Genomic DNA, 57,671 nt, shown 5'->3' on the forward strand with positions numbered 1-57,671 from the left:
AGCGATCTTACTGGGATTAGGTGATTGGATACGTACACATGAAGAAGCCATCTTTGGAACACAAGAGGGTATTATGACACGCTACTATCTGGGTGGCAGTACATTGTCTCCGGATAAGAAGAACTTGTACCTCTTCGTTTACGATACGCCGAAGGAGAACATTTGCCTCAAAGGGCTGTGTAATCCCATTAGAAAGATTACGGTGCTTCACTCAGGCAAGGAGCTCACCCATGAAATTCACGGTGGTGTGCCATGGTTTCACATACCAGGTACAACTTGGATTCAGATAACACCTGAAGATATGCATGAACAAGTGACGGTACTTAAATTGGAATTCGATGAAGAAATTGAGATGTACGGCGGTTCAGGTGCAGTTGTAACGCACAACTAAAGTACATTAACCGATAAAGGAGCATTCTTATGGTAAATCGAAGTGGAGTACCAGAGCCATACATTGTTTCATACGCCCCGAAACATTATCTGTGCAGACGAGCGACGGAGTCGCTTGTCTTGGATGGGAAGCTAGATAAGCCCTTTTGGCAGCATGCAGCATGGACAGAAAAGTGTGTTGATATTGAAGGGGATTTTCGTCCGATGCCAGGAAAGGATACGAGGGTAAAGATGCTATGGGATGATGAGTATTTTTACTTTGGTGCAGAGCTGATGGAAGATCAGATCTGGGGAACGCTGACAGAACGTGATTCCGTTATTTTTTACGATAATGATTTTGAAATTTTTATAGATCCAACAGGAGATTCCCATCAATATTACGAGTTTGAGATTAACGCCTTGAACACGGTATGGGACTTACTCCTTGTGAAACCTTATCGTGACGGCGGTCCTCCAATTAACGGTTGGGATATCCAAGGCTTGAAGACGGCTGTTCATATCGAAGGTGAGTTAAATAACCCGCACGCTGACAATCGGAAATGGACGGTTGAAGTTGCTATACCATGGAATAGTTTAAAAGAATGTGCTACGGATCGACGATCACCTTACGCTGGGGAGTTTTGGCGTGTTAATTTTTCACGTGTTGAATGGCGGACCGAGGTTGTCGATGGCAAGTATCGTAAGCTTCTTAACCCCGACACAGGGAAACCTTATCCTGAGGATAATTGGGTGTGGTCACCACAAGGAATCATTAATATGCATTATCCAGAACGGTGGGGCTATGTTGTATTCGTGAATGAAGCGGGTCCATATCACTTCGACATCCCTCGGGATGAACATATCAAATGGGAATTACGGAAGCTCTATTATCGTGAGCGGAACTATTACGAAACACACGGCATGTTCACAGCCCATTTTAATGCATTGTGTAAAGAAGATACATGGACCATAGAACCAAACATTGAAACGACGACTAAAACTTTTATTATATCTGCACCAACATCAGATGAGACTTCCCGTCTTTACATTCGCGAGGATGGGTTTCTCTGGAAGGAGTAATCAGATATGGAACAGATTGAACGTAAGTTTCAGGAGAAGATGAGTTTGGCTCAGGCACGTGCAACGCAGTTATTTCAAATCTTTGAACAGCACTTGACAGAAGAAGAAATAATTGCACTTAAGTATCTCTATGCGTACATGCCAGTGAATGATTTGGCGGATTACAATGGTGAGCTTTTCTTGAATCATGTGAGAACGACACTAAAGATTCGCCGAGATATGCCATGGCAAGTCCCGGATCATATATTTTTACATTTCGTACTGCCCTACCGTGTTAATACCGAAAATATTGAAGAACACCGCCAAATTCTTCATGAACAATTAGCAGAACGAACTAGTAAGTTGTCCATGACGGAAGCCATTCTGGAGACAAATTACTGGTGCCATGAGGTAGCAACGTATATTGGGAGTGATTTGCGGACGATTTCACCATTATCGATGATTCGAAATGCACGCGGTCGTTGCGGTGAAGAATCCACACTAGCTGTGGCAGCCCTTCGCAGTATAGGTATACCTGCACGTCAAGTGTATACGCCACGTTGGGCACATTGTGATGATAACCACGCATGGGTGGAGGCATGGGCAGACGGTGAATGGTATTTTATTGGGGCTTGTGAGCCGGAAGCCCGTCCTAATCAAGGATGGTTTGGACCTCCAGCGCGTAGAGCAATGTTAATTAACACGCGTATTCTTGCTAATTATCAAGGTCCAGAAGATATTACGCTTGCAGATGAGTGGTTCACTGAAATTAATGTATTGGAAAATTACGCATCCACGCGGGCAATTACGATTCATGTGAAAGATGAATTCGGACAGTCTGTGCAGGATGCAGAAGTACAGTTCCAAGTGTATAACATGGCGGAATTTTTCCCGATTGCCATCCTTCCTACCAATGCTCAAGGAGAAGCAACTTTCAAAACAGGTCTCGGTGACCTCATGATTCGTGCGGCAAAGGGTGGTACTTGGGGGGAACTGAAAATTTCAGTGGCGGACAGTGAATGCGTTGAGCTTGGACTGAATCAAGAAAATCAGCCCGCTGCAGGAACGATGGCCGATTATGATATGGTTCCACCTCCAGCGTGTGAAGGTGAGGTAATAGAGGAACTGTCTGAAATTCGTATCCAGCGACATAATGAACGTTTGGAGGAAGGGATCTCAATCCGTGCGAAATATGAAGCGACTTTTGTGACAGAAGAAGCAGCGAGGAAGCTCGGGGAAACACTGGGTCTCCCGGAAGATCGTGTATGGGCAGTGCTTCAGAAGGCACGTGGTAACAGTGTAGAGATAGCTGCATTTCTGGAGGCAGCCACATCCGTGTATGGAGAATGGGCTTTACGGTTATTGGAATGTAGTAATGACAAGGATTTAATTGACACATTTATTCCTACTCTTACAGATCATGTGGCTGGTGCGCTTGCTGTACGTGGTGAGCTCACAGAGGAAGTGTTCGTTCCCTACATTCTGCGTCCTCGTGTTCACTACGAGATGATTACACCGTATCGTACATTTTTCCAACAAGCTTTCACTTCGGATGAAGTGGCATTGTTCCGTAAGGACCCAACGAAGCTGGTTCAATTCATAGATGAAACGTGGGATATATGGACAGACCTTCCGAATCTAAAAGGGAAGGGAACGGCAGTGGGTACGTTTCAATTGCGCGTAGGCGATCGCAGTTCCCTGGATATCATGTTCGTATCCATTTGTCGTAGTTTAGGAATCCCAGCGCGAATTCATCCCATTGAATCCAAGCCGCAATTTATGGTGGATCATATTTTCGTGGATGCTCAATTTACCAAAGGCGTTGTTGGAGGGGGGATAGAATTAGCGAACGGCACTCTCATACTTCAGCGTGATCAGGGTGCAGGGACAGTCCAACCAACGGCTTCATACTATGAGAATTTCACATTAGCTCGGCTGGAGAACGGTTTTTATAAAACCTTATGTTACCCGCATGGCGCAAATGATCTATATGATACACCACTTGAGGTTGAGCAGGGAGCATACCGTCTGACGACAGGCGTACGATTAAAAGATGGTACCGTGCTTATCAAGTTCACTTATTTTCATATTGCAGAAGGGGAAGAGACGAAGCTGGTCATGAAATATCGTCAATCTACATTGGAAATTCCAGTGTACGGCAAGGTGGAACGACTCAAGCAGCTGACCTCATGGGCAGGAGTAGAACAGACTTTCGCAGATCTTATTGGTGGAAAGGGCGCCTATGTCGCTTGGCTGGAACCGGAACGAGAGCCTTCAAAGCATTTACTTCGTGAACTCTCTGAGTTGAAGCATGAGTTCAATGCGCTAGGTGCTCCCATCATTCTTATTATTGGTGATAAGCAATGGGCAGCTTCGTTTCATCCCGAGGACTATCCAGATCTTCCTGCAAATGCAGTGTTTGTACGTGATTCAACGTGTAATCTATTGCCCGAATTATTTGCATCGTCCCAAGCGAGTGAAGCGGGCTTCCCGCATCTTATCATTGTGGACCGTGAAGATCAGATTCGTTACATGTCATCAGGATATAAGATTGCAGCGAGCAAGGAAGCGATTCAAATCTTAACAAGGGTGTGAAAGGATGGATCAACAGATGATTGTAGCAGGCTACGTGAGTGATTCCAAACTATCTGAGTTATCGGGTGACCACTTGATGAAGTTAACGCATCTCAACGTTGCATTTGGTTATGTGAAAGATGATCAGATTACAACAGCACATTTGAAATGCACGAACCAGCTACAAGAGATGAAAGCGATGTATCCGAATCTGACACTGATGCTCTCCGTAGGCGGATGGGGGAATGGGGGCTTCTCTGAGGCTGCCTCTACCGAAGAAGGACGTCAGAAATTTGCAGCGTCGGCTGTGCAAGTGGTAACAGATTTCCCGTTCGATGGAATCGATTTGGATTGGGAATATCCTTGTTACAGTGAAGCGGATATTAAATCGTTGCCGGATGATAAATGCAATTTCACACTACTATTAAAGGCGATTCGAGATGCACTGGATGTGAAAGGTACAGCGGATAGCAGGCATTACTTGCTTACAATTGCGGCAGGTGCTGATCAGTATTATATTGATGGCACCGAGATGGATCAAGTACAGCAATATTTGGATTTTATACAGCTGATGACCTACGATATGCGTGGCGGTTTCCAGATTCTAACGGGACATCATACGAATTTATTTCATACGACAGGAGATTTGTATCGTATCAGTACAGAGGCATCGGTGAATATGTTCATTCAGGCAGGCGTTCCCCGAGAGAAAATCGTCATTGGCGTGGCGTTCTATTCCCGAATGTGGAAGCAGGTGCCGGATAAGAATCATGGATTTCTACAAATGGCGGGCACAACGGGTGGCTATGGCCCAGAATATACAGAGCTGTTTGCTAATTACATCAATCAGAATGGCTACACACGACATTGGGACGATGAGGCCAAAGCACCGTTTTTATTTAATGGAGACACGTTTATTTCCTACGATGACGTGGATTCGATTACACATAAATGTGAGTATGTCAAACGTGAAAAACTTGCGGGTGCCATGTTCTGGGAATATAGCTGTGATAAGACACACACGTTGCTTGATGCACTGTATGCAGGCTTATATGAGAGCGTGAAGTGAGCTACCTGTTCAATTAGTTAAGAAACATGATACTTCAGTCAACAAACGTTAGATTCAGGATAAATTCCCTTTTAATGCGCTTTATTATGATTTAAAGTAGGGGTGCAAGTAGGGTTAGATATCCTGAAAACGTTGTTGCAGATCACAATTGTATACATGGAAGGAGTTTATGAAATGAGCAAAATAATTGGTGAAGCACTATCAAATATTCCTTGGCAGGATAAGCCGAGTGGCTATAACGCTCCAGTGTGGCGGTATACCCATAATCCGATTATTCAGCGAGATGCACAGTTAAACTCGAACAGTATTTTTAATTCCGCGGTGATTCCTTTTGAAGAGGGATATGCAGGGGTATTCCGTTGTGACTCCAGATCTGTAAGTATGGACATATTCGCTGGCTTCAGTCAGGACGGGCTTCAATGGGAGATTAATGAGAATCCGATCCACTTCGAAGGCGACGAATATGTAACAAAGCGGGAGTATCGTTACGATCCACGCGTCTGCAAAATCGAGGATAAATATTATGTTTCTTGGTGCAATGGATACCATGGTCCTACAATTGGTCTCGCATATACGTATGATTTCAAAACCTTTCACCAATTAGAAAACGCTTTCCTGCCATACAACCGGAATGGTGTATTATTTCCACGCAAAATAAATGGCAAATATGCCATGTTAAGCCGCCCAAGTGATACGGGGCATACACCATTTGGAGATATTTTTTTTAGTGAGAGCCCTGACCTGACGTATTGGGGAAAGCATCGTTACGTGATGGGTACGATCAATTCGGACGCTTCTGCATGGCAATCGAAGAAAATTGGTCCAGGGCCGATCCCAATTGAAACAGATCGTGGATGGTTGTTGATCTATCATGGTGTAATAAATACGTGTAACGGGTTCGTATATCGGATGGGTGTTGCTTTATTAGATTTGTATGAGCCATGGAAGGTGTTAGCACGTTCACGAAATTATATTCTCGGACCTGAGACATTGTATGAGTGTGTAGGAGATGTGCCGAATGTCACCTTCCCTTGCGCAGCACTTTCGGATGGCGATACAGGCCGAATTGCAATTTACTATGGCTGTGCTGATACCGTAACAGGCGTAGCCTTCACAACTGTGGATGAGTTGTTCGACTATATGGATAAGTATCCGCTCCAGAATTAGTAGAGAAGGCGAAGCGTCGTGGCAAGTATAAATAACCATAGGGAGAGATCGCAATGTCCGCCAAAAGACCTTGGAAGATATACGCAATTCATCATTCTCATACAGATATCGGGTATACAGAGCGTCAAGAGAAAATTCAGCAATATCATGTCAATTTCATTCGCCAGGTCCTGCATATTTTACGGGAAAGCAAATCGGGACGTCATCCGGAATGGCAAGGCTTTAAGTGGGTCTGTGAGACATTTTGGCCGATTGAAACTTTCCTGAAGCAGGCGACAGAGCAAGAGAAGATAGAGTTCGCTGAAGGCGTGAGACAGGGAGCAATCGGGTTGTCGGGGACTTATCTAAATTTGACAGAATTAATTGGTAAAGAGCTGTTCCAATCGATGATTGCGCGGGTGTGTGATTACGGACAGTCCATTCAAATTCCTGTAACATCGGCAATGACAGCAGATATTAACGGTTTTAGCTGGGGATATGGTCAGGTATTGCTGGATGCTGGGATTCAGAACCTGTCCACCTGTATTCATACGCATCATGGAATGTTTCCTTGCTGGAAGAAGCAGCAGCCGTTCTGGTGGGAGATGCCTTCAGGGGATCGCCTGTTGACGTGGAGCGGAGAGCATTATGTGTTCGGAAATGATCTGGGGCTGGTACCTGGCATGGGTGGAAAATATACAATTAAAGATGAATTCGATATGAGCAAGGGCGCGGATTTTGAAATAGCTGAACAACGGATCGGGCGTTATATCGATCGTCTGACAGAGGATGGCTATGCATTTGATTTCTTTCCAGCGATGTTCTCAGGCTTGCCTACGGATAATAACCCGCCAAATGCGGCGGCAATAGAGTTTATCCAACAATGGAACACCAAGCATGGGGACCGGATTTTAATTCAAATGGCAACGCTAGATGACTTCTTTGCAGAAGTCCGTGCCCATGCAGCACAGCGCCCGGAAGATATTCCTGTCTATCGCGGAGATTGGCCAGATTGGTGGACGGATGGGGTTGGCTCGACACCAAAGCATGTACAAGTATTCCGTGAGGCGCAGCGGGTGTACCAGAAGGTAAGAAGACTAGATCCTAATTATGACATCATTTCCCCGGAAGCTATTAAGGAAATGGAATATCAATTAACGATGTTCGCTGAGCACACATGGGGCTATCATTCTTCCATTTCGGAGCCTTGGAACCCGTTTGTTCAGGAGCTGGGCTTGCGTAAGGAGGCATTTGCTGCAAATGCGAGCACCGCTGCACATCGCGCATTGTACGAAATCCTTGAAGCCAAGGGAGATGCACTGCTTGCACCGGGTCGGCCGATGAAGTTCAAAATTTGCAATCCTTACAGCTATGTTCAGGAGGATCATGCTCATCTTATTCTTGAGGGTTGGTATTACGAGCAGATTAAAGAAGGGTTTGAGGTGCGTGATTTCAATACAGGTGAGGTGCTCTCATCTCAACTGCGTCTTGCGCATCGCGGGGTTATTGTAACCATTCCGGTCATGCTGGAGCCTCAGGAAGAAAAAGTGCTTCATATCGTAGCGGTTAAGCCAACAATCAAAACCGCATATATGAACGATTATGTGGCATCGGATCGTGTATTGGATTTGGATGTTACCCATGAAGTAAAGGACTTCCATGTGACATCCACATATGCTGAAACACCATTTGTACGTATTGAATGGAAGAAGGGTGAAGGAATCACCTCTTGGAAGGATAAGGAGACTGGACAGGAGCTGCTACGTGCAGACCGGAACCATCATGCATTCACACCGGTATATGATGTTACGCCAGCCACAAAGGTGGTCGAAATGACGGAGGTTCGTCGTCTTATGGGCCGTAATCGGAAAGGTCCGAATGCGATTGTATCTACAGGTGTGTTGACAAGTGCAGAAATTGTTGGACAGGGAGAGCTTTATAGCATGATTCAATTGACCTATGAAGTCTCCGGTTGTGAGCATTATTCCTTATTCTTAACCGTGTATGCGGATCGTCCTCGTGTCGACGTGTCGGTACGGATGCATAAGGAAAGTGTATGGAAGCCTGAGAATTTGTATATTTCACTTCCGTTTGGCGGCGCATTGACAACCTCTACGCAGGAGCTGTGGGTAGATAAGATGGATGCACTAACTCGTCTGCGCAAGGATCAATTACCAGGCAGCTTGGCCGATTATACGGCTGTTGGCGAAGGTGCTGCATACATTTCAAAGGAGCAAGGTATTGTGATTGCGATGCCAGACACTCCGTTGATTCAAGTGGGTGCTTTAGAGCATAAATATCGTCTACTTAATGGCGATGCAAGACTGGAACAGGACCCTGCGCACTTGTACGCCTGGGTGATGAATAACTATTGGGAAACCAACTTTGCAGCTACGCTTGGCGGCTTCTATGAATTCCGCTATTACATTACATGGGGGGAGAAGTTTAACAACCCTGAAGTATCGTTCGACATGTGTCGGGGGATGAATGCCGGAATCCTGGCGTGGAGACAATTCTAGTTCATGTGAACGGGAGGAATTGTAAGCTATGAGATATAAAGATTCATCCTTGCCAATTCATGAGCGTGCTATAGATTTATTGGCTCAAATGACGCTGGAGGAGAAGATCGGGCAGCTCCTCCAGCCCTTTGGCTGGAAGGCGTATGAGAAATCAGAAGGCAAGATTCAATTGACAGAAGTATTTAAGGAAGCAATTGCTAACGGTGGCGTGGGTTCTTTGTATGGTGTGCTGCGTGCAGATCCTTGGACAGAGGTAACATTGGAAACTGGGTTGTCACCTTTGGAAGGCGCAGAAGTAACGAATCTGATCCAGCAATATGCGATTGAGCATACACGTCTGGGTATTCCGATTCTGCTGGGCGAGGAATGCTCTCATGGTCATATGGCGATTGGCAACACCGTCTTTCCCGTACCGCTTGCCATTGGAAGTACATGGAATAGGGAATTATTCCGGCAGATCTGCCAAGCAGTGGCTGCAGAGACTCGCGCTCAAGGAGGGGCAGCAACCTACTCCCCAGTGTTAGATATCGTACGTGATCCGCGTTGGGGCCGAACAGAAGAATGCTTTGGAGAAGATCCATATTTAAATAGTGAAATGGCATCTGCTGCAGTGAGGGGCTTACAAGGTGATTCATTAAATACAGACCATACGATCCTGGCAACATTAAAGCATTTCGTTGCGTATGGCAGCTCGGATGGTGGTCGTAATGCTGACACCGTACGGATGGGAAAACGCGAGTTAATGGAGAAGGATTTGCTGCTATTCCAGAAGGCAATTGAAGCTGGGGCTAAATCTGTTATGACCGCTTACAATGAGATTGACGGTGTTCCGTGTACTTCGAGTAAAGAGTTATTAACAGAGGTGCTTCGTGAGCAATGGGGCTTTGATGGCTTCGTCATTACGGATTGTGGTGCGATCAGCCAGCTTAAACACGGTCACCAGATTTGTGAGACCGAAGAAGAGGCGGCGAGTCTTGCACTTAAAGCTGGTGTGGATATGGAGATGTCTGGTGAAACCTTTGGGAGATGTCTGATAAGCGCATTGCGGCAACAGCTGATTAACATCACCGATATTGATCTCGCAGTTGAACGGATTCTGCATGTGAAGTTCGAATTAGGATTGTTTGAACGTCCATTTGTTGATCCGGCGACAGCACAGCGGGTCGTTGGACAACAATCGCATTTAGATATGGCGCGACAAGCTGCGCGTGAAGGTATCATTCTTTTGAAGAATCATGATGAGGCTCTACCGCTTTCTCGGTCACTTGGTAAGATTGCCGTTATTGGACCGAACGCCAACAATATATACAATCAATTGGGTGACTATACCTCACCACAGGAGCGTCATCACATCGTTACCGTGTTGGACGGGTTTCGTGCTAAATGTGCAGGACTCAGCGAAGTGCTGTATGCTCCGGGCTGCCGCGTGAAAGATCCATCGAAAGCAGGCTTTGATATGGCAATGGAGTTTGCGTCAGCAGCGGATACCATTATTGCAGTTGTCGGGGGATCAAGTGCACGTGATTTCGGTGAAGGTACGATTGATTTGAAGACAGGGGCTGCCGTCATTACGGATCAATTTAGTCTTAGTGATATGGAATGTGGAGAAGGCTTCGATCGTGCAGAGCTGAACTTGTGCGGTGTGCAGCTTGATCTGCTGCAGAAGCTGCACAGCTTGAACAAAAAACTGATTGTTGTTTATATCAACGGTCGTCCCATTGTCGAGCCTTGGGTAGATGAGCATGCGGATGCCATTCTGGAGGCTTGGTACCCGGGACAGCAGGGCGGGCATGCGATTGCGGATATTTTGTTCGGAGACTATAATCCATCCGGCCGGCTTACACTATCCATTCCAAAGCATCAAGGGCAATTACCGATTTATTACAATAAGAAACGCTCCAGAGGTCATCGCTATCTCGAGGTGGACTTTCATCCACAATATGTGTTTGGTTATGGTCTAAGCTATACAAGCTATCAATACGAGCATATTCGCTTGGATCAGACACAAATAGAGCTGGATGATTCTTGTACTGTATCCGTGGAGGTTACGAATATTGGCGATGTAGCTGGACATGAGGTTGTTCAACTATATATAAAAGATTGCACTAGCACAATTACACGCCCGGAACGAGAATTAAAAGGCTTTCAGAAGATTTATATGGAGCCTGGTGAGATGCGTACCGTTCAATTTCATATTACTCCGCGGGAGCTGCAGTTTGTCGGTTCTGATTTGAAGTGGACGGTTGAGCCCGGCAAATTTGAGATCATGATTGGATCGAACGTAGGCAATACCATTTCAACAAGCTTAGAGGTTGTTCCTCGTAACTTGAGATCGTAATCACGGGAGGGTTACCAAATTATGAAAGAGCATCGTTTACCTACTATTGAAATTAATAAGTTCCCTCTGCCTCAGGCTGTTCAACAAGTAATGAAGGACACTAGTGAACGTCTGGCTGATCGTCCGAAGCTTCGTCAATTGTTCCAAAATTGTTTTCCGAATACGTTAGGAACAACTACTAAGCTGCTGGATGACGGAACAACATTTGTGTTAACTGGAGATATTCCGGCGATGTGGCTGCGTGATTCCGTTGAGCAGGTAATTCACTATGTTCCTTTTGCTAAGGAGGATGCTGAGCTTAGGAGGATTCTAGAAGGCTTAATACGCCGTCATATGTTCTATATCCAGATCGATCCTTATGCGAATGCCTTTAACGAGTCTGCAAATGATTGGCACTGGAATGCAACGGATGTGACAGACAGTTCGCCTTGGGTATGGGAGCGTAAATTTGAGCTGGATTCCATGTGCTTCTCCTTCCGCTTGGCATATCTCTATTGGAAGGAAACCGGGCGTACCGGTATCTTTGATGAAGCATTTCGAACATCACTACTGAAGATGTTGAATGTATGGCAGATTGAACAGGAGCACAAGGAGCAGTCAACCTACCGCTTTCAACGTCACAACGGCATCATGATAGATACTTTACGTAAGAACGGTTTGGGGATGCCAGTAAATAATGTTGGACTGATCTGGTCAGGCTTCCGCCCAAGCGACGATGCGTGTGACTTTCACTTCAATATTCCATCGAATATGTTCGCTGCTGTAACGCTTCGACAATTGCAGGAAATTGCTCAATATGTATATAGAGATTCAAATCTCGTAGCCCGAATGTCGGCCATGGAAGAAGAAATCCGGCATGCCATTGAGCTTTATGGAATTATTGACCATTCCAAATACGGCAAAATGTACGCGTTCGAAACGGATGGTTTCGGTAACCATTTACTGATGGACGATGCAGGTACTCCTAGTTTGATGTCAGCGCCTTATCTAAGTTACTGTGCGCCAGATGATCCGGTATATTTGAATACCCGCAAATTTGCTTTGAGTGAGGATAATCCCTATTTTTTCAAAGGGGAGAAGCTGAGCGGCATTGGCAGTCCGCATACAAGTGCAGGATTCGTATGGCATCTTGCTTACACGATGCAGGGCTTAACGGCAGTTGATCCGCAAGAGATTCTTGAGATGATTGAAATCTGTGAATCGACAGATGCGGGTACTGGGTTTATGCATGAGGGCTTTGATGTTAATGATCCAACTAGCTTTACGCGTGAATGGTTCGCTTGGTCGAACAGCCAGTTCGCACAGCTTGTGTGGAAGGCATTAGAATCAGGCATATTGCCCTAAGGTATAGTTACCATGAGCGGGTTAGAACGCATACAACTGTAGAGGAGTGACAACTATGTTCGAAAATAGACCTATAAACCCCATTCGGTTCATTCAACAAATGAAGCCAGATACAGTTAAGCCTTATGCAAAAGACAGGGAGCAGCTAGGTTTTGAGGCAATATTGTCCCCTCTACTTCAACAAGCAGCGCTGAATTCCACTAGTGTCATTCACGTTGCTATTGACGGTACGCACGATGCCCAATATCAGCATGTTCTAGCCAGGCTGATAGATGTATTGGAACAAAAAGGGCATAAGACGGTTTTTATCGGCACCGATAGCTTTATGAAGACAAGCGAAGAGCTTCGTACGTACTTTAAAGAGAATATTTCAGAGGACCGTGCATTGGGTTGTTTTTCGGATGCCAAGATTGCAGATTATTTTGTTCCAGAAGCACAAGCCAAGATAGACAACTTCAAAGACCGCATTCAATTACCAGTTCACCAAACAACCTTCATCATCACGTTCGGACCAGGGTCCTATTGGCTCGGGAAAGGCAACTACGATATCACCTACTTCCTGGATTCTGCTGAAATACAATGACGTAATAATCGAGGCTCTTCGCCTCATTGTCATCCATTATGGGCATCCGATCATTCTCTGGAATCGTTGTTAAATGAGACTATAAAATAACCAGTTACCGATCAATTTTCGGTGACTGGTTATTTTGTTAGGGGAGAATTGTTATTATTCTTTAATGATTTAGTAAATCTAAAATTCAGCTATGCTATGACCCTATTAATTCTTTACTTTGGGGGTGTCCAAATGATAGAATACTTAGATTATTTCATATAGGGTTTAGAGATTATTATTACAAGGAGTGATTTTTTTGCTAACAAATATAATTCTTGCTGGTGAATGGAAGTTGCAATTGGATGGTAGAAAAGAAGGGTTATCTTTACCGTTTATTGATTCTATGGATTTACCTGGTACGACCTCACATGCTAGAAAAGGTCCTAAAAACGTAAGCGCTCTCGTAGAATCATTGACCGATGAATATTTATTTGAAGGATACGCTTGGTTTTCAAGAGAGATTGATATTCCTATGGAGCTAGTAGAGAAAAACTGTTTTCTTTATTTAGAGCGGACAAGAATGACGAGAGTGTGGATAAATGATGTGCAAATTGGATCAAGTCATAGTCTGAATGCTCCACATCTTTATGATCTGACAGGACATCTATCTTGTGGATCGCAGACCCTTACGATCTGTGTGAATAATACCGATTATCCGACGAAAGGTGGGCATATGACCTCTCCGGATACACAGACCAATTGGAATGGAATTACAGGGAGAATGGAGTTGCAGTTCTTTAGCGAATCTTATCTCAGTGGTATTCAAATTTACCCGAATATCTCGGCACGATCCATAGAAGTTATTGCCGATATGCTGGGTGAGGTCAAAGGGAAATTATTCGTTTCCGCCTCAAGCCTGAACTCTGCCAATAAACATGATGTAGCTGAACAAGTGTATGACATGCTCGATTCAAAGGTTTCTATTACGTATGATATGGGTCCAGCCGCAATGCTGTGGAGTGAGACGGAACCGAATCTTTATCAATTAAAGGTTGTATTACAGGGGGAATCAGGTGAGCTTCTTGACCGACAAGAGATCACTTTCGGACTCCGGGAATTTAAAGCGGAAGGGGATAAATTCACTATTAATGGGGAGAAAACCTTTCTCCGTGGCAAGCACGATGGACTTATCTTTCCGCTTACAGGTTTTGCTCCAACCGATTTGGAGGACTGGATCAGCGTTCTTAGCATTGCTAAATCATATGGTATCAATCATTATCGTTTTCATACTTGCTGTCCTCCAGAAGCAGCTTTTACAGCAGCAGATATGCTTGGCTTATACATGGAGCCAGAGCTGCCGTTCTGGGGGACGATTACAGAGGCGTCAGATGAAGGGCATAATCCTGCAGAACAGGAATATTTAATCCAAGAAGGATATGCTATTCTGAAAGCGTTTGGGAATCATCCATCTTTTGTCATGATGTCGCTAGGCAATGAGCTATGGGGAAGCAGGTCTACGATAGATGCTATATTGAAGGCTTATAAGTCATTCGATAATAGAAGATTGTACACGCAAGGTTCGAATAATCATCAATTTATTCCGGAAATATTGGAGCATGATGATTTCTTCTGCGGAGTTCGGTTCTCAAAGGAGAGGCTGATTCGGGGTTCCTATGCCATGTGCGATGCACCGCTGGGGAATGTTCAGACCTTAGTACCAAATACACTTTGGGATTATGATGAAATGATTAGCCCTGCGAATCTGGAGGTTAGCAACATCGAATCCAATGAGGCGGGTGATACCATTCAAATTCAGTATGGAACAGAAGCAAAAGATGTGAAGGTTGATGATATAAAGGAAGAATGGATTCCTGAAATACCTGTTATCTCTCATGAGATTGGACAATATGCGACCTTCCCTAATTTTGATGAAATTCAGAAATATACAGGATCGTTGAAGGCAAAAAACTTCGAGATTTTTCGTGAGCGGTTAGAAGAGAAAGGTATGGGACATTTGGCAGCTAAATTCTTTGAATGCTCTGGCCAGTTGGCGGTTGCTTGCTATAAAGAGGAGCTCGAAGCAGCATTTCGTTCGAAGAAACTCGCTGGATTCCAACTTTTAGATCTTCAAGATTTCAGTGGACAAGGAACTGCGTTGGTAGGCATGTTAGATGCATTTATGGATTCAAAAGGATTAATCGAACCTGACGAATGGCGTACCTTCTGTAACGATGCTGTCCTTATGGCTAGGTTCTCAAGCTATAATTGTGTAGCTGAAGAACAATTTCATGCGCATGTTGAGCTGTCCTGGTTCCGCAATGATCCTCCTGAGCAGCTCGATTTAAAGTGGGAGCTGGCCTATGAGAGTGAAGTATGGTCAGACGGGTCAGTAACTGTGACTGTTCCAAGCAAGTCGAATTATTTGGATTTATGTGATCTGAACATCAGTTTGCCACGCGTTAATAAGATGTGTAAGGTGAATTTGAATCTCAGCATCGTAGGGACGGATGTTCGTAAAACCTATCCACTTTGGATTTATCCGAAGCAAGTAGATGTGGATTTTTCAGATATTCATCATTTTGATTCGCTTACGAGTCAAGCGCTGTCCTTACTGGAGGCGGGTGAGAATGTATTATTGATGCCAAAGCCGGAGCATTTATCTAATGCAATTGAAGGTTATTATTGTACTGATTTCTGGTGTTACCCCATGTTTCGCTCCATATCTGAAAGCATGAACCGCCCGGTGCCAGTTGGAACAATGGGATTAGTGATTGCTAAGGATCATCCGGTGTTCGCAAATTTCCCATCCGATGAATTCTCCACGTATCCTTGGTGGAACATCGTATCGAATGCTAAGTCGATTATTATGGATGGTGTGAGTAAAGACTGGAGTCCAATCGTACAATCGATCGATAATTTTGAACGAAATCATAAATTAGGTTTACTCTTCGAATGTCGTGTTGGCAAGGGGAAGCTACTTATAAGTGCGATAGATGCTGAGAAGGTTTGTGAGGTGCCAGAAGGAAGACAGTTTCTTTCCAGTATCATCACTTACATGAAATCGAATGACTTTAATCCTCAGTATGTATGTGACCCAGCTGAGCTGTTACAGCTCATTCGATAACCCATTTTGGAGACGATTTGCAGAAGTTATTTTGAGTCTTACACTAGTGCACAGCTGATTGGTTTTCCAATCGGCTTTTTTGCTATCTAGTTTGAATTTCTATCAATCTCTCAATCTTCCGATACCCCCTTAAGGGATACCCAGCCCCCATAATTATTGGTATACTTTAACAAATGAATCTACTTATGGAGTGTTTAAGGAGGTTATGGTCGATGAGATCGAGCGGAATTCTTCTTCTTTTTATAGCACTTGTAATAACCGGTTGCTTTGATCAGCTATCTAATGGAGAAGACAAGTTTACAACAACCATTAATGAACAAGAAGATGTGATAAACAGCCATGGAATGATTGTTAAGAATCTTGAGAAGCTGGATGACTTTATCCAAAATAAAACGGGTACACAGCGTGTGGTTCATTACACAATTGAAGGTGATCCGATCTTTAATGACTTGAAATATACTGACCAAGGGATTGAAATGCGGCATGATAATTCTGAAGATACGTTTGGTAGTCCCCAAGTAACCACATACACTTGTCAGAACCTTGTTAGAAACGAAACGGATAAACTTCTGTCGTATACCTTAACGGGCTGCGAGGGCGAACAAGCAAAGATCGAACTGCTCCAGATTCCTTTTGACGTAACGAAACAAGATAAGTTTGAGTTTGTTTTAAAGTATGGCGTGAACTTAAAGAATGAGATCAACACCATTGATATGAAGCTAGTGAAAGATCTCCAGAATGGGGAAGTTGCCAGTGTTAACGATTTTGAGCTTACTGAACAGGAACGTGGACAAATCTATAAAGAAATGGTTCTGGCGAATTATTTAGATGAAAAAGAATTATCTACAGAGTGTAATCGAAAACCTGCTGTAAGTTACGATTTAACGGTTCAGATTAATAGTGGAGAGCGTCATTATCAGTGGACAGAATGCCAAAATACTGAGGATGATGGTCAAATGACTGAATTGGCTCAAGCGATCATTAAGATCGTACAGGCCGGAAGTATTTATAAACAACTGCCTGAGGTTAAGGGGCATTACGAATAATTACACTATATAAATTGAATTTTGAAACTTTAGAAAAGGAAACGGAGTGACGGAGGGGAAGTTTGGAACTGCAGGAGCGATAGCGTTCGCCTGAAAGCTTTCCGTAGGAAAGCTCGCTTCGGAAGCATGGGCCGTCACCGGATTTCAACCGTGAAACACGGTATATAATCAAGAAATCTGGGGACAACAGCGACCGGAAGTCCAAACATTCACCGCAGTCACGTTTACCTTAAAGAAATACCTTAAGTTTTTAACTAATTTTTATTCTCAGATCATTGGAGGCAGCATTTATGCACCGAATATTGTTAATTGAAGATGACGAAGCAATTAGTGAAATGGTTAAGTCCTATTTAGTAAAAGAGGGCTATGAAGTGGAAACGGCGTTTGATGGTGAAGTAGCGGAAATGACATTCCGTACTAGTAATCCTTTTGATCTTGTATTATTAGATCTCATGCTGCCCAAGCGCAGCGGTACTGATATTCTCCAGACGATCCGTGCGACAAGTCTAGTTCCGGTGTTGATCATGTCAGCCAAGGACAGCGATGTGGATAAAGCACTTGGACTTGGCTTTGGAGCGGATGATTATATAACCAAGCCATTTTCGATGATCGAATTAGCTGCAAGAGTGAAGGCTGCGATACGAAGAGCGGGTTATGCTACACCCACCATCCAAGCGGAAGTTTTGATTCCGTTGAAGCAAAAGATTTCCATTGGTGACCTGACCGTGGACTTGGATAATTTCTCTGCACTAAAGAACGGGGAAGAAGTGAAGTTAACATCTAAGGAATTTCATATTCTTAAGCTGTTTGTCACGCATCCGGGTAGAGTCTTCACCAAAGCGCAGATTTATGCAAGCGTGTGGGCAGATGATTATTTCGGGGATGAGAACGTTATTAATGTACATATGAGAAGATTACGCGAAAAAATAGAAGATGATCCCTCCCATCCAGAGTACATCAAGACGTTATGGGGGATCGGGTATAAGCTGGGAGAGCAGCTATAATGAGCATGGCGCTTAGTGTGGTCATTGTACTCCTGCTCGTCGTCATTGGATGGCAATATCAGAATTCGCGCAAAGCTTCAAGTGATCTGAAATATATTCATGACAAGCTAAGCAGCATCATGGCTGAAGGTTCACATGAAAGACTGCTGTTATTCAGCAGTAATGTGGAGCTGCAAAGTGTGCTGATCGATCTAAACCGGCTGCTCGATGTTAACCATAAAGGAAGCATTGAGCGCGTGAAGCTGGAGAAGTCCATGCGTAATATGCTGTCGAATATTTCCCACGATCTTAAGACTCCGCTAACGGTAGTACTCGGTTATATTGAAACGATTCAGCAGGATGAGCATATGCCAGCCGAGGAACGGGAACGCATGATGGATACGATTCACCAAAAAGCGAATGAAGTGATCCGTCTGATGAATAAGTTCTTTGATTTGGCCAAGCTGGAATCGGGGGATCGAGAAATCAATCTTACACGTGTTGAAGCAGGCGAAGTATGCAGACGAAATATTCTTTCCTTCTATGATATCCTTAGCGCCAAGGGCAGTGAGGTGGAAATAGAGATCCCTGATGAGTTACTTTATTTCATGGGGAACGAAGAGGCGCTTGACCGGATCTTGTCCAATTTGTTATCGAATGCGATTGCTTATGGCGATGCCGGAGGTGTATTAGGCTTGAAACTCTATAGTGATAAGAACAAAGTATACATAGATGTTTGGGACCGGGGAAAAGGCATTAGCGAAGCACACCAGGATAAAGTATTCGAACGGCTATATACACTGGAGGATTCGAGAAATCGATCGTATCAAGGCAGCGGTCTGGGTCTGACCATCACCAAAAGATTAACGGAGCAGATGAATGGAACCATTACACTGGTTAGTCAACCGTTTGTGAGAACGGTATTTACCCTTTCTTTTCGTAGATTAAGCTTCTAAAGAATGAAATTGTGTACAGCTTAAGATTTTTGTAAGAATCGAGTAATAAAAAAGAAAATTCTGCTGTGTACAATAAGAACTAAGGAAGACGAGACGAAAACAAAGGGGAGCGCGGAAATGACTACGATACTTCGAACAAGAAATTTAACAAAAAACTATCAAGGCAAAGAAGCCGTTAGCAATGTAAACATGAATATTAAACAAGGTGAAATCTATGGCTTTCTTGGACCGAACGGTGCCGGCAAAACAACGGTCATGAAAATGATCACGAACCTCGTTAAACCTACGAGTGGCGAGATTGAATTTTTTAATGAAAAAATGACAAATCATTCTTATGAAATGCTCAAACGGATGGGCTGCATCATTGAATATCCAGTGTTCTATGATAAGCTGACAGCCAAAGAAAATCTGATCCTGCATGGAGAATACATGGGCTATTATGATCCGCAAGCGATTGGTGAAGCACTGGAGCTGGTAAAGCTTACGGGTATCGATAAAAAGCCGGTGAAGCAATTTTCGCTTGGGATGAAGCAGCGGCTTGGTATTGCCAGAGCCTTCATGACGAAACCTGAGCTACTCATTCTGGATGAGCCGATTAATGGATTAGACCCTGTGGGAATCAAAGAGATGCGTGAAGTGTTCCGGATGCTTAGTCGTGAATATGGGATGACGTTACTCGTATCTAGCCATATTTTGGGAGAAATCGAACAGATTGCTGATACGATAGGTGTGATCCGGGAGGGTGCACTGGTAGAAGAAGTGGCGATGGATTCCATTCGCGGTCAAAATACAGAATATATCGAAGTGGTTACGAATGAAATTAACAAAGCAGTGTACGTGTTGGAGCACAAGCTTGGCCTCAATAATTTCAAAGTGCTGGATCATATTACAGTAAGAATATATGACGGTGGAATCTCACAACGTGATCTGAATAAGGCGCTAGTGCTGGCAGATGTGGAAATTGAGAGCATCAGCAAGAAACAACATACACTGGAAGATTATTTTTTACAACTGATCGGGGGTGAGGGCGTTGCTTAAATTAATATCCTTGGAGATTCGGAAGAATAAGCTAAAAACGCTTCTTACAGGCGCATCAATCGTCAATCTTGCTATTCTTGCTTTTATGATTATGGTGTTATTCGTTGATCGAAATGAGAGTGAACCCTCGTTCGCTTCTTATGCAGATATGTTTGAGGGTGTGTTCGTTTTTGTGAAGGCTGCTTATATTATTTTCGCTTCGGTTATTATTAGCAAGCTGGTGATTGATGAGTACAAGAACAACACCATCACTCTTCTCTTCATGTACCCTATCTCACGCAAAAAGCTAATGACTGCGAAACTATTGATAGTGTTCGCCTTCACATTTGTTGCCATCATCGTGTCTGACATTGTGGTTGGCGCTATCCTAATAGGATTCAATTCCTTTGTAGGGCTTATTCCGGGTGAGTTAGACCTTTCAATGATCAGTTCAGAGTTGATCAAGTTAGGCGCAAACGCATTTTATGCAGCAGGTATCGCTCTAATTCCATTGTACTTTGGGATGAAGAAAAAATCAGTCCCTGCTACCATCGTGTCTGCTGTGTTGGTTACTTCCTTAATTTCTGGTGGATTTGATCAAGCTCGTTTAGGTAATTTAGCGGCGGTGTCGATCTCGCTTGGCTTGTTAGGAGCAGGTATTGCCTATATGGCGATTCGTAATATTGACCATAAAGATATAGCCTAAGACAGTTACAGAAATCCCTCTTAAGAATCTCAGTACGATGTGTAAGTCATCGTGGCTGGATTCTATAGGGGGATTTGGTGTTTATCTGCGACTGAATAAAGTAAATTTGCTATAATGGTCATAATAGAAGAATTTAAAATTTGAGATAATTTCCGTTCATTTTAGGGTAATGATAATGGATGAGAGAGCCTGAGGTGAAATGAATTGTGGATAAAGACTGGACGTCCATTCTAAAACGATTGCTTTCCGAAGAGAGCGCTTATACATCGTTATACAACCATCATCCTAATGTGATATTTGCTTTGGATCGGCAAGGTCGCTGCGTAGGAACGAATCGTACGTTCTATCTGGAATCCAGTGCAGATGCATCGGTCCAAGATATAGGTCTGACAGCACTTAAGAGAATATACCTTGTTGATATAGCTGATTTTGAGGCTGCACTCCAAGGAAGTTCCTCTAGCTTTGAGTTACAAGATGTGAATGACCCCAAAGCGGATGCCGTGAGGGGGAACTTTATTCCTATAACGATAGATGAGGGAATTGTCGGGGTATTTGCGATCATTCAAGTGGATAACGGCAACTATCATCATTATTCGGAAGGGTTACATGACTGGCTAAATGGATTGGCGGATTCTTTTAAAGCTAAATTATTTGGTAAGGGAGAACTGGAGACAACCTTCAAACCAACTTTTACTGCTGTAGTCGAGGAGAAGCGAGCGAACCTTATTCTGAATTCCGTCTCAGCTGGGATATTCGTACTAGATAATATGGGGCGAACGCTCTTTATTAACCGTGAGGGAGCAGATATGCTGGGCTACCAGCCTATAGAATTGATTGGTATGAAGCTGATGGAATATATTCATCAAATCCAAGGTGATGGCTCACGTTATTCAACTCCTGACTGTCAGATCAGTCTTACAATTGCAGATGGTATTATCCGCAGAAAAGATGATGAGATCTTCTGGCGTAAGGATGGAACCAGCTTTTTTGTGAATTATCGGGTGTCTCCTCTTATGGATGGGGGGATGATTGCAGGTGCGGTTATTGCTTTTAGCGATATCACGAATGCGAAAGAAATCATTCGCGCTAAGGAATCTGCAGAGCAGGCGGCGCAAGCCAAATCTGATTTCTTAGCGATGATGAGTCATGAAATCCGGACACCGATGAATGGAATGATTGGCATGTCAGATCTTTTACTTGAAACGGATCTAGGAGAAGAACAGCGAGGGTATGTCGAGATTTTACGAAGCAGTAGTTACACGCTATTACAGATATTGAATGACATTCTTGATTTCAGCAAGATGGAAGCGGGAAAAATGCCACTACAATCCGAATCATTTGAGCTCCGAGAGATGATGGCGGGTATCATTGATTTATTTACGCCTAAAGCGGAAGAGAAGAAACTGGCATTACGGTGGTGGGCGGATACGAGTGTTCCCACGACATTACTAGCCGATCCGATCCGTTTGCGGCAGATTATTGTCAATCTGGTAGGCAATGCTCTAAAATTAACAGAATATGGAAGCGTCACACTATCGGTTAAGAACATTCCACTTTCGGATTCAAAAGAATATTTATTGGAATTCTCGGTACGCGATACAGGTGTAGGGATTGCCGATAATAAACTCAACTTATTGTTTCAATCCTTCTCTCAGCTGCACCCAACCATCAACCGTAAATATGGCGGTACAGGATTAGGACTCGCTATTTGTAAGCAGCTTGTTGAGTTGATGGGTGGGACAATCTTTGTAGAAAGCGAAGAGAATATAGGTTCAACGTTCCGGTTTATGCTACCCTTCATAAAAGAAGAGGCTGAGTTAAAACTAACTTCAAATCAAGAGGGGTAAACACAAATCTCCGGTCCATTGACTTACGAAGTAATGGCCGGAGATTTGTGTGTGATTATTAATCTTGAAGCATATACATAAGTCCTACAGTATGCGGGCCGCAATGGCTGCCAATTACACAGCCAGCATGGAGGGTAGCAATTTCGTTCACTTGAGTTTTTTCTCGTAGTGCTGTCTCCAGATAGCGAGCATCCTCTTCCGCCAAGGTATGGACAACGATGAGCAGCTCTTTATCCATTCGATCAACGTTAACCATGGCGTTCTGGAGCATTTGTTCCACGGCTTTTTCTTTTTTACCACGTATTTTACTAGTAGGTACGATGCTGCCGTCTACAAGTCTAAGAACAGGACGAATTTTGAGCAGGCTACCGATGAAATTCTGCATACCTGAACAGCGTCCACCCATATATAAGTAATCTAGCGTATCTACCACGAATTCTGTTTCTACAAGATTACGACTCTGCTTCAGCATAGCTGCAATCTCAATGGCACTTAGACCTTTTTCAGCGGCTCTGACAGCTTTCATAACGAGAAGAGCAATGCCTCCACATAAAGTCTGTGAATCAATAACCTGTACACGCCCCTCAGGAAATTCCCCAGCAGCCAAAAGTGCATTCTGATATGTAGAGGATAGTGACGAGGAGAGGCTGATATATACGATATCATTTCCACTGCTAATTACGGGTTGAAATGCAGCAATGAAATCTGCAGGCGAAGGTGCTGCCGTTTTGGGCAATACACCACTAGCGGCTACACGGCGATACACTTCCTCGGGTGTAATATCTTCACCATCTTTGTAGGTTCCTTCTTCAAATACTACATAAAGCGGAACGATGCCGATGTTATAAGTATCCTTCCAGTTCTGAGGTAAATCGGAAGTGCTGTCTGAAAATATTTTTACATTAGACATGAATTTCTCCTTCACCGATAATCGGACGACAATCGTCATTATTGAATCACATAATCTATTTATTATACCAAGATTGAGTCGATTCTCAAAATGAAATCGTAGAAATTCTGAAAGAAAAAAAGACTATCCGAAATTCCGGATAGTCTAAGTAAGCATTAATTTTTTTTCATAACCGGTATCCAGATCTCACAGCGATAATCCTCTGCATCAGGTCTTCCCGGAAGGTATAACTCAAACTCAGGTCCACCTGTATGCTCGTAGCCTGTGGAAGGGAACCACTCTTGGAAAATACGTGCCCATACCTGCTGGATAGCATCCGGCATCGGCCCAACTGAGGTGAACACAGCCCAACTCGCAGCTGGTATCGTCGTAGAAGCAAATCCCTGAGCATCCGTCTCTGGAGAGGCTTCGACAGCAATCCAATAGGAGAAAGTTTCTTTTTCGTGATTAAAATCTTTACAAATACCAAGGATGTCCTTATCAACACCGATCTCAATCAGTTTATCCGACGTACCATTTGCGTTTGCTTCTATCCACAACTGGGGGATGCGGCGCAGATTCTCCCCATTTTTCGTTGTCATTTCCTCAACAAGTCCGATAACATTAAAGGCGTCTCTTGTCTCAATTCTGTAGTCCATTTCTTTATCTCCCTTCAGTGATAGATGGAAGGAGAGTCTTGGGAAAGCTTTGAGCTCTACCCCTGGCTCCCGCGCAGCTGATGGTGTAATTCCATGTGCCTTGCGGAATGCTTTGGCAAACGATTCGGGAGAGTCATATCCGTATTTTAATGCTACATCTAGCACCCTAACTTTAGAAATAGCGAGTTCCTGTGCCGCCAGAGTTAATCTCCGTTTACGGATATAGTCTTTGACTGATACTCCGGTAAGCATGAAGAACATGCGCTGGAAGTGAAAGGGGGAGGAATATGCTACCTTTGCTATATCTTCTGTATTAAAGGGTTCCTCCATCTTGCTCTCCATATAATCTAAAGCTTCTTTCATGCGGATAAGCCATTCCAAGTCTGCCATCTCCCTTTGAGTTCATACTATCATGCCACCATTTGCAAATCCTGTTATTCCTTGCTCTCTAATGACAGGTTGCTGATGGAAGAATGATCTTAACAAAATCATCCTATATAGTATAACTCAGGAAGGTGGAGAGAGTCAGCTTTGTAATCTGTACACTCTTGCTTCGTAAGGACGCAGAATTTCTTGTGTTGGTGATTCATCTGGGTAATTTCCAATGATTAAATCAGTAACGGTGCTCAGCTCAGCGGAGAGATCAACGGTTTGAGGAGCCTCGCTAAAGTTCAGCAGGATTAGCCATTGCTCATCATCTAAAGTTCTAGTGTAGGCATAGATATTTTCATGGTCAGGTAGCACTAGCTTATACTCCCCATATACCATAATCGGATTCTCTTTGCGCAAAGCAATCAGCTTTTGGTAGTAGTAGAAGATTGAATCAGAATCCGCCAATGCTTGTTCTACGTTAATATCTTTGTAGATCGGATTCACTTTGAGCCATGGTTCTCCCTCTGAAAATCCAGCATTAAATGATGCGTCCCATTGCATTGGAGTACGGGCGTTGTCCCGGCCTTTGATATGGATAGCGTTCAGAATTGTATCATGATCTGCGCCACCCTCCGTAACTTTTTCACGGTACATATTCAGAATTTCGATGTCTTTGTAATCTTCCAGCGTTGTGAACTTTACATTCGTCATTCCAATCTCTTCGCCTTGGTAAATATAGGGGGTGCCTTTAAGTGTATGTAGTAAGGTAGCAAGCATTTTGGCAGATATTACGCGGTACTTCCCATCATCGCCAAATCGTGAAACCATGCGCGGCTGGTCATGGTTGTTTAAATATAGACTATTCCAACCCTTGTCAGCCAGACCAACCTGCCATTTATGGAGTATGTCGCGCAGCTTGGTTAATGTCCATGGAGCTACGTCCCATTTGCCTCCAGGGCCGGAATCTACGTCCATATGCTCGAATTGGAATACCATCTGAAGCTCTTCGCGATCTTCGTCGGTGTAAAGAACGGCATCCTCTACCGAAGCTCCTGGCGTTTCCCCGACGGTCATAATGTCATAGCTCGAAAGCACCTTTTGGTTCATTTCATGTAAAAACTCATGGACCCGGGGTCCATTCATAAAGTAATCGCCGCCCCAAGCTAGTTCCTCTGGCGCTTGGCCTTCGATTTGAAAGGAAGGTAGACCTTCCGCTTTAGAAATCAAATTAATGACGTCCATCCGCAATCCATCCACACCCTTGTCGAGCCAGAAGGTGATCATCTTGTATAGTTCTTCACGCAGCTTTGGATTGTCCCAGTTGAGATCCGGTTGCTTGCGTGAGAACAGATGTAGATAGTATTCACCGGTAGTTTCATCTAGCTCCCAAGCGGGTCCGCTGAATATGGAGCTCCAATTGTTTGGGCGTTCGCCATTTGGTCCACCTGGACGCCAAATATAGTAATCACGGTACGGATTATCTTTTGACGAACGGGACTCTACGAACCATTGATGTTCATCTGAAGAGTGGTTGATTACAAGGTCCATCATTAGTTTAATGCCACGATCATGAAGTCCGGTCAGTAGTTCTTCCCAGTCTTTTAGCGTACCGAATTCATCCATAATGTCTTCATAATCGCTGATGTCATAACCATTATCATCATTTGGCGATTTATATACAGGTGATAACCAAACTACATCGACACCGAGCTTCTGCAAATAATCCAGACGTGAAATGATTCCTTGCAGATCTCCAATACCGTCACCATTACTATCTTGAAAGCTGCGTGGATAGATTTGATAAACGACAGCTTCCTTCCAAAAGGTTCTTTTCATTAATAATCACTCCTTATATAAGTTATCCATTTAGAGAAAAAATAAAGAGACCCTAAAAGCTATTAGCTTCAAGGGTCTCTTGTGGTGTCGGTTTATACTGTGACGGAATTGCTGTCAGCAGTGATGCTGCTTAGTCCGTTCACGGTATATTCTTTGTCATAGATAGTAATAGAAGCTGGAATATCAGTTTCATTCGTAACCGTAACCTGTGCGTCCGAAACGCTTACTTTTAGACGGGAGCCGCGGAACATGATTTTGAAAGAGTACGCTGTCCAGTGACCTGGGTTCGATGGGCTCAGAGTCAGTCTACCATCATGAACACGTAATCCGCCGAAGCCATGTACGATGGACATCCAAGTACCGGCCATACTAGTGCTGTGTAAGCCGTCTTCGGTATCATTGTTATAGTTATCAAGATCCAGTCTTGAAGTACGCAAGTACATTTCATAAGCCTTATCCTTATATCCTAGTTCGCTGGCTAGAATAGAGTGGATACAAGGGGATAGGGAGGACTCATGAACAGTGATCGGCTCGTAAAAGTCGAAATTCCGTTTTTTGGTATCCAGATCGTAACGGTCCCCTAGGAAATATAATCCCTGCAGAACGTCCGCTTGTTTAATGAAGCAAGAACGAAGGATACGATCCCAAGACCATTTTTGGTTTAATGGCAGGTTCTCAGCTGCCAGATCCTTGACTTGTATAATCTCTTTATCTAGGAAGCCATCTTGTTGTAAGAAGATACCCAGTTCTTCATCCGCAGGATAATACATTTTGGCAATGATATCATTCCATTTTGCGGTTTCGCTCTCTTGGAGTCCTAGTTTGTCAACTAGTTCTGCATAGCGTGTGGATTCGTTCTTTTTCAGATAATCCAGAGCTTCTAAGGTATATTCCATAGTCCAAGAAGCCATCCGGTTGGTGTACCAGTTATTATTTACGTTATTTTCATATTCATTAGGTCCCGTTACGCCAAGCATCACGTATTTGTCTTTACGATTTGCATAGTGAACACGTTCTTCCCAGAAGCGGGAGATTTCCACCAGAACTTCAAGGCCATATTGACCAAGATAAGCTTTGTCTCCTGTGTAGTTCACATAGTTGTAAATCGCATAAGCAATGGCGCCGTTACGGTGAATTTCTTCAAATGTAATTTCCCACTCATTGTGGCACTCTTCTCCGTTCATGGTAACCATTGGGTACAATGCACCTTTTGCGAAACCTAGCTTACGAGCATTCTCCTTAGCCTTCTCCAAATGCTTGTAACGATAAATCAACAGGTTGCGGGCAATAGAGGAGTCTGCTGTACTGAGATAGAAGGGAACGCAATACGCCTCTGTGTCCCAGTAAGTGCTGCCGCCGTATTTTTCACCTGTAAAGCCTTTAGGTCCGATGTTCAGACGATCATCTTCACCATTGTAAGTTTGATTCAGCTGGAAAATATTGAAGCGAATCGCTTGCTGTGCCGACACGTCGCCTTCAATAATGATGTCGCTTTCTTTCCATTTTTCTCTCCAAGCGTCTATTTGTTCTTTCAGAAGGGTTACAAAACCAGCTTCCTTAGCAGCTTGCAGAGCAGTTTGAGCGGCATCGACCAATTGTCCAAGACCGTGATTACGCGAGGTTACGTTAGCAACATATTTATAGATGACGATTTGGTCGCCAGATTGTACGGATACATTCATTTTGCTGGCTACATATTTCTCTTGTTCAATGGCTTCAGCTTCAGTGTTGACCTTCTCACCGTTGATTAGGACATCAAAAGCCATAGTAGAGGTTACATGGAAATCGAGTTTTTTGGTCTTGAGGGTAAGATACCCGCCTTCAGTGCCTGCTTGCTTCTCAACTTCATTCCAGAACTTCTCGTCATAGTTGGAATCCTTATTCTTCACATCACCGTCGAGATAAGGTGTGATTGTAATCTTACCTGAGAAATTAACAGGAACGATGGAGTAACGAATAGCCCCAATTTCTTGACGAGTCATGCTGACGAAACGGATACTCTCAACTTTAACTTCCTTACCATCTTCGAGTGTGGCAGTGAAGCAACGGGAAAGCGTACCTTCCTTCATGTTAAGGACACGACGGAAATCGGAAACCGTACATTTTGCCAGGTCTAAAGGAGTTCCGTCAATATCGATGTTAATACCGATCCAGTTCGTGCTGTTCAGTACTTTTGCAAAATATTCAGGATAGCCGTTTTTCCACCAGCCGACCCGTGTTTTGTCAGGATAGTACACGCCAGCCATGTAGCTGCCTTGCAGGCTACTTCCACTATATTGTTCTTCAAAATTAGCTCGGCCACCCATAAATCCGTTGCCAAGGCTAAATACACTTTCAGAGATTTCTTGTGTCTGTGGATCAAAAGATTCTTCAATAATGGACCATTCATCAATTGTTAAATATTGTTTCACGATAACCGGCTCCTTTAAATATGTTGTGGGGATATATAATGAACTATATCTCTACTTTGGTGCTTGTGAGACGCTCCGATGGCGAAGGTTGTTCCGATCGCTGTTGTCCTCAGATGCATAGACTTGAGAATTAAAGGTAAGCATCTGGGGACAAAGGCGAACGCAAACGCTTCTACATAATCCTTTCGCCATCTCCACTTCAAGCTAACCTCTAGACATTTCATTTATAAGTGGGATGCAGCAGGGCGAATCACATTAACACGTTCAGTTGATTAATGTTCGTTAGAATTTAAGCAAAAGATTTTTTGAGTTGTGGCACACTCATATGAGCGAGCGAAGGAACGACGATGTTTGCAGCATTGAGTGTTTCTGGTGAACCAATTCCAACGCTGAACATTCCAGCACGCGACGCAGCTTCAATTCCTGCTTCTGCATCTTCGAAGACAACACAGTGTTTAGGATCAGCACCTAGTGCTTTGGCTCCTAAAAGAAAAACTTCCGGATCAGGTTTAGCAGCACTAGTGTGTGTGCCATCGATGATCGCATCAAAGTAAGGGGTCAATCCTGTATTATTCAATATCGTCATTGCGTTCTTACTAGCAGAACCGAGGGCAACTTTGATGCCATTCTCACGGCATTCTTTCAGAAAATCAAGCGCACCTGGCAAAATCTCTGAGCTATCCATCTTCGCAATATATTCGACATAACGATTATTCTTTTGTTCCGCAAGCTTAGCTTTCTCTTCTTCATCGATAGTTAGTCCGCCGATTTCCAGCAAAATATTTAATGAGGCAGTTCTGCTGACTCCTTTAAGGCGTTCGTTATCTTGTTCTGTGAAGAGAAACCCCAGTCCATCTGCAAGCTCTTTCCATGCGATATAATGGTATTTGGCAGTATCAACGATAACACCATCCAAATCGAACAAGCAGGCTTTAATTTCCGTCATTGTAGTACCTCCTAAAAAGTTGTGACAGTATCGTGATCCGTTGCTAATCGTATCTGAGTTTTATTTCGAACGTATAAGCTTAGCTTAAGATAGTTAAGTTTATCCTAACCTCACAATCGAATATTCACCCTGAAAAGAACTGGATCAAGAAGATTTAAATGATTTAGCGCAAACGTTTGTACACATTTTCAAAAAATAAATGAAGCGTTTAATCGCTTCACTTATTCATTCGGTTTTGTTCTTAGCATGAGAGTACATAGAAGACTCTCTCACGATCAGGCGATGTGGAATAACAAATCGGTTCGTATAACCAGCATCGTGATTCGGACTCTTGATATTCTGAATAAGTACCTGAGATGCAGTGTATCCAAGATGATAAATTCCGATATCAATGCTACTGATCGGAGGGCTGGATAATTCAGATAATGGAATATTGTTAAAGCTTACAATAGCGAGATCGTCAGGAACTTTGTAGTTCAGTTCATTCAATCCGCGTAAAATTCCGAACGACACCATATCATCCACTGCAACAAGAGCAGTAGGCCGGTTAGGCAAATTCATGAAAAAAGACATCGCTCTATATCCGCTATCCTGTAGAAATTCACCTTCTACAATCCATTCATCACGCATTTCAAGACCGCTATTCAGCAATGCTTTACGGTATCCTGCGAGACGATCGCGAGAAACAATTAGATTCGGCGGTCCACTTACGAAGCCAATACGTTCATGACCCATTGAAATGAGGTGGTTTGTAGCATCATATGCTGCCATCACATTATCGTTATCGACAGATAAAATATTCTCATATCGATCACTTCGGCCTACCAGTACGAATGGGTAATCGTTACTCTCTAGAAAGTCAATAACAGCATCATCTGTACGAGAGTAAAGCAGAATAACACCATCTACTCGACGACCCTTTAGAAGTCTTGAAACGGCTTCCAATTCTTCCTTCTCGTTTGCTCCGGAGCTAATTAACACATCGTAGCCGGAACGGCTAGCTTGTGTAACGATCCCCCGGATTAATTCCATAAAAAATAGATTTGAGAACAGCTCTTCAGCTGGTTTAGGAAGACTGAAGCATATGCTGTTTGTAGTTTTCGACACTAGACTCTTAGCCATCATGTTAGGTGTATAGCCCATATCTTCCATAATAGCTTTAACCTTGCGGGAAGTTTCCAGGCTGATTCTGGGGTGATTGGACAATACCCGGGATACCGTGGAGGGAGATACTCCCGCTTTCTTGGCCACATCCTTAATGGTAACTGTCATAGAAACCTCCTTATGGAACCGTTTGCTTTACAAAGTAATATTAATCCAAGAGTTCTAAATTGTAAATAGATAAAGTCATTTGGAAGGGCGATATTGCAACTTTTGGAAAGAGTATTAGAAATTTATGTGTAAAATTGTTTGTTTTCACCAAAAAAGAATGAATGATTTAGCAAGATTGATCTTAATATGAATAAAAGATATCCAATTTCTTCGAAAGGAGCAATTAGTAAATGCAAACGTGTGGCTTAAATTTTTTTGTTATATTCGATGAAGCATATATTCAATTCAAATCGAGAAATGAAATGAGTGATATTTATATATCATCAGGTTATTCCCGATAGGATTATCTGGATATATTTTCTTTATTTTTACTTTTATAAGAATTCGAGTTTGTTCAGCACATAAAAATACTGGTTGACAATACCATAAATACAGGATTAGTATGTAAATCAAAATATAGCAAGCGTTTACATTGGGGTAATTTGGGTCGATATCAGTTGTGCTGAGAAATGAGTTTTATGTATTTAGGTTTGTGCACGACTAATTGCAAACGTTTGCACTATTTTTGTGTTAATGGAGATTTTTTTATTATGATAAGGGTGGTGATGCTGTTAATTTGGTCCGACGAGCCGCAACATAGACCTTCTCAAACTATAAGAAGGAACACACATGATTTCATTACATAAGAAAAATTGACTACTTCCGAGAAATCATGTATCCGCTTGCACAAAGGGAATTCATAATCATGGGAGGTTTTACAGAATGAAAATAACTTTATGGGGCAAGAGGGCGTTCGCGATCTTCATGATCTTTGCTCTTGTGTTCTCCAGTCTCGGGTTACACCCAGTTAAGGTTTCAGCAGAAACGACTAAGGTAGTTTTGGTCGGAGATTTACAGTCCAAGTTTACATCCACTGGGTCAGAAACTCCTGGAAAGAATTGGGATGAGAAATCAGTAGTCACCCAAATGACATACTCGGAAAATGGTCTGTATACATTTACAGGCAATTTGCCAGCAGGGGAATATAACTACAAGGTTACCCTAAATGATAGCTGGACTGAGAACTATGGATTTTCAAAGTACACAAATCCTCAAGGGAAAAATGATGGGGAGAATATCCACATAAAGCTAGAAACAGATTCAACTGTAACCTTTTATTATAATGATATTACTCATAAAATAGCTGATTCTACGTACTATACGCCAATTGCTGCGGGTAAGCTGCCAAGATTGACAGGAAGCCTGCCAGCAGATGCATTATCCACATTATCAGATCCTGATTTTGATGGTGTGTACAGTACAGTTGTTACTGTGCCGCAGGGAGATTACACCTATAAGGTGCTTGTACCGGGAGCTATAGAATCAGAAGATATATCTTATCCAGAGACCGATCTGACATTGAGTTTACCGTTAGATCTTAAGGTAACCTTCATGTACAATTCTGCAGATCACAGTGTGAGCGCAGAATATAAAATTCCTACTGGACCAGTAGAGGTTACTCCAGTTCCAGCAGGACACATACGTGTTCACTATAAGGCTAGCGATTACACCGATAAGGGATTGTGGCTGTGGGGTGATGTTGTAACTCCTTCTGTTGATTGGGCTATGGGTGCGACTCCTTTCCCTGATGGGCAAATTGATTCCTTTGGAGTTTACGTTGATGTGCCGATTAAGGATGGGGCTAAGAAAATCTCTTTTATTGCACTTAAACGTGCTAGTGGTGCCAAAGACGGTGGAGACAAGAACTTCTCAATTAACACTCCACAAACTAATGAAGTATGGATCACTGAAGGTTCCGATGTGGTTACACCTTATGAACCTGTTAAGCTTCCGGAAAATACCGTTCGGATCCACTATATGAGATCTGATACTAATCATGATCAGTATGGATTATGGCTGTGGGATGATGTGTCCACACCTTCGGATACACTTGGTTCTTGGCCGACTCCTGCGACGCCTTTCCAAGTGGATCAAAAGGACAATTTCGGTGCTTATGTCGATGTTCCACTCATAGAGGGTGCCAAGAAAATTGGCTTTATTGTAATGAAGCCTTCGAACGGAGATAAAGACGGGGACAATAAAACCTTCAGCTTGTTAGATCGTTATAATCAGCTGTGGGTTAAAGAAGGAGACAACAATGTATATGTTTCACCGTTTGGTGAAACACCTATCGGTTTAGTTTCCGCAGAAGTGTTATCGACAAGCAAAATACTTCTTGGCTTCACGTTAACTGACGGTTTGGATGCAGCAGTATTAAAGAATGAGATTACCGTTAAAGATAAAGACGGTGCTTCTATTCCTGTGTCTGCTGTAACCATTACTAGCAAAACTTCAATAGAAGTGGATACAGAAGCTTTTGATCTGGATAATGTTCCGCTTAGTATTACTTACTCTGGTAAAACAGTTTCAGCCGTTAGTGGCTGGAGAATGCTTGATGAAATGTACAATTATACAGGAGACGATTTAGGGGCTACGTATAACGCTGACAAAACAGCCACATTAAAATTGTGGGCACCTAAAGCAAGTTCGGTCGTTGTTAATGTATACGATAAAAATGACTCCAACGTGCACGTGGGTAGTGTGGATTTAACGAGCGGAGAGAAGGGAGTATGGTCGGTCAATTTGAAGCCGACTGATTTGACTGGCACAAACACGAATGATGTAAGAGGATTCTTTTATCAATATGAAGTAACGAATGATGGTTTAACCAATAACGTGCTTGATCCTTATGCTAAGTCAATGGCGGTATTTACTGTGGATACCACTGGTGCTGCTGGTGCTGGCGGGGATACAGTTGGTAAAGCGGCTATCGTTGATTTAAGTCAGACGAATCCTGATACTTTTGGTTATGCTGACATAGAAGGTTACGAAAAACGCGAGGACGCTATCATTTACGAAGTTCATGTTCGAGACTTTACATCGGATGTGTCGATCGTGGATAGCTTGAGTGGCGAAAGATGGGGCTCTTATAGCGCCTTTGAAAAGAAGCTCGATTATATTAAGTCTCTCGGTGTAACTCATATTCAATTGCTTCCTGTAATGGCTTGGTATTATGGGGACGAAACGAAGATGGGGAATAGAGAAACAGATTATTCCGCTAAAAACAATGAATACAACTGGGGATATGATCCTCACAACTACTTCTCCCCAGATGGTGCTTATTCTCAGCATCCTGCTGATCCTGAAGCGCGAATCAAAGAATTAAAAGGTTTGATTGACGCTGTACATGAAGCTGGAATGGGTGTCATTCTGGATGTAGTGTACACACACATGGCTAAAAAAGAATTTTTAAACGACATCGTACCTAATTATTACGCATTCCAAGATGCAAATGGCAGCTTTATCGGAGGCTTCGGAAACAATCTGGCCACCAACCACAAAATGGCTGAGAAATTGATGGTAGATTCCGTGAAATACTGGTTTGAAGAGTACAAGATTGATGGAATGCGCTGGGATATGATGGGCGATGCGACAGCAGAGGCTGTGCAGCATGCTTATGATGCCGCGGCAGAAATTAATCCGAAGGCTCTTTTTATCGGTGAAGGGTGGAGAACATTTGGTGGCGCTGCAGCCGATCCTTCCCTTGCTGGGAAAGGTGCGGATCAGGACTGGATGGACAAAACGGATAGCGTCGGTGTTTTCTCTGATGAATTCCGTAATGAATTGAAATCTGGTTATGGCTCTGAAGGTCAACCTAGATTTATTACCGGCGGTGCGCGTCCAATTACGACAATCTTTAACAATATTAAAGCACAACCATCAAATACGCCCGCTGATGATCCAGGGGATATCGTTCCGTACATCGAAGCGCATGACAACTTGACGCTACATGATGTGATCGCACAAACGATCAAGAAGGATCCTACAATTGCAGAGAATGAGCTTGAAATCCAGAAGCGGATTAGACTTGGCAACATGCTTGTTCTAACCTCTCAAGGAACGGCCTTTATTCATGCAGGCCAGGAATATGGTCGTACTAAGCAGTGGAAGGATACTGCGGTTCCTCAGGATAAATACACTGAAATGTTTGATAGCGAAGGTAAATCCTTTGGTTATTTCATTCACGATTCGTATGATTCTTCGGATGCGGTCAACATGTTTGACTGGACGAAAGCAACGGATGAATCACAGTTCCCTGTTCAGAATACGACAAGAAAATATACTTCAGGTCTAATGGAACTGAGAAAGTCTACCGACGCATTCCGATTGGGAGACAAGGATCTGGTAGATTCCAATGTTAACCTAATTCCTGCTCCAGAAATGAAGACAGATGATCTTGTTATTGGTTATTCAAACAAAGCTACAGATGGCACAGGTATCTATTATGTTTTCATGAATGGCGATAGCACAGCTAGAACACTGACCCTTTCAGAGGATTTGACGACTGGTCAGGTGCTTGTCGACAATGATGAAGCAGGTGTTGCTGCGATTCCGGTTGGTCAATGGAGTGGCTTCTCCTTAACAGCAAATTCAATTACCCTAGATCCTTTGACTGCTGTGATTATTAAAAAGGAAGCTGCAGCCGCTGGATTTACAGCCTTGGAGCTTGACAGCACGAGCTACAGCCTGCCAATAGGTCAAACGCACAAATCTTCTGCTTTCGCAAAATATGATGATAACAGCAGAAGAAACATTACCCAATTGGCTAAGTACACATCCAACAACCCTGAAGTGGCTACAGTAACTAGTAAAGGTCAAGTGAAAGGGATCTCTGAAGGAACAGCCAGAATCACCATAACTTATGGTGGTATTTCTAAAACGGCTACTGTTAATGTTACCGACAAGCGATATGTCCAATTCACTTATACGCGTAGCGATAAGGATTATAAGGGATGGAATATCTGGGCTTGGGATACAGGAGCTAAAAATGACCAGATTAATTTTACAACCTTCGAAAATGATACTGCGAGTGTTCTAATTGAGGTTGCTGAGGACGCGAAAAAGGTAGGGTTCGTCATTCGTAAAGGCGAAGATTGGTCAAATAAGGATCCTTATGGTGATGATCGGTTTATTCCTTTGACACCTGGTGATGGGTTCATTAAAGTGAACGTCAGCAGCGGGGTAAAGGATTTTGTAATCAAGCCTAGCATTGGAAAACCGATCTTAAAGGATGGAACAGCTACTTTTAGGTATCGAGATCCTGCCTTGTTCCGTATTGGAAATGTTGATGCAATCACTTCTGCAATCGTAAAAGTAAATGGTAAAGAGTATCCAATGGTTTATGATTCCGTTAATGAATTATTCACTTACACATTACGTGATTTAAAAGTAGGCACGTATAAGTATACTTACTTAATCACGAAAAACGGAGTTACAACTGAATACACAGATCCAAAGAATACCGTAAATGATGAATCATCTTTTGAATATCGTACCCCTGAAATTGCGATTACGACATCCGTGAGTCCGGAGGTTATAACCTCTAATCAGAATGCTGTCGTGACCGTTAAAACTTCTGCTTTAGAAGAAATCATCTATACGGATGGGTTTATGGATTTGACCAGTCTTGGCGGACCAAGTAAAGTTCAACTGGATACGGAGCTGCTGAAACAGACGGTTGCTGTAAAGGACACGGTGTCAGCAGGAATCAAGAATATTCCGATTACACTCGTGGACCAATACGGCAATGCGCATAAGCAAAATGCAACAATCGAGGTTAAAGCTAGAACCTATACAGGTGATAAGCTTGATTTTGATTGGGATGAGGCCCGTATATACTTCGCGCTTACAGACCGCTTCAAAGACGGAGATCCAACAAATAATGAGAATGTAGATAAAGATCAACTGGAAGCATACCACGGTGGTGATTTCCGAGGAATGATCGACAATCTCGATTATTTGCAAGAACTTGGTATTAACACGCTTTGGATTACGCCAATTGTAGATAATATTGATTTTAATAAAGGTGATGGCTTCAAACAATACGGATATCATGGATATTGGGCCAAGGACTTTACAAAGCTTGACGAGCATCTTGGTGATATGGAGACCTTCAAGGAATTGATCGAAAAGGCACATGACAAGGGCATCAAGATCATGGTCGACGTTGTACTCAATCATACGGGCTACGGTTTAAAGGCTGAGGATAAAGAGCCGACGATTACAGCTGAGGATAAAGCACGTTTTGAAGGAATGCTTCGTACGGATGGTGTATCCGCGGATACAGATCCAATCAAAGGCGAGCTTGCAGGATTGCCGGATTTCAAAACGGAAGATCCAGCCGTTCGTGAAAAAATTATTGCTTGGCAAACAGGATGGTTAGATAACGCTCGGACGGAACGTGGAGATACGATTGACTATTTCCGTGTGGATACAGTCAAACATGTAGAAGATACAACTTGGAAAGCATTTAAAAATGCACTGACTTCAATTGATCCAAACTTCAAAATGACCGGTGAATACTTTGGCGGAACCATTGATAGCAATGGTGGAATGCTCGAAACAGGCCAGATGGACGGACTGCTTGATTTTGGATTTAATGATGCTGCGAAAGACTTTACTGATGGTAAAGTTAACAGTGTTGATTCCTATTTGCAGGAACGAGAGTTAAAGATTGATAACACGAAGATGATGGCTCAATTCCTGAGTAGTCATGATGAGGATGGCTTCTTGTCTAATTACGTGGATGGAGATAAAGGCAAGCTGAAAATCGCAGCCGCTCTGCAAATCACAGCCAAGGGACAGCCAGTCATTTACTACGGAGAAGAGCTGGGGAAATCGGGCAAAAAAGCAGGAGACATGTCTAAAGGTGAGTTCAACGAGAATCGTAAAGATATGCCTTGGGATCAGTTGACTGCAGAAAAGCCACTTCATGATCATTATCAGAAGCTGTTAAATATTCGTGCAAAATACTCCAAAGTGTATTCCAAAGGTACGCGCACGAAGCTGGCGGGTTCAGATGATTTAGGTTATTTAGCTTTCAACAAATATTATGGCAATGAGAATGTTGTGACGGCTATCAACACCAACAACAGTGTAGTATCCGCAACGATTCCTGTACCGTTTGTTCCTAACTCATCTGTAACAGATGAATATAGCGGCAAAACCTACACAGTATCCGCTGATCAAAAAGTAATCATTGATCTACCGAGTAGAGATGATGGTGGAACGGTTATTCTATCTGGAGTATCTAAAGTGACACCAACACCTGGTGGAGCTGTTGTTAACCCTACAACTCCTGCTGATACTCAAGTTATCAGTGAAGACAGTTTGAAAAACGGTAAAGATGGTAAGGTGCAAATTGAAATCGCCTCTGGTAAGACATCAATCCTCTTACCATTGCATGCTGCACAAACGTTGGGAACTGATGACTTAGTTCTTAAAGTGGGGGATCTATTAGTTACTATCCCTAACAAACTGTTAAGCACAATACCAAGTTTAGCTTCAGGTGTGGATGCGGATGGTGCTCAAATCCTGTTGGAGCTGAAACCATTGATCCAGTCTGCTACAAAAGCATTAATCGATGGTTTAAACAAAGAGATGGGGACCGTAACTTCGCTTTCCGATGTGTTTGAACTGAGACTTAGCATTCTGAAGAAAGATGGTACTCGGATAGTAGTTAAGAAGTTCGATGAGCCAATTACGATATCGTTTAAGATTAAAGGTCAATCGAATAAAGATCTATTGGGGATTTACTATTTAGGCGATAATGGCGAGCTTGAGTACGTAGGTGGACAGCTCAATGGAGACGTGATATCTACACAAGTCACGCACTTTAGTAAATATGCCGTACTTGAGATTGTTAAGTCGTTCAAGGATGTTCCATCTACTTATTGGGCATTCCACGCCATTCAGTCCCTTGCTGCAAAACAAATTGTTTCAGGGGTTACAACAACCGAGTATGATCCTAAGAGCAATGTTAGCCGTGCGGAATTTACCGCATTGCTAGTTCGCGCACTTGGTTTAAAGGCAGAAGGGCAGGTTCAATTTACGGATATCAAGTCAGATGCATGGTATTTATCATATGTAGCAACAGCTTCTAAGCTGGGTATTGTGAGTGGTCGCAGCAATGATACATTTGCGCCGAATGCTTCCATTACCCGTGAGGAAATGGCTGTCATGGTGATCCGTGCGCTTGAAGTGAAGTCTGTTAAGAAGATCGAACCTGTAGCGGGTTCTAAGGCGTTTGCAGATGCTTCTAGCATAAGCAAGTGGGCAGACAGCTATGTGAAGGCTGCAGCAGAGCTAGGATTGCTTCAGGGCAGAGGGAATAATCATTTTGCTCCTAAAGGATGGATGACCCGCGCCGAAAGCGCACAAATTATTTATACGCTACTGAGCAAGTAAAACTGGACTTCGGTGTGCTGATGTTAGTGCACCGAAGTATTAGTAGTTGCTAGTAATATGACAGTCATTCTTATTAAGCTCTAATAGAAAACAGGGTATCTCGCAGCTATCATAGCTAGTGAGATACCCTGTTTTTGTTATGTTTAATATGATCGGAGGTATTTGTAACTAAACGATTGCCTTAAGTATAGTGAAACCATAAGCAGGCATCTTCATGATTAGCTTGCCTCTTTCTGCACGCACTGTATCGCCAGTGAACAAGTTCTCCCAATTTTTCTCGTCTACGTCAATACGGAACGTCTGAGCAGTCTCTTCACTGTTAATCAGTACAACTATAGTCTCAAGATCTATTCGGCGCTCATAGGCTAGCTTACTGCCTTGTCGACCTGCCTCCAAGAAGGTAAATGTCCCCGTACGAAGTGCTGGTTGCTCATGGCGTATTTGAATGAGCTGGCGATAGAATTCGAATAGATTATGATCCTGCTGTTCAGGGTTCCATTCCATGCATTTACGACAACCTGGATCACCATCACCGTCCATTCCGAACTCGTCGCCATAATAGATACAAGGAGTACCCATAAAGGTGAATTGGAATAGTGAAGCTAATCGCATTTTATTTTTATCCCCTGCAGCCAGCGTAAGCAACCGCGGAGTATCATGACTATCTAACAGATTGAAGGCAACTTCACTTGCTTGCAGTGGGTAGCGCGATAACTGCCGGCCAATAGAGTTGGCGAATCCTTCAGCATCAAGGCTTCCATGAACAAAGAAGTCAAGGACGGCATCAGTAAAAGGATAATTCATAACGGCATCAAATTTATCACCTTCCAGCCACGGAGCAGATTCATGCCAGATTTCTCCAAGGATGTAGGCCTCAGGATTAGCGCGCTTTACCACTTTTCGGAATTCACGCCAGAAATCATGATCTACTTCATTGGCCACATCTAGGCGCCAACCATCGATTCCAACTTCTGTGATCCAAAATTCTGCGACCTTCAGCAAGTACTCTTTAACTTCAGGATGTTCTGTATTAAGCTTTGGCATATGTGCTTCAAACGCAAAAGTGTCATAAGTAGGAATGCCGTTTACAACCTGAAGTGGGAATTCACGAATATGGAACCAATCTTTGTAGATGGAGTCTTCTCCCTTTTCCTTAACATCCAAAAACGGAGCGAAAGTTCCACCGGAATGATTAAATACAGCGTCTAATAGCACACGAATACCACGTTTATGGCAGTTATCGACGAGTGTTTTTAACGTTGCAATATCCCCAAAATGCGGATCAACTTGCATATAATCTTCTGTATCGTATTTATGATTAGTAGTTGCTGTGAAGAGTGGTGTGAAATAAATAGCATTGATGCCAAGCTCGTTAAGATGATCCAGATGATCAATAACCCCTTGCAGGTCGCCGCCAAAAAAGTTGGTTGGTGTTGGCTCTGCTCCCCATGGCTGAACATCTTTTGGATCAAGACTAGGGTCGCCATTTGCAAAGCGTTCAGGGAAGATCTGATAGAAAACAGCATCCTTTACCCAGGCAGGTGGAGTGAATACATCAACGGGGTTAATAAATGGGAACTCGAACAGCTTGTTTGGATTTTCTGGACGGTTCGTTTGAAAATCATTTTCGGTCATCCAAATTTTCTCATTATCCTTTTGCAGTAAGAATCCGTATTTCAATCTACGATAGATGGGAACAGAGGCACATTCCCAATAATCGAACATAGCATCAGAGGTGAAGAGGGTCATGGGAATTAGCTCTTTTGTGGTATCCCAAGTGTATTTATCTCCTGCAAAAGCAAATACTTCTGTTAAATCTCCTTTTTTAGCGCGGAGACGCAAATGAATCGTGCTCTCATTATAGGCGTAAGACCAATTTAACCGCGGGCGATGGTACACAGCTTCCAGTAACATGAATAAGTCCTCCTAAAGTTTTGTAAGCGATACTTCCCTGATCAGCTTCGGCAAAACCACTTCGAAAGCATAGGCCTAGTTTTGTAAGCGATACTTCCCTGATCAGCTTCGGCAAAACTACTTCGAAAGCATACGCTTAGTTTTGTAAGCGATACTTCCCTGATCAGCTTCGGCAAAACTACCTCAAAAGCATACGCTTAGAGTGGTAAGCAATACTTCCTCGAACAATTCACCACAGCACGGGTGTTAGAATGTCGCTATTGTTATTGGTTGCACAGTTTTTTATGCAACATGCGCAAATGATGAAGCAAACTTGCACATAACAAAGAGGCACAACCGCCGCGAAGTAGCTTGTCCGAGGTTGTACCTTTCATAAGTAACATTGCCTTTTAATTATATAGAACAGGAGGCAGACAATAGATGCAATGATTCGTGTTGGATAGCCTCTTAACGATTTGGATTATAGCATGGAATAAAAGGGCTTTCAATACTCTTGTTCAAACCATTGCACAAATTTTCACTTGAGTATATGTGCATTTCTACTGCCTGAAAATTGTAAATCTATTGGAAAAGTGAATTTGTGGCATATCAGGGGCAAATAAAAAAGCAATTCCATTTTTAAACACATGAATAATCGATTAATTAAAAGATATCATGTGAAAAATGGAGATAAATGCCTATATAGTTTATAAATTAATGGAAAATGGTCAAATATGGTATGTGCAAACGTTTTTAAAAACAAACGATACTGTTGTATGATGTATTCATGAATGAAGCGCTTTCTTGCACTGCCAAATGCAGCTTTTGAAGGAGCGAGCTAAAAGAACAACTTTTTTTTTAGCTTTTCTGAAATCGTTTGCGCAAATTTCTAGCTCTACTATTTTACCATCTTATGCTTTTTTAAAATTGGGAGGGGTTAAAGTAATGAAGTTAAAAAAAGTGATGGTTATCACCGCTGCTGTTTCTATGGCACTGTCCGTTACAGCGTGTGGTTCGAACAACAATGGGAATACCGGGGGTAACAACGCAGCAAAAGCTACTAATGCTGCTAACAACACTACAGAGACTGCAGCGCCAGAGACCACAGATGCAGCAGCAACAGAAGAAATTGTGCCTGAAGATGGAGCGACACTAGTTGTATGGGAAAGTAAGGAAGAAAGACCATTCGCAGATGAAATTGCTAAGCAGTTCACAGCAAAATATAACGTTCCAGTCAAGATTGAAGAGTTGGCACCACCAGATCAAGTAACTAAACTTACGCAAGATGGTCCTTCAGGATTAGCAGCAGACGTTGTTCTTATCCCTCACGACAACTTAGGTAAAGCGGCAAGTGCGAGCTTGGTTCTTCCTAATGACGTCTTCGGTGAAGAAACAAAAGCTAGCAATACTGAAGCTTCAATTATCGGATCTTCGTACGATGGCGAATTGTATGGCTACCCAAGAGCAGCAGAAACTTATGCATTGTTCTACAATAAATCACTCGTTAAAGAAGCACCTAAGTCTTTCGACGATGTTCTTGCTTTCAGCAAAACATTCACAGATAAATCCAAGAACAGATACGGAATTATGTGGGAAGTAGGAAACCTGTACTTCAACTACATGTTTATCGCTTCTGATGGTGGATATCTGTTCGGTAAGGACGGTACTGATAAAGAAGATATCGGACTTGCTAACGATGGAGCGATTGCAGGCCTTAAAGAATTTGTGAAAATGAAAGAAGCATTGCCAATTAAGAGCGGAGATATCAATAGTGATATCAAACGCAGCTTGTTCAACTCAGGTGATGTAGCGATGGATATCACAGGTCCTTGGGAGCTTGGAGGATACAAAGCAGCTCTTGGAGATAACCTTGGTATCGCACCGATCCCTACAGTAAATGGCAAAACAGCTATTACATTCTCTGGTATCAAGATTTTCGCGGTTAACTCGTTTACTCAATATCCGAATGCTGCTAAATTGTACGCTCATTTTGCATCAAGCAAAGACGCTCAATTGTTACTGAACAAAACGATCGGTTCTGTTCCTACAAACAATGAAGCGCTTCTTGATCCACAAATCGTTGACGATCCATTCGTATCCGCTTTTGCAGCACAAGCTAAGAGTTCCCAACCAATGCCTTCTATCCCTGAAATGGGTAACGTTTGGAGCCCTGTAAATGCAGCGCTTCCAGAAATTTGGGATAAGAATGTAGATCCAAAAGCAGCAATGGACAAAGCCGTTCAACAAATCAAAGATTTGAACAACAGTTCATCGCAATAAGGATCATAAATCACAGTCTTAACAGCATACAGTGAATCAAGCTGCCCGTCGCATGTTTAGCGGAGGGCAGCTTCTTATTTTCACTCGGAGAGGAGAACGGAAGCGAAATGCAGCGACATCGCACGAGGGCCGCAGTACTGTCGACGATTTTCATGGGATTGGGACAAATATATAACCGCCAATTCATCAAAGGAATCATGTTTTTAGTTGTAGAAGCCGCCGCTGTTTATTATTTTATTCAGAATCTTGCTACTGCATTATGGGGTTTTGTTACACTAGGAGAAAACCCTAGCCGGTTGGTAAAAGTAAAAGGCATCGCTAAGATGGTAGCTGGGGATCACTCGATTTATATTTTGATTCAAAGCTTGATCACCATCCTAATGCTTATCATCATAATCCTCGCTTGGTATTTGAACATTAAAGATGCTTATAAGACTGGAGAGAAACGCGATAACGGTCTTCAGGCAAACACCTTTAAACAAAGTGTTCGCTATATACTGGATTATAAGTTCGCTCAGACGTTCTTGGTCTTGCCGGGTATTGGTGTTCTATTCTTTACGATCATGCCAATCATCTTCATGATCCTGCTAGCGTTTACGAACTATTCCGCACCTGATCATCTTCCACCCGCTAAATTGGTTGACTGGGTTGGATTTCAGACCTTCCGTAATTTATTGGTTCTCAAAACCTGGAGTCACACTTTTTATGGCGTATTAACATGGACGATTATATGGGCAGTTCTTTCAACGATTACTACATATTTCGGAGGACTATTGGTAGCCTTACTGGTGAGCCAAAAGGGTATTCGTTTCAAAGGAATGTGGAGAGTTATTCTGATTGTGCCTTACGCAGTACCGCAGTTAATCTCTTTGCTGCTCATGCGCAATCTATTTAACGGTCAATTCGGCCCTATCAACCAATACCTCGGGTATTTTGGAATGGGCGGATTGCCATGGCTGACAGATCCATTCTGGGCTAAGGTTACCGTAATTATTGTAAACATGTGGGTTGGTATTCCAGTCTCGATGTTACTTATTATGGGCGTACTGACTACAATTCCTCGGGATATGTATGAAGCAGCTGAAGTGGATGGAGCATCGGGTTATCAGAAGTTCCGTATTGTTACGCTACCGATGGTATTGTTCTCCACAGCGCCTACTCTAATTACGCAGTTCGCAGGTAACATTAACAACTTTAATGCGATCTTCCTATTAACAGGTGGTAGTCCTGTAAATGGTGATTATCAATATGCCGGTTCCACGGACTTGCTAGTAACCTGGCTATACAAATTAACACTTGATCAGAATAAAAACAACATGGCTTCGGCAATAGGGATTATTATCTTTATCATTGTTGCTTCATTCTCCCTGTACAATTACCGCCGGACGAAATCATTCAAAGAGGAGGATATGATCCAATGAGCAGAAAGATCGCGAACTTTATTCGCTTAAGTGGTAGTTACATCATCTTGATTGCTTTGTCGATAGCGGCACTCTATCCGGCCCTCTGGATTCTATTTGCTTCTTTCCGGCCTGGTAAATCATTGTACAGTAAATCATTTATCCCTGAGCAATTCACCTTCGATCACTACAGAGAATTGTTCACATCGCCGAGTTATATGTTTGGGACTTGGTATGCTAATACATTGAAAATAGCCGTGTTCTCCATGCTTATCGGTGTAGTACTTACCTTGTTAACTAGTTATGCTGTATCCAGATTCCGGTTTAAAGCGCGTAAAACAGCGTTATCCACCGTTCTAATTCTTGGTATGTTCCCTGGTTTTATGAGTATGATTGCTATTTATATGCTCCTTAAGGAGTTTAATTTGCTGGATACACATATTGCCTTGATTATCGTTTATGCAGCTGGGGCACCGCTTGGGGGAACCTTTATCGCCAAAGGCTTCCTCGACACGATTCCTCGTTCTTTGGATGAGGCAGCTCGAATTGACGGGGCGAGCAATTTCGGAATATTTATGCGAGTTATTCTTCCCTTGTCACGCCCTATGATCACTTACATGGCACTGACTCAATTTGTCGGTCCTTGGGTGGATTTCATTTTCGCCAGACTTATTTTGCGGACGAAGGAGAACTGGACCGTCGCAGTCGGAATGTGGGATATGGTTAACACGAACCAAAACACTAACTTTACCTTATTCTCTGCCGGTGCTGTTCTGATCTCTATCCCGATTATGATTTTGTTTGTATTCTTGCAACGTCTGCTTGTTGATGGATTGACTGCAGGAGCTAGTAAGGGGTAACAATTTCGCTTCATACTAAAGAATGAACTGGGTACAGCCTTTGTACAGAAATGGAAGGCTGTACCCTTTTTCCATCATAGGGAGTGAACTTAATGAAAAAGCTATGGACTCTACAGTTTAGATCAGTTGGGATAAAATTGTTCGTTATTCTTTTCAGCTCCATAGTGCTCTTATCCACTGTTCTAGGATTGACTTCATATTTTGCTGCCAAAGATATCATTACAGATGAGGTTGCCGCGGCCTCCTCACAGTCTGTAGTTCAAGCAGCGGACAAGCTGGATTTTGTTCTAACCGAATATGAAGCGCTTTCGAGGCAATTTGCACTCGACTCCGCATTAAAAGGTGACTTGGAAAAAATAAATAGTGGTGAACTTACAACGGTAGCTAAAGTTGCTGCAGAAGATCGGATTCGCAGAAAGCTAGACTTAGTTAAAGGTTCAGATGAGCGGATGTATGGCGTCAGACTGGTATCTAAGAGCTTGGAAGAAACAGAATCTTATAAATCTGCAGGTATTAGTGGTCTCCGTAGTGATGAAGGTATTGCTGAGAGACTGAAACAAATTGAGGATGCTAAAGGAGAGCCAGTATGGTTTCCGGTTCGTGAGAAGGGCTTCTTTGATGCTTATACTGAACCATCTTTAACTATGGGGAGATTGCTTCGCAATCTATTGCATCCTGAAGCGGAGTACTACATGCTCATCGAAGTTAAAGGGAAGGCCATGACTGAAATGTTATCTAATCTTCAGATTGGAATTACCGGTGAGATTCGAATTTTGAACACAGATGGTAACATTGTTTATGGTACGGATAATGCTAAACTGGGTCAACCCTCTTACATAAAAGTATCAGAAGAGCAAGATATAGAAAAGAATCATTCATTTACAGCAGCCGATGAGAAGGGAAGTCCTCAGCTTGTCGTTTATCAGCCTTTAACGACCGCTAAGTGGACACTCATGGGATATGCACCAGTTAGTGATTTTACGAAGTCGGCGGACAAGCTTCTTTATATTACGTTCTCTGTGGTGCTTGCAGCTGCCGTGATAGCCCTGTTAATTGGTTATGTTCTTGTTCGTTTGGTTGGGCGTCCACTAGGTAAACTGGCGACCTTAATGGAAGAAGGTGAGCGAGGAAACCTTCGTGTACGAACAAATTTTAAGGGTAAGGATGAGATTGGCCGGCTCGGGCATAGCTTTAACAAAATGATGGAGCAAATTTCTCTGCTTGCAAGCCAGAGTGAGATGTCAGCGGATGAAGTGCTTGGTACTTCGGAACAATTAGTCAAAGCATCAGGTACAACCTCACTTCATGCCAGAGAGGTTGCATCCGCTACAGGTGAGATTGCACTTGGAGCAGCTAGCCTTGCTGTCGAAGCAGAAAGAAGCCATGCTAATGTCGAAATCATTGGCAGCAAGATGAGTGAAGTAACCGAACTAAATACAGTAATGGACGCTTCGGCGGAACGAGTTATTGAGGTTAGTGATCAAGGGACAGAGCTGATGAAGCTGCTAGTAGAGCAGAGTGAGTCTACGGTGGAAATGTTCAATCGAATACAAGAGAACTCCAATAAGCTAAGAGAGAGTACTCATTTAATTCGCAGTATTCTTAGTCCTATGATTGCTGTGAATAAGCAGACCAATATTTTGGCGCTAAATGCCACTATAGAGGCGGTAAGAGCCGGTGCAGCAGGCAGAGGCTTTATAGTGATTGCTGATGAAATCAGACAGCTCGCAAATCAATCGAATGATTCGATCCAATCGGTCTCCAAGATTACGGAAGAGATTGGTCTACACATTGAGAACACGGTTAAAGATATCAATGAGACCGCTCCAAAGTTCCGTGAGCAGATTTCTTCCGTACGTGAGTCGTCGACGATCTTTGCAAGTGTCAAAGAGGAAATGGAACACTTCATGGGGCATCTTAGTGAATCCTCTGCTTCTATTCATGAACTGATAGCGTTTCAGCGTCAATTAGGTGAATCCATGGCGAGTGTCAGTTCCATTGTGCAGCAGACGACGGCTTCGACGCAGGAGGTAGCTTCTATGTCTTCACAGCAATTTACTGTAAGTGAGGAGCTAGTTTCCTTATCCCAAAAGCTAGAGAGCTTAGCAGCAGATCTTAAGCAATCTATGGTTTCTTTTCAAGTATGAGAATTACATCTTAATAATAAAAACAATAAAACGAGTAATTCTCCTGTATATTGGAGTTTTGCTCGTTTTTTCTAACTTAATGACTTCAAGGAGCTCTTCTTGTCTTAGAAGTGGTTTGGGAGATACACTTGGATTAACATTTTAATAGAAGAAAGGAGTGATCGAATGACGAATTTGCATCTAAGTCTTAGTGGGAGTCTTTTTCAGCAGGCATTAATTGAAGGGGATTATAGTCCTCGGTTTTTTGCTTACTATTATAAACAGTGGAACAATTACAGCATGTCTTACCATCAGCATAATTCAACCGAAATCATGTATTTGATCTCAGGAAGTTGTGTCGTGGATGTCTGTCCAAAAGCAGATGAAGAAGAGAGATTTAAGTTAAAGCGGGGAGAATTGATCATACTCGATGCAAATGTACCGCACAGACTGATTGTCGAGGATGGATCGCCTTGTCGAATGCTAAATGTGGAGTTTGGATTTATGGAATATACAGGGGTTGCTCCATCTATCGGCAAGCTTGCCCTGCAAGAAAAGGCCCTTGCTGAATGGTTGCAGGCCCCCTTTTCCAGTCTAGTCATGCCTGATCCGGAGGAAATCTATCATGTTCTAAAAGGACTTGTACTGGAGCTTGATCAAAGTGGCGGGAAAGGTGGAAGTATGGTCGACTTATTGTTCTGTGAGCTTATGCTTCGATTATCTAGCTTGCGACAGGATCAGCTTCATACCAGCCAACAGCCTTCACAGCTCTATGTTAGGCGGAGTATTGAATTCCTTCATCAGAATTATGACCAGAGTATTCAGGTTAAGGATATCGCTGCTGCAGTCAATCTGCATCCCGGATATCTGCATCGTATTTTTAAGTCGCATACAGGCCGGACAGTCAGTGATTATTTGAATATGCTGCGAATGGAGAAAGCAAAGATGCTGCTGGGGCAGAGTGATATTCCAATTGCTGAAATTGCCGATTATGTAGGAATTAGCAGCAGGCAATACTTTCATCTCCTCTTCAAAAAATACACAGACAACACGCCAGTAGAATATCGCAATTCCATTGAGCGTCATTCCTGGAGTTACGAAGAGATGGATCTTCAATAGATAGGTTAGGATTTTAGACACCTTCCTTCAAAAGAGGTCATGATATTGGTTACGCTTTCCTAAGCTCCCTTGCTACAATGGACAGGAACGATCAATTCATTACCGGAGGATGATAAGGATGTCATTTAAAGTGTCTTTTATAGGGGCTGGCAGTATTGGATTTACCCGTGGCTTGTTGCGAGACTTACTAACTGTATCGGAATTTAAAAATATTGAAGTCTCATTTATGGATATTAATAGTCACAACTTGGAGATGGTTACCGAACTGTGCCAACGTGATATTAAAGAGAATGGATTAAATATTCAAATCCAGGCGACTACGGATCGAAGAGAAGCTCTGAAGGATGCCAAGTACGTATTTTGTACTATTCGTATGGGTGGACTGGAAGCATTTGCAACAGACATAGATATTCCATTGAAATACGGAGTCGATCAGTGCGTAGGGGATACCCTTTGTGCTGGAGGCATCATGTATGGACAGCGTGGGATTGCGGAAATGTTGAATATTTGTCGCGATATTAGGGAGATGGCTGCACCGGATGTCCTCTTACTTAACTATTCGAACCCTATGGCTATGCTAACTTGGGCTTGCAATAAATACGGTGGTGTACGGACGATTGGTCTGTGTCATGGGGTGCAGCATGGGCATGGGCAAATTGCAGATGTGTATGGGCTGAAGAAATCAGAAGTCGATATTATTTGTGCGGGTATCAATCACCAGACCTGGTATATTTCGGCGAGTCATAAGGGTAAAGATTTGACCGGTGGTCTCCTAGAAGCCTTTGAGAATCACCCGGAATTCAGTCGCACGGAAAAAGTTCGGATTGACATGTTACGCCGCTTTGGATATTACAGTACAGAATCCAATGGCCACCTAAGTGAATATGTGCCATGGTACCGTAAACGCAGCGATGAAATTATGGATTGGATCGATCTCGGAAGCTGGATTAACGGTGAGACTGGTGGATATCTACGTGTCTGCACAGAAGGGCGGAATTGGTTCGAAACGGATTTTCCGAATTGGATGAAGGACTCGGCACTGGAGTATACGGTGGAGAATCGCGGAGAAGAGCATGGTTCTTTCATTATTGAAGGATTGGAAACGGGCAGAGTATACAGAGGTCACTTTAACACTGTGAATAATGGCGTAATTTCAAATCTGCCAGATGACGCGATTATTGAAGCACCGGGTTATGTGGATCGGAACGGAATATCGATGCCGATTGTGGGCGAATTGCCTTTAGGAGCAGCCGCAGTGTGCAATGTTAGTATCTCAGTGCAACGTTTAGCCGTCGAAGCTGCTGTGCATGGCGATGACAAGCTGCTGCGTCAAGCATTTATGATGGATCCGTTGGTAGGTGCGGTATGTAACCCGAAAGAAATCTGGCAGATGGTCGATGAGATGCTCGTCGCAGGGGAACAGTGGCTACCTCAATACAGCGAAGCTATTGCTAAGGCAAAGGAACGTTTAGCTTCAGAAGAGCTTATCCCAACGAACGCTAACAATGAGGGAGCTGCACGACTGAAGGTGAAGACGGTGGATGAGATGATGCAGGACCGGGAAGCAGCGAACAAAAATGCCGGTGAGTCTGACAAAGGTAAGGACAGAGAGAAGGTACATTAGGCTGTAATCTGACAGCTACTTTGTACGCGCCGTGAGTGATACTCGAATCAGACGAATTATGCTATTTTGTATAAAGAGAAGAAACGCCAAAAAATGCGGGTGTCCCAAAAGCCATGAAATGGCTGATAGGACATCCGTATTTTTGAGTGGAGGGATTATGAATGAACAGTGCCCTTTTGACTGAAGAAGGTCTTTAGCGCCTGATACACTTCTTTTTTGTCTTTAATGACATAATGCATGAATTGTTCGTGCTTTAGATGACGATAAGCGGACATTAACGTGCTGCTGCGATTATACTGATTCACTTCGCCGTAGCCGAACATATTGCTGCGTTTCAGTAGTTCTCCGATCAGTTTCACACAACGTTCGTTGTCGGAGGTGAGATTATCACCATCGGAGAAGTGAAATGGATAAATATTGTACTGCGCAGGCGGGTAGCGGCTGTCGATAATCTCAATTGCTTTTTGATAGGCTGAGGAGCAGATGGTTCCCCCACTCTCCCCGCGGGTGAAGAAATCATGCTCGCTGACCTCTTTAGCCTCTGTATGGTGGGCGAGAAAGACAATCCCTACCTTTTCATATTGGCGGCGTAGAAAGCGGGTCATCCAGAAGAAGAAGCTACGGGCGCAATATTTTTCAAAAGAACCCATCGAACCTGACGTATCCATCATCGCAATAATGACCGCATTGGAGTGTGGCGTTCTAATGTCATCCCATGTTTTGTAGCGTAGATCGTCAGGACTTATACTGTGAATTCCGGGATTGCCTCTGCTTGCATTACGCCGAAGATTCTCCAGAAGAGTACGTTTCTTATCGATGTTAGACATCATGCCTTTTTTACGGATATCATTGAAGATGATAGATTTAACTTCGATCTCTTCCTTATTCTTTGGCTTCAGATGTGGCAACTCCATATCCTGAAACAAGATGTCCTCCAGATCTTCTAGATTGACCTCAGCTTCTACAGTATCTTGACCGGGTTGATCGCCTGCTTTTTCCCCTTTGCCGGGCTGTGCCGACTGTGAATCGCGTCCAAGTACATCGCCGACCTGACTTTCCCCGTCTCCCTGTCCTACATGCTTTTGCTTGCGAAAATTATAAATAATTCGATACTCATCAAGACTCCGAATCGGAACCTTAACAATCTGCTTACCACCTGACAAAATGATATTTTCTTCGGTCACGAGATCCGGCAAATTATCCTTGATAGCTTCTCTGACCTTTTGCTGATGACGTTCCTGATCCTGATGACCTTTGCGATGAAGGGACCAGTCTTCTTTTGAGACAATAAAGGAAAAGGGACCAGATGATTGCGACAGGATGACCACCTCCCATGGAATATAAATGTTGATTGAAGGAACCTTATGCAAAGTATATATTTGGGGTCCCCGCAAAGTGCCTGTGTACGTATCGAAAGCAAAGACTCACTTTGTGGGGATGTTTTAAAAATATAAGAAAGTATAAGTTTCACCCTATACATTATTCTTATATTTCTACGAGAAACGGATATCGTCTTTAAAAGACGACAACGTCGTTTCTTCTTGGGTTGTAACTAAAGTATATTCATGGGGATGGGGGATATGTGATTTCTTATTCACTGATCTCTTCCACGGTCAATATATAACTGTTCGACTGGCTCTCGCCAGTGTATTCACGTCCATCAAGATTGAAGAAATATTGAGCGGTTACTAAGCCTTTAAGGAAACGACCCAGTACATGTTCACTTACCCGGACAAAATAATGGATGTTTACAGTAGCAGCAGCTTTGACTGTCCCTAGCGACAAAGTGCCATTAAATGATGATTGGGGATGTGGAATTCCATCAATCACAATGCTGCTAGGATCCAAAAGACATTCCTCTGGCGTTAGCCGATTAAGGGATACTTCAGCTGGCCAATTTCCACTATTCGTTAGGGAGATCCAGCACTGGACGTGTTCTCCTGCTTCCACAAGGGTAGGCTTTGCATGTGTTTCGAGAGAAATGACAGGTGTGACTATTAAGGTGGTAACAGTATTGGAGCGGGAGGTTTGTCTTACTGTTCGTCCGTCCGGGAGCACAAAGGTATATTGAACACTACCATGGTTTTGTACAGCTGCAATGGCATGGATATTTATAGCTGCAGGTATGCTCACTTGAAAGACCACGACCGTAGAGGTTCCACCTCTTAATGTACCAAGCTGAATGCCATCTGCTGGACGGGCTCCTTTTAGCATCACTCCGTTTAAAAGAACGCTATCCCATACAAAAAGAGTACCAGAAGGGATGGCATCCGTCAGAACTGCATTTACGGCCAAGGTCCCGCTGTTAGTTACCGTTAGTTCATATCTTAGGTTGTCACCTGGAGCGGCTGTAACATGTCTACTTTTTTGCTGATACTGACACCTGCCAGGACAAGGGAGACAACCACAGTGTTGCTCTCGATCGAATTTGGATCCTCATCGACGGAATAAGTGACCAATGCACGATTTGTCAGGTCCAAGGATGGAGGGATCTCTGTAACTCGGACGCGAAAGGTGATGTCAATGCTTAAGTCTTTATCCAGTTGACCGATTGCTATTCCTTGTGTTGGATCTGATTCTGGATAATAGATTCCACCTGCAATGACACTCCCTGGAATGAATACGGCTCCGTTTGGGATAGAAATCGTTGCGGTGATTTGGTTTAATAGACTGTTGCCTTCGTTCGTGAGCCGCAATGTATAGGTAACTACATCTCCTATAAAAGAAGTTGGAGTGCTTGAAGTCAACGAAGTAGAGAGCTGGTACGAACGTAAAGAAACTAGTACGGAATTAGAATATAAATCTCCATTAATGATTCTTCCCTCCGGTGTAGTAAAAGGAAAACGGCCTAGCGCTTTATTTTGCAGCATTAACGAAGAAGGTAATGAAATGATGACAACTTGAAAGGCGATGCTCACTTGACTCTGCGGAGCAATAGAACCTAGCGTTATGCCCGAAGACGGTGTAGCCCCTGGGAGAGGCACACCGTCTCTTAGCACACTGTTGGAAATAAAGGAAACACCCTCTGGAAGAATGTCATACACCGTTAGCACAGCTTCTGTGTTTCCATTATTAGAAGCTGTAATGGTATACACAAGGGTGTCACCTAATGAGGCATGAAGTTTATCTGTACTCTTCAGCAATGAAAGTACCGGGCCCACGACCGGGGTGTTAACGGTATTGGAATAGACAATGCCGTCAACACCCGCCGCCGAGTTGAAGAGTACCATAGATTGATTGGTTACGACAGGCTGGGTGCGTGAGCCGGGAATCATAACGCTACTACCTTAACCTGGAAGGTGATGGTTGAAGAAGCACCGGCAGCAATAGTGCCGATGGCTATACCGGAAGCCGGGCTGCCATTAGGTCGTGGGGTTCCGTCTACAGTGATGCTGCCGGTTACAAACTGGCTGCCTGCTGGGATAGGGTCAACCATGATGACGTTATTGACTGGTGAAATCCCTAAATTGGTAACAACAATCGTATAGGTGATGATATCGCCGACAACAGCATCAATAGAAGTAGTGCTCTTAACGACACTTACATCCGGAGAAGAGACAGGGATTATTAGGACATTTGAAAGAGAAGTTCCGGTGAGCAGACGACCATCTGGTGGTGTAAATGAGAAAGTTGCTGAAGCCTGATTGACTAACTGCTGCGGTGACGGGAGGGAGGCTACTGTAACCTGCAGGGTTATGGTCACTGTTACTGTGCTTCCCGGAGCAACTGCTCCAATATTTAATCCAGTAGACGGGTCGGAGCCTGGTTGTGGCACACCATTAACGAGCACGCTGTTTGGAACGAAGATAGCCCCGCTAGGAATCGTGTCAGTTATGACTACATTTGCTATGAGGTTACCAGTATTCGTCACATTCAAGGAGTAAGTAATCGTATCTCCGACAGTTGCGGCGGTTCTGTCTGCCCCTTTGACAACTACAATGATAGGCTGATATACCGGAATAACAAGCGTATTAGAGAAGGAGGATCCCGAGAAGGCTCCAGATGTGAAGCTGACGGATGCTTGATCAGTTAGCGTTGCAGGATTAGGCAGTACATTGACGATAGTGCTAAACGAGATATTGACCGTAATGCCCGGTGCAATTGTGCCCAATGAGATACCATTCGCAGGGTTGGCATTAAGATGTGGGATACCATCAACGAGCACACTGCCAGCGACAAACGAAGAGCCCGCCGGTATTGGATCACTGATGTTTACATTGCTGATATTGGCTATTCCACTATTAGTAACCGTCAGGTTGTAGGTAATAGTATCACCAACAACGGCATCTGCAGCAGGGGATGATTTAGTAACGAGTACATTCGGTGAAGACACTGAAATCGTTGTTGAATTGGATTGGATAGAACTGTTAAATGTCCGCCCATCAGGTAAGGTGTACGCAAATGCTACTGAGGCTTGGTTAATTAGCTGCTGGCTTGCTGGTAGTGTAGATATAAGCACGGAGAACATGACGGACAGTTTTGCACCTGCAGATATGACACCGAGCGGAATGCCGGCTGCAGGGTCTGCTCCCGGAGCCGGCGCGCCTTGTATAAGAACACTGTTTGGCACAAATGTTGTTCCAGCTGGGATAGTATCACTGAGTGTAGCCAAAGCCCCGTAGTTTCCCGTATTAGTTACATTAATCGTGTAGGTAATGGTATCCCCGACAGTCGCTTGAATGACATTCGAGCTTTTTGCTGCGGATAAAATCGGTAAGTAAATAGGCGTAGATACAATATTAGAAAAGGCAACATTAGAGAGAACCCCTGAGGTGAAGCTAACCGTTGACTGGTTATTTAATAGCCCTGAAGGTGGTAAGGAGACAGTATTCACTGTGAAGGCCACAGTCACGGTTACCCCGGGAGCTATACTGCCTATAGGTACTCCTGTGGAAGGGCTAACCCCCGTACGAGACACACCATCCACAAGCACACTGCCTGATACAAAGGTAGTTCCTGCGGGAAGGGCGTCCGTGAAGACGGCATTATTCACTGTTTCAATTCCGTTATTGGTAATCGCAACCGTATAGGTAATCGTGTCTCCGACCGTAGTTGAAGTGGTAGTTGTAGATTTTACTACAGCTATATTTGGTGAAGAGACAGGGATGGTAACGGTATTGGATAGAACTGAACCACCTAGTGTACGACTGTCAGGTAAAGTGAAGCTATATGCTACAGTACCCTGATTGACCAATTGCTGAGGATTGGGAAGTGAAGTAATATTGACCGAAAATATTACTGCAGTTGTACCCCCGGGCGCGATAATACCAGCCGGAATCCCTGTAGACGGATCTGCTTGTGCTAAAGGGAGTCCGTTGATCAGCACACTATTCGGAACAAAAGTGGTGCCGGATGGGATATTGTCCGTAATGCTTAGGCTTGCCGGATAGTTGCCTGTGTTACTTACGGTAAGGGTATAGCTGACAGTGTCACCCGTGGTGGCATTAACTGTACTTGCTGTTTTGACAACGGAGATGTTCGGTTGGAAGACAGGGATGATAACCGTATTAGAAAAAGTAGATCCGGAAAAAACGCCTGATGTAAAGGTTACGGCTGCTTTATTGATGAGTGTAGCTGTGGGAGGAACAGAAGTGACAGTAACGCTGTATGCAACCAGCGCTGACGCTCCCGGTCCCAAGGTACCAATAGATATTCCGGAAGAGGGGCTCAGGTTTGGAAAAGGCACTCCGTTCACAGATACGCTACCTGTTACAAAGGCAGCACCTGCTGGCGTTGGATCATTAAGTAATACGCTATTGACAGCTTCCACACCGTTATTTGTAATATTCACGTTATAAGTGACTGTATCTCCAATGGCTACAGAAGTTGAGGTTGAGCTTTTGACAACGGCAATATTAGGAGCTGAGACCTCTAATGTGACTGTATTAGATACAGCAGTTCCGCTTAAGGGTCTGCCGTCAGGAGGGGTAAAGGTATAGCTTGCAGAAGACTGATTGCTGATTTGCTGCGGTGTCGGCAGCGAAACAATGTCAACAGAGAAGCTAACAGGGACACTGGCACCCGGTGCGACACTGCCCACAGCAATGCCGGTATTAGGTGCTGCACCTGGCTGCGGCATGCCCCCTACAATAACACTGTTAGGATTAAAGACTGTTCCAGCCGGAATGTTATCCGTTAAGGTTACATTAGCTGCAAGATTACCTGTATTACTTACAACTATCGTATAGATGACTGAGTCACCTACAACCAGCGCATCGTCATCTCCATCTCCATCGACGGCTGTTTTTAGTAATGAGATTTGCGGCTGAATGACTGGAGTGCTAGTGATGTTAGATGATGAAGAACCGGAAAATACACCGGATGTAAAACTGACGGATGACTGATTATTTATCTGTGATGGTATCGGCATCGTTATCCTCACCTCGAATGTTACGGTAGCTGTGGCGCCTGGACCCAGACTACCGATTGGAATACCGGCGGACGGAACTGTTAGTGGCTGGGTAATGCCACCTACAATTACGGTTCCGGGAATAAAAACTACATTCTCAGGCAGAGGATCGCTGAGAATGATGTTGCTTACTGTAGCAATGCTGTTGTTCTTCAATACAGAGGTGAATGTAAGAATATCGCCTGTAACGGCGGTAGCAGCATTCACGCTTTTAACGACACTGACGTTAGGGGCGGAAACAGGGACAGAGAGTGTATTCGACACTACATTTCCTCCGAGTTGACGCCCATCAGGAAGGGTGAAGCTATACGTTGCTGAAGCGGAGTTTAGCAACATCTGTGAAGGAGGTAACGCTGTTATCGTGACTAGAAAGCTCACGGATACACTGTCACCTGGTGCCAATGGGCCTACAGGAATTCCTGTTCCTGGATTGTATCCGGGTAAAGGTGTTCCGCCTATGATTACACTATTAGCGTTGAATACAGCTTGGGGTGGAAGCGTATCAGTCAATAATAGAGTAGTTGCAATATTCCCTGTATTGCTAATGAGGATCGAGTAAGACAAAGTTCCTCCAACGGATGCCTGAGCTGTATTCGCACTTTTGACCATATTAATGATCGGTTGATAAACAAGTGTTAC

34 protein-coding genes (2 of these 34 cut by a window edge) are annotated in these 57,671 nt (G+C 43.4%); 23 read left to right on the top strand and 11 right to left on the bottom strand.

The window, feature by feature from the left end:
- From NSU15_RS09065 to NSU15_RS09140, 16 genes are all read left to right on the top strand, one after another.
- Positions 1–391: the final stretch of an alpha-L-fucosidase gene (locus NSU15_RS09065; protein ID WP_339290002.1), read on the top strand. The gene continues 896 nt to the left of window position 1, outside the view; 391 of the gene's 1,287 nt are visible here — the last part of the coding sequence; its start codon lies beyond the left edge, outside the window; its stop codon occupies positions 389–391.
- 29 nt (positions 392–420) lie between these two features.
- The gene (locus NSU15_RS09070) at positions 421–1,449 is read left to right on the top strand and encodes a carbohydrate-binding family 9-like protein (protein ID WP_076117524.1); all 1,029 of its coding nucleotides are present in this window, start codon (positions 421–423) and stop codon (positions 1,447–1,449) included.
- 6 nt (positions 1,450–1,455) lie between these two features.
- Positions 1,456–4,023, top strand: coding sequence for a transglutaminase domain-containing protein (locus NSU15_RS09075; protein ID WP_339290004.1), 2,568 nt, complete (start codon positions 1,456–1,458; stop codon positions 4,021–4,023).
- Positions 4,024–4,027: 4 nt separating this feature from the next.
- Positions 4,028–5,071 (top strand): glycoside hydrolase family 18 protein, encoded by a 1,044-nt coding sequence (locus tag NSU15_RS09080; protein ID WP_339290006.1) that lies wholly within the window; start codon positions 4,028–4,030, stop codon positions 5,069–5,071.
- Positions 5,072–5,245: 174 nt separating this feature from the next.
- Positions 5,246–6,238 carry a glycoside hydrolase family 130 protein gene (locus NSU15_RS09085; protein ID WP_042125790.1) on the top strand — a complete coding sequence of 331 codons (993 nt, stop codon included), beginning with the start codon at positions 5,246–5,248 and terminating at the stop codon, positions 6,236–6,238.
- Between the two features lie 53 nt (positions 6,239–6,291).
- Complete coding sequence (locus tag NSU15_RS09090) at positions 6,292–8,736, top strand: glycoside hydrolase (RefSeq protein WP_339290008.1); 2,445 nt, start codon at positions 6,292–6,294, stop codon at positions 8,734–8,736.
- Between the two features lie 28 nt (positions 8,737–8,764).
- Positions 8,765–11,074 carry a glycoside hydrolase family 3 N-terminal domain-containing protein gene (locus tag NSU15_RS09095; protein ID WP_076117517.1) on the top strand — a complete coding sequence of 770 codons (2,310 nt, stop codon included), beginning with the start codon at positions 8,765–8,767 and terminating at the stop codon, positions 11,072–11,074.
- 21 nt (positions 11,075–11,095) lie between these two features.
- Positions 11,096–12,418 carry a glycoside hydrolase family 125 protein gene (locus tag NSU15_RS09100; RefSeq protein ID WP_339290010.1) on the top strand — a complete coding sequence of 441 codons (1,323 nt, stop codon included), beginning with the start codon at positions 11,096–11,098 and terminating at the stop codon, positions 12,416–12,418.
- 55 nt (positions 12,419–12,473) lie between these two features.
- A complete protein-coding gene (locus NSU15_RS09105) occupies positions 12,474–13,001 on the top strand; it encodes a hypothetical protein (protein WP_339290012.1) in 528 nt (175 codons plus the stop codon).
- A gap of 286 nt (positions 13,002–13,287) precedes the next feature.
- The gene (locus tag NSU15_RS09110) at positions 13,288–16,095 is read left to right on the top strand and encodes a glycoside hydrolase family 2 TIM barrel-domain containing protein (RefSeq protein ID WP_339290014.1); all 2,808 of its coding nucleotides are present in this window, start codon (positions 13,288–13,290) and stop codon (positions 16,093–16,095) included.
- A gap of 212 nt (positions 16,096–16,307) precedes the next feature.
- Positions 16,308–17,141: a DUF4362 domain-containing protein gene (locus tag NSU15_RS09115; protein ID WP_076117512.1), complete on the top strand. Its 834-nt coding sequence runs from the start codon at positions 16,308–16,310 to the stop codon at positions 17,139–17,141.
- A gap of 290 nt (positions 17,142–17,431) precedes the next feature.
- Complete coding sequence (locus NSU15_RS09120; protein ID WP_339290016.1) at positions 17,432–18,145, top strand: response regulator transcription factor; 714 nt, start codon at positions 17,432–17,434, stop codon at positions 18,143–18,145.
- Positions 18,145–19,080, top strand: a complete 936-nt coding sequence (locus NSU15_RS09125; protein ID WP_339290017.1) for a sensor histidine kinase — start codon at positions 18,145–18,147, stop codon at positions 19,078–19,080. The genes NSU15_RS09120 and NSU15_RS09125 overlap by 1 nt, the downstream gene beginning before the upstream one ends.
- A gap of 117 nt (positions 19,081–19,197) precedes the next feature.
- Positions 19,198–20,118 (top strand): ABC transporter ATP-binding protein, encoded by a 921-nt coding sequence (locus NSU15_RS09130; RefSeq protein ID WP_076117507.1) that lies wholly within the window; start codon positions 19,198–19,200, stop codon positions 20,116–20,118.
- Positions 20,102–20,803, top strand: coding sequence for an ABC transporter permease (locus tag NSU15_RS09135; RefSeq protein ID WP_339290019.1), 702 nt, complete (start codon positions 20,102–20,104; stop codon positions 20,801–20,803). The genes NSU15_RS09130 and NSU15_RS09135 overlap by 17 nt, the downstream gene beginning before the upstream one ends.
- 206 nt (positions 20,804–21,009) lie before the next feature.
- Positions 21,010–22,650: an ATP-binding protein gene (locus tag NSU15_RS09140; protein WP_076117504.1), complete on the top strand. Its 1,641-nt coding sequence runs from the start codon at positions 21,010–21,012 to the stop codon at positions 22,648–22,650.
- Positions 22,651–22,708: 58 nt separating this feature from the next.
- On the opposite strand, the gene NSU15_RS09145 is transcribed toward NSU15_RS09140, so the two are convergent.
- From NSU15_RS09145 to NSU15_RS09170, 6 genes are all read right to left on the bottom strand, one after another.
- Entirely contained in the window at positions 22,709–23,560 is an 852-nt protein-coding gene (locus NSU15_RS09145) for a DegV family protein (RefSeq protein WP_076117502.1), read from the bottom strand.
- A gap of 155 nt (positions 23,561–23,715) precedes the next feature.
- On the bottom strand, positions 23,716–24,561 hold the full coding sequence (locus NSU15_RS09150) for a GyrI-like domain-containing protein (protein WP_339290021.1): 846 nt from the start codon (positions 24,559–24,561) through the stop codon (positions 23,716–23,718).
- Between the two features lie 162 nt (positions 24,562–24,723).
- Positions 24,724–26,406, bottom strand: a complete 1,683-nt coding sequence (locus NSU15_RS09155) for an alpha-glucosidase (protein ID WP_076117499.1) — start codon at positions 26,404–26,406, stop codon at positions 24,724–24,726.
- A gap of 92 nt (positions 26,407–26,498) precedes the next feature.
- Entirely contained in the window at positions 26,499–28,817 is a 2,319-nt protein-coding gene (locus NSU15_RS09160; RefSeq protein ID WP_076117497.1) for a glycoside hydrolase family 65 protein, read from the bottom strand.
- 289 nt (positions 28,818–29,106) lie between these two features.
- Positions 29,107–29,763: a beta-phosphoglucomutase gene (pgmB, locus tag NSU15_RS09165; protein ID WP_042125822.1), complete on the bottom strand. Its 657-nt coding sequence runs from the start codon at positions 29,761–29,763 to the stop codon at positions 29,107–29,109.
- A 225-nt stretch (positions 29,764–29,988) separates the two neighbouring features.
- Positions 29,989–31,035, bottom strand: a complete 1,047-nt coding sequence (locus tag NSU15_RS09170) for a LacI family DNA-binding transcriptional regulator (RefSeq protein WP_339290024.1) — start codon at positions 31,033–31,035, stop codon at positions 29,989–29,991.
- Positions 31,036–31,797: 762 nt separating this feature from the next.
- Here NSU15_RS09170 and NSU15_RS09175 point away from each other — a divergent pair.
- Positions 31,798–39,321 carry a pullulanase gene (locus NSU15_RS09175; RefSeq protein WP_339290026.1) on the top strand — a complete coding sequence of 2,508 codons (7,524 nt, stop codon included), beginning with the start codon at positions 31,798–31,800 and terminating at the stop codon, positions 39,319–39,321.
- Positions 39,322–39,489: 168 nt separating this feature from the next.
- Here NSU15_RS09175 and NSU15_RS09180 read toward each other — a convergent pair whose 3' ends face one another.
- On the bottom strand, positions 39,490–41,235 hold the full coding sequence (locus NSU15_RS09180) for an alpha-glycosidase (RefSeq protein ID WP_076117494.1): 1,746 nt from the start codon (positions 41,233–41,235) through the stop codon (positions 39,490–39,492).
- 924 nt (positions 41,236–42,159) lie between these two features.
- Between NSU15_RS09180 and NSU15_RS09185 the strand changes: the two genes are divergently transcribed.
- The 6 genes from NSU15_RS09185 (at position 42,160) to NSU15_RS09210 (ending at position 50,623) form a co-directional block, all read left to right on the top strand.
- Entirely contained in the window at positions 42,160–43,494 is a 1,335-nt protein-coding gene (locus tag NSU15_RS09185; protein WP_042125829.1) for a maltose ABC transporter substrate-binding protein, read from the top strand.
- A 107-nt stretch (positions 43,495–43,601) separates the two neighbouring features.
- Positions 43,602–44,915: a sugar ABC transporter permease gene (locus NSU15_RS09190; protein ID WP_042125830.1), complete on the top strand. Its 1,314-nt coding sequence runs from the start codon at positions 43,602–43,604 to the stop codon at positions 44,913–44,915.
- Positions 44,912–45,754 carry a sugar ABC transporter permease gene (locus NSU15_RS09195; protein ID WP_042125831.1) on the top strand — a complete coding sequence of 281 codons (843 nt, stop codon included), beginning with the start codon at positions 44,912–44,914 and terminating at the stop codon, positions 45,752–45,754. The genes NSU15_RS09190 and NSU15_RS09195 overlap by 4 nt, the downstream gene beginning before the upstream one ends.
- Positions 45,755–45,846: 92 nt before the next feature.
- The gene (locus NSU15_RS09200; protein ID WP_052414529.1) at positions 45,847–47,901 is read left to right on the top strand and encodes a methyl-accepting chemotaxis protein; all 2,055 of its coding nucleotides are present in this window, start codon (positions 45,847–45,849) and stop codon (positions 47,899–47,901) included.
- Between the two features lie 165 nt (positions 47,902–48,066).
- A complete protein-coding gene (locus tag NSU15_RS09205; RefSeq protein WP_042125834.1) occupies positions 48,067–48,999 on the top strand; it encodes an AraC family transcriptional regulator in 933 nt (310 codons plus the stop codon).
- Positions 49,000–49,117: 118 nt separating this feature from the next.
- Positions 49,118–50,623 (top strand): alpha-glucosidase/alpha-galactosidase, encoded by a 1,506-nt coding sequence (locus tag NSU15_RS09210; protein WP_042125837.1) that lies wholly within the window; start codon positions 49,118–49,120, stop codon positions 50,621–50,623.
- Between the two features lie 155 nt (positions 50,624–50,778).
- On the opposite strand, the gene yhbH is transcribed toward NSU15_RS09210, so the two are convergent.
- The 4 genes from yhbH to NSU15_RS09230 all read right to left on the bottom strand — a co-directional run.
- Entirely contained in the window at positions 50,779–51,942 is a 1,164-nt protein-coding gene (yhbH, locus tag NSU15_RS09215; RefSeq protein WP_339291296.1) for a sporulation protein YhbH, read from the bottom strand.
- Between the two features lie 271 nt (positions 51,943–52,213).
- A complete protein-coding gene (locus NSU15_RS09220; RefSeq protein WP_042125838.1) occupies positions 52,214–52,918 on the bottom strand; it encodes a hypothetical protein in 705 nt (234 codons plus the stop codon).
- A gap of 32 nt (positions 52,919–52,950) precedes the next feature.
- Positions 52,951–53,898: a DUF11 domain-containing protein gene (locus NSU15_RS09225; protein WP_339290029.1), complete on the bottom strand. Its 948-nt coding sequence runs from the start codon at positions 53,896–53,898 to the stop codon at positions 52,951–52,953.
- Positions 53,895–57,671, bottom strand: partial view of a hypothetical protein gene (locus NSU15_RS09230; protein ID WP_339290031.1) — the 3' portion only. It continues 2,958 nt past the right edge of the window; the window shows 3,777 of its 6,735 coding nt (coding positions 2,959–6,735); the start codon falls outside the window, past its right edge; the stop codon is at positions 53,895–53,897. Before NSU15_RS09230 ends, NSU15_RS09225 begins: the two co-directional genes overlap by 4 nt.

It is taken from the genome of Paenibacillus sp. FSL E2-0201 (assembly GCF_037963325.1).
Taxonomy (GTDB): Bacteria; Bacillota; Bacilli; order Paenibacillales; family Paenibacillaceae; genus Paenibacillus_AQ.

What these genes read in the sequence shown, in the direction of transcription:
- NSU15_RS09155 (WP_076117499.1), bottom strand. Translation starts at nt 26,406, where the DNA reads ATGAAAAGAACCTTTTGGAAGGAAGCTGTCGTTTATCAAATCTATCCA.
- NSU15_RS09195 (WP_042125831.1), top strand. Translation starts at nt 44,912, where the DNA reads ATGAGCAGAAAGATCGCGAACTTTATTCGCTTAAGTGGTAGTTACATC.
- NSU15_RS09125 (WP_339290017.1), top strand. Translation starts at nt 18,145, where the DNA reads ATGAGCATGGCGCTTAGTGTGGTCATTGTACTCCTGCTCGTCGTCATT.
- NSU15_RS09085 (WP_042125790.1), top strand. Translation starts at nt 5,246, where the DNA reads ATGAGCAAAATAATTGGTGAAGCACTATCAAATATTCCTTGGCAGGAT.
- NSU15_RS09075 (WP_339290004.1), top strand. Translation starts at nt 1,456, where the DNA reads ATGGAACAGATTGAACGTAAGTTTCAGGAGAAGATGAGTTTGGCTCAG.
- NSU15_RS09185 (WP_042125829.1), top strand. Translation starts at nt 42,160, where the DNA reads ATGAAGTTAAAAAAAGTGATGGTTATCACCGCTGCTGTTTCTATGGCA.
- NSU15_RS09150 (WP_339290021.1), bottom strand. Translation starts at nt 24,561, where the DNA reads ATGAAAGAAGCTTTAGATTATATGGAGAGCAAGATGGAGGAACCCTTT.
- NSU15_RS09095 (WP_076117517.1), top strand. Translation starts at nt 8,765, where the DNA reads ATGAGATATAAAGATTCATCCTTGCCAATTCATGAGCGTGCTATAGAT.
- NSU15_RS09200 (WP_052414529.1), top strand. Translation starts at nt 45,847, where the DNA reads ATGAAAAAGCTATGGACTCTACAGTTTAGATCAGTTGGGATAAAATTG.
- NSU15_RS09225 (WP_339290029.1), bottom strand. Translation starts at nt 53,898, where the DNA reads ATGATTCCCGGCTCACGCACCCAGCCTGTCGTAACCAATCAATCTATG.
- NSU15_RS09120 (WP_339290016.1), top strand. Translation starts at nt 17,432, where the DNA reads ATGCACCGAATATTGTTAATTGAAGATGACGAAGCAATTAGTGAAATG.
- NSU15_RS09080 (WP_339290006.1), top strand. Translation starts at nt 4,028, where the DNA reads ATGGATCAACAGATGATTGTAGCAGGCTACGTGAGTGATTCCAAACTA.
- NSU15_RS09105 (WP_339290012.1), top strand. Translation starts at nt 12,474, where the DNA reads ATGTTCGAAAATAGACCTATAAACCCCATTCGGTTCATTCAACAAATG.
- NSU15_RS09190 (WP_042125830.1), top strand. Translation starts at nt 43,602, where the DNA reads ATGCAGCGACATCGCACGAGGGCCGCAGTACTGTCGACGATTTTCATG.
- NSU15_RS09100 (WP_339290010.1), top strand. Translation starts at nt 11,096, where the DNA reads ATGAAAGAGCATCGTTTACCTACTATTGAAATTAATAAGTTCCCTCTG.
- NSU15_RS09210 (WP_042125837.1), top strand. Translation starts at nt 49,118, where the DNA reads ATGTCATTTAAAGTGTCTTTTATAGGGGCTGGCAGTATTGGATTTACC.
- NSU15_RS09175 (WP_339290026.1), top strand. Translation starts at nt 31,798, where the DNA reads ATGAAAATAACTTTATGGGGCAAGAGGGCGTTCGCGATCTTCATGATC.
- NSU15_RS09070 (WP_076117524.1), top strand. Translation starts at nt 421, where the DNA reads ATGGTAAATCGAAGTGGAGTACCAGAGCCATACATTGTTTCATACGCC.
- NSU15_RS09090 (WP_339290008.1), top strand. Translation starts at nt 6,292, where the DNA reads ATGTCCGCCAAAAGACCTTGGAAGATATACGCAATTCATCATTCTCAT.
- pgmB (WP_042125822.1), bottom strand. Translation starts at nt 29,763, where the DNA reads ATGACGGAAATTAAAGCCTGCTTGTTCGATTTGGATGGTGTTATCGTT.
- NSU15_RS09145 (WP_076117502.1), bottom strand. Translation starts at nt 23,560, where the DNA reads ATGTCTAATGTAAAAATATTTTCAGACAGCACTTCCGATTTACCTCAG.
- NSU15_RS09180 (WP_076117494.1), bottom strand. Translation starts at nt 41,235, where the DNA reads ATGTTACTGGAAGCTGTGTACCATCGCCCGCGGTTAAATTGGTCTTAC.
- NSU15_RS09170 (WP_339290024.1), bottom strand. Translation starts at nt 31,035, where the DNA reads ATGACAGTTACCATTAAGGATGTGGCCAAGAAAGCGGGAGTATCTCCC.
- NSU15_RS09115 (WP_076117512.1), top strand. Translation starts at nt 16,308, where the DNA reads ATGAGATCGAGCGGAATTCTTCTTCTTTTTATAGCACTTGTAATAACC.
- NSU15_RS09205 (WP_042125834.1), top strand. Translation starts at nt 48,067, where the DNA reads ATGACGAATTTGCATCTAAGTCTTAGTGGGAGTCTTTTTCAGCAGGCA.
- NSU15_RS09130 (WP_076117507.1), top strand. Translation starts at nt 19,198, where the DNA reads ATGACTACGATACTTCGAACAAGAAATTTAACAAAAAACTATCAAGGC.